The sequence below is a fragment of the Pseudomonas paraglycinae genome (genome assembly GCF_021601625.1).
GTDB classification, from domain to species: Bacteria; Pseudomonadota; Gammaproteobacteria; order Pseudomonadales; family Pseudomonadaceae; genus Aquipseudomonas; species Aquipseudomonas paraglycinae.
In genome coordinates this window covers 1-57,671 of the sequence record NZ_BQHR01000014.1, presented here as the reverse complement: position 1 = coordinate 57,671, position 57,671 = coordinate 1, and the positions used below count along the sequence as shown (strand labels likewise).

Annotated in this window: 45 protein-coding genes; 24 read left to right on the top strand and 21 right to left on the bottom strand. The window is 60.3% G+C overall.

Annotated elements, in window-relative coordinates; translation table 11 throughout:
* Positions 1-49: 49 nt before the first annotated feature.
* Both argF and L6D82_RS20640 read left to right on the top strand, forming a co-directional pair.
* Positions 50-970 carry an ornithine carbamoyltransferase gene (argF, locus tag L6D82_RS20645; RefSeq protein ID WP_039765834.1) on the top strand — a complete coding sequence of 307 codons (921 nt, stop codon included), beginning with the start codon at positions 50-52 and terminating at the stop codon, positions 968-970.
* Complete coding sequence (locus tag L6D82_RS20640) at positions 967-2,076, top strand: ABC transporter ATP-binding protein (RefSeq protein WP_102687201.1); 1,110 nt, start codon at positions 967-969, stop codon at positions 2,074-2,076. The genes argF and L6D82_RS20640 overlap by 4 nt, the downstream gene beginning before the upstream one ends.
* Before the next feature lie 49 nt (positions 2,077-2,125).
* Here the strand turns inward: L6D82_RS20640 and L6D82_RS20635 are convergent, their stop codons facing one another.
* Positions 2,126-2,908 carry a PhzF family phenazine biosynthesis protein gene (locus tag L6D82_RS20635; RefSeq protein ID WP_102687200.1) on the bottom strand — a complete coding sequence of 261 codons (783 nt, stop codon included), beginning with the start codon at positions 2,906-2,908 and terminating at the stop codon, positions 2,126-2,128.
* 89 nt (positions 2,909-2,997) lie between these two features.
* Entirely contained in the window at positions 2,998-3,468 is a 471-nt protein-coding gene (gene ybaK, locus L6D82_RS20630) for a Cys-tRNA(Pro) deacylase (RefSeq protein ID WP_007953184.1), read from the bottom strand.
* 360 nt (positions 3,469-3,828) lie between these two features.
* Here ybaK and L6D82_RS20625 point away from each other — a divergent pair, with 360 nt between their 5' ends.
* From L6D82_RS20625 to L6D82_RS20570, 12 genes are all read left to right on the top strand, one after another.
* The gene (locus L6D82_RS20625; protein WP_007953183.1) at positions 3,829-4,680 is read left to right on the top strand and encodes an MIP/aquaporin family protein; all 852 of its coding nucleotides are present in this window, start codon (positions 3,829-3,831) and stop codon (positions 4,678-4,680) included.
* Between the two features lie 77 nt (positions 4,681-4,757).
* On the top strand, positions 4,758-6,260 hold the full coding sequence (gene glpK, locus L6D82_RS20620; protein ID WP_039765827.1) for a glycerol kinase GlpK: 1,503 nt from the start codon (positions 4,758-4,760) through the stop codon (positions 6,258-6,260).
* A gap of 95 nt (positions 6,261-6,355) precedes the next feature.
* On the top strand, positions 6,356-7,111 hold the full coding sequence (locus tag L6D82_RS20615) for a DeoR/GlpR family transcriptional regulator (protein WP_007953179.1): 756 nt from the start codon (positions 6,356-6,358) through the stop codon (positions 7,109-7,111).
* A 339-nt stretch (positions 7,112-7,450) separates the two neighbouring features.
* Positions 7,451-8,989, top strand: a complete 1,539-nt coding sequence (gene glpD / locus L6D82_RS20610) for a glycerol-3-phosphate dehydrogenase (RefSeq protein ID WP_085745277.1) — start codon at positions 7,451-7,453, stop codon at positions 8,987-8,989.
* Positions 8,990-9,328: 339 nt separating this feature from the next.
* Positions 9,329-10,243: a glutamate/aspartate ABC transporter substrate-binding protein gene (locus L6D82_RS20605; protein WP_039765825.1), complete on the top strand. Its 915-nt coding sequence runs from the start codon at positions 9,329-9,331 to the stop codon at positions 10,241-10,243.
* 195 nt (positions 10,244-10,438) lie between these two features.
* A complete protein-coding gene (locus tag L6D82_RS20600) occupies positions 10,439-11,185 on the top strand; it encodes an amino acid ABC transporter permease (protein ID WP_085745278.1) in 747 nt (248 codons plus the stop codon).
* A complete protein-coding gene (locus tag L6D82_RS20595) occupies positions 11,185-11,856 on the top strand; it encodes an amino acid ABC transporter permease (RefSeq protein ID WP_007953172.1) in 672 nt (223 codons plus the stop codon). The genes L6D82_RS20600 and L6D82_RS20595 overlap by 1 nt, the downstream gene beginning before the upstream one ends.
* Positions 11,853-12,587 carry an amino acid ABC transporter ATP-binding protein gene (locus L6D82_RS20590; RefSeq protein WP_007953170.1) on the top strand — a complete coding sequence of 245 codons (735 nt, stop codon included), beginning with the start codon at positions 11,853-11,855 and terminating at the stop codon, positions 12,585-12,587. Before L6D82_RS20595 ends, L6D82_RS20590 begins: the two co-directional genes overlap by 4 nt.
* 64 nt (positions 12,588-12,651) lie before the next feature.
* Positions 12,652-14,565 (top strand): two-component sensor histidine kinase AauS, encoded by a 1,914-nt coding sequence (gene aauS / locus L6D82_RS20585; RefSeq protein ID WP_102718078.1) that lies wholly within the window; start codon positions 12,652-12,654, stop codon positions 14,563-14,565.
* On the top strand, positions 14,562-15,890 hold the full coding sequence (aauR, locus tag L6D82_RS20580; RefSeq protein WP_276574279.1) for a two-component response regulator AauR: 1,329 nt from the start codon (positions 14,562-14,564) through the stop codon (positions 15,888-15,890). Before aauS ends, aauR begins: the two co-directional genes overlap by 4 nt.
* A 20-nt stretch (positions 15,891-15,910) precedes the next feature.
* Positions 15,911-16,240: a GlpM family protein gene (locus tag L6D82_RS20575; protein WP_162831789.1), complete on the top strand. Its 330-nt coding sequence runs from the start codon at positions 15,911-15,913 to the stop codon at positions 16,238-16,240.
* 140 nt (positions 16,241-16,380) lie between these two features.
* Positions 16,381-18,723, top strand: a complete 2,343-nt coding sequence (locus tag L6D82_RS20570) for an Ig-like domain-containing protein (protein WP_236191379.1) — start codon at positions 16,381-16,383, stop codon at positions 18,721-18,723.
* Between the two features lie 73 nt (positions 18,724-18,796).
* Here L6D82_RS20570 and L6D82_RS20565 read toward each other — a convergent pair whose 3' ends face one another.
* Positions 18,797-19,831, bottom strand: coding sequence for an alpha/beta fold hydrolase (locus tag L6D82_RS20565; protein WP_236191376.1), 1,035 nt, complete (start codon positions 19,829-19,831; stop codon positions 18,797-18,799).
* A 130-nt stretch (positions 19,832-19,961) separates the two neighbouring features.
* Positions 19,962-22,274 carry a 5-methyltetrahydropteroyltriglutamate--homocysteine S-methyltransferase gene (gene metE / locus L6D82_RS20560; protein WP_236191374.1) on the bottom strand — a complete coding sequence of 771 codons (2,313 nt, stop codon included), beginning with the start codon at positions 22,272-22,274 and terminating at the stop codon, positions 19,962-19,964.
* 111 nt (positions 22,275-22,385) lie between these two features.
* Here metE and metR point away from each other — a divergent pair, with 111 nt between their 5' ends.
* Positions 22,386-23,303, top strand: a complete 918-nt coding sequence (gene metR / locus L6D82_RS20555) for a transcriptional regulator MetR (protein WP_007953158.1) — start codon at positions 22,386-22,388, stop codon at positions 23,301-23,303.
* Here metR and L6D82_RS20550 read toward each other — a convergent pair.
* The 5 genes from L6D82_RS20550 to L6D82_RS20530 all read right to left on the bottom strand — a co-directional run bounded on the left by L6D82_RS20550 (position 23,287) and on the right by L6D82_RS20530 (position 27,410).
* Positions 23,287-23,817: a GNAT family N-acetyltransferase gene (locus tag L6D82_RS20550; protein ID WP_085745283.1), complete on the bottom strand. Its 531-nt coding sequence runs from the start codon at positions 23,815-23,817 to the stop codon at positions 23,287-23,289. The two genes, metR and L6D82_RS20550, sit on opposite strands and share 17 nt — an antisense overlap.
* 1 nt (position 23,818) lies before the next feature.
* Entirely contained in the window at positions 23,819-24,457 is a 639-nt protein-coding gene (locus L6D82_RS20545; RefSeq protein ID WP_102687195.1) for a LysE family translocator, read from the bottom strand.
* A gap of 23 nt (positions 24,458-24,480) precedes the next feature.
* Complete coding sequence (locus L6D82_RS20540; protein WP_085745285.1) at positions 24,481-24,906, bottom strand: NUDIX hydrolase; 426 nt, start codon at positions 24,904-24,906, stop codon at positions 24,481-24,483.
* A 76-nt stretch (positions 24,907-24,982) separates the two neighbouring features.
* Entirely contained in the window at positions 24,983-26,308 is a 1,326-nt protein-coding gene (locus L6D82_RS20535) for an APC family permease (RefSeq protein ID WP_102687194.1), read from the bottom strand.
* A 280-nt stretch (positions 26,309-26,588) separates the two neighbouring features.
* Positions 26,589-27,410 (bottom strand): carbon-nitrogen hydrolase family protein, encoded by an 822-nt coding sequence (locus tag L6D82_RS20530; RefSeq protein WP_236191373.1) that lies wholly within the window; start codon positions 27,408-27,410, stop codon positions 26,589-26,591.
* A gap of 125 nt (positions 27,411-27,535) precedes the next feature.
* On the opposite strand from L6D82_RS20530, the gene L6D82_RS20525 reads away from it, so the two are divergent.
* Both L6D82_RS20525 and L6D82_RS20520 read left to right on the top strand, forming a co-directional pair.
* Positions 27,536-28,336 carry a helix-turn-helix transcriptional regulator gene (locus L6D82_RS20525; protein WP_011335770.1) on the top strand — a complete coding sequence of 267 codons (801 nt, stop codon included), beginning with the start codon at positions 27,536-27,538 and terminating at the stop codon, positions 28,334-28,336.
* A gap of 36 nt (positions 28,337-28,372) precedes the next feature.
* Positions 28,373-29,992, top strand: a complete 1,620-nt coding sequence (locus L6D82_RS20520; RefSeq protein WP_236191364.1) for an FMN-binding glutamate synthase family protein — start codon at positions 28,373-28,375, stop codon at positions 29,990-29,992.
* 11 nt (positions 29,993-30,003) lie between these two features.
* On the opposite strand, the gene L6D82_RS20515 is transcribed toward L6D82_RS20520, so the two are convergent.
* Complete coding sequence (locus L6D82_RS20515; RefSeq protein WP_236191361.1) at positions 30,004-31,509, bottom strand: glucosyltransferase domain-containing protein; 1,506 nt, start codon at positions 31,507-31,509, stop codon at positions 30,004-30,006.
* Between the two features lie 171 nt (positions 31,510-31,680).
* A complete protein-coding gene (locus tag L6D82_RS20510; protein ID WP_236191359.1) occupies positions 31,681-33,102 on the bottom strand; it encodes an amino acid permease in 1,422 nt (473 codons plus the stop codon).
* Positions 33,103-33,534: 432 nt separating this feature from the next.
* Between L6D82_RS20510 and L6D82_RS20505 the strand changes: the two genes are divergently transcribed.
* A complete protein-coding gene (locus tag L6D82_RS20505) occupies positions 33,535-36,660 on the top strand; it encodes a transglycosylase domain-containing protein (RefSeq protein ID WP_236191357.1) in 3,126 nt (1,041 codons plus the stop codon).
* 283 nt (positions 36,661-36,943) lie between these two features.
* Positions 36,944-41,863 (top strand): NEL-type E3 ubiquitin ligase domain-containing protein, encoded by a 4,920-nt coding sequence (locus L6D82_RS20500; RefSeq protein WP_309295560.1) that lies wholly within the window; start codon positions 36,944-36,946, stop codon positions 41,861-41,863.
* A gap of 42 nt (positions 41,864-41,905) precedes the next feature.
* Here L6D82_RS20500 and L6D82_RS20495 read toward each other — a convergent pair whose 3' ends face one another.
* The 7 genes from L6D82_RS20495 to L6D82_RS20465 form a co-directional block, all read right to left on the bottom strand.
* Positions 41,906-43,156: a hypothetical protein gene (locus L6D82_RS20495; protein WP_236191345.1), complete on the bottom strand. Its 1,251-nt coding sequence runs from the start codon at positions 43,154-43,156 to the stop codon at positions 41,906-41,908.
* Positions 43,157-43,207: 51 nt separating this feature from the next.
* The gene (locus tag L6D82_RS20490) at positions 43,208-43,711 is read right to left on the bottom strand and encodes a CS1 type fimbrial major subunit (protein WP_102687188.1); all 504 of its coding nucleotides are present in this window, start codon (positions 43,709-43,711) and stop codon (positions 43,208-43,210) included.
* A 33-nt stretch (positions 43,712-43,744) separates the two neighbouring features.
* The gene (locus L6D82_RS20485) at positions 43,745-44,245 is read right to left on the bottom strand and encodes a CS1 type fimbrial major subunit (protein ID WP_102687236.1); all 501 of its coding nucleotides are present in this window, start codon (positions 44,243-44,245) and stop codon (positions 43,745-43,747) included.
* 32 nt (positions 44,246-44,277) lie between these two features.
* On the bottom strand, positions 44,278-45,021 hold the full coding sequence (locus tag L6D82_RS20480; protein WP_129974308.1) for a molecular chaperone: 744 nt from the start codon (positions 45,019-45,021) through the stop codon (positions 44,278-44,280).
* 44 nt (positions 45,022-45,065) lie between these two features.
* Entirely contained in the window at positions 45,066-46,283 is a 1,218-nt protein-coding gene (locus L6D82_RS20475; protein ID WP_305955764.1) for a hypothetical protein, read from the bottom strand.
* Positions 46,284-46,285: 2 nt separating this feature from the next.
* Positions 46,286-48,808 (bottom strand): CS1-pili formation C-terminal domain-containing protein, encoded by a 2,523-nt coding sequence (locus L6D82_RS20470; RefSeq protein WP_236191344.1) that lies wholly within the window; start codon positions 48,806-48,808, stop codon positions 46,286-46,288.
* Positions 48,809-48,917: 109 nt separating this feature from the next.
* Positions 48,918-49,412: a CS1 type fimbrial major subunit gene (locus tag L6D82_RS20465; protein WP_102687185.1), complete on the bottom strand. Its 495-nt coding sequence runs from the start codon at positions 49,410-49,412 to the stop codon at positions 48,918-48,920.
* Positions 49,413-49,907: 495 nt separating this feature from the next.
* Here L6D82_RS20465 and L6D82_RS20460 point away from each other — a divergent pair, with 495 nt between their 5' ends.
* Both L6D82_RS20460 and L6D82_RS20455 read left to right on the top strand, forming a co-directional pair.
* On the top strand, positions 49,908-50,483 hold the full coding sequence (locus L6D82_RS20460) for a PadR family transcriptional regulator (protein WP_011335784.1): 576 nt from the start codon (positions 49,908-49,910) through the stop codon (positions 50,481-50,483).
* Positions 50,480-51,265, top strand: coding sequence for a siderophore-interacting protein (locus L6D82_RS20455; RefSeq protein WP_236191342.1), 786 nt, complete (start codon positions 50,480-50,482; stop codon positions 51,263-51,265). The genes L6D82_RS20460 and L6D82_RS20455 overlap by 4 nt, the downstream gene beginning before the upstream one ends.
* Positions 51,266-51,283: 18 nt before the next feature.
* Here L6D82_RS20455 and L6D82_RS20450 read toward each other — a convergent pair whose 3' ends face one another.
* On the bottom strand, positions 51,284-51,922 hold the full coding sequence (locus tag L6D82_RS20450) for a Pr6Pr family membrane protein (RefSeq protein ID WP_236191339.1): 639 nt from the start codon (positions 51,920-51,922) through the stop codon (positions 51,284-51,286).
* A 1-nt stretch (position 51,923) separates the two neighbouring features.
* A complete protein-coding gene (locus L6D82_RS20445) occupies positions 51,924-52,154 on the bottom strand; it encodes a VF530 family protein (RefSeq protein WP_007956650.1) in 231 nt (76 codons plus the stop codon).
* Positions 52,155-52,455: 301 nt separating this feature from the next.
* On the opposite strand from L6D82_RS20445, the gene L6D82_RS20440 reads away from it, so the two are divergent.
* The 3 genes from L6D82_RS20440 (at position 52,456) to L6D82_RS20430 (ending at position 57,127) form a co-directional block, all read left to right on the top strand.
* Positions 52,456-53,817 carry a carbohydrate porin gene (locus L6D82_RS20440; RefSeq protein ID WP_102687182.1) on the top strand — a complete coding sequence of 454 codons (1,362 nt, stop codon included), beginning with the start codon at positions 52,456-52,458 and terminating at the stop codon, positions 53,815-53,817.
* A gap of 136 nt (positions 53,818-53,953) precedes the next feature.
* On the top strand, positions 53,954-56,365 hold the full coding sequence (locus L6D82_RS20435; RefSeq protein ID WP_102687181.1) for a glucose/quinate/shikimate family membrane-bound PQQ-dependent dehydrogenase: 2,412 nt from the start codon (positions 53,954-53,956) through the stop codon (positions 56,363-56,365).
* A 393-nt stretch (positions 56,366-56,758) separates the two neighbouring features.
* The gene (locus tag L6D82_RS20430; protein ID WP_085745300.1) at positions 56,759-57,127 is read left to right on the top strand and encodes a DUF6124 family protein; all 369 of its coding nucleotides are present in this window, start codon (positions 56,759-56,761) and stop codon (positions 57,125-57,127) included.
* 247 nt (positions 57,128-57,374) lie between these two features.
* Here L6D82_RS20430 and L6D82_RS20425 read toward each other — a convergent pair.
* Positions 57,375-57,671: hypothetical protein (locus L6D82_RS20425; protein ID WP_236191337.1), on the bottom strand; the 297-nt coding region annotated here is incomplete at its 5' end.

Sequence of the window (57,671 nt, the reverse complement as noted above, 5' to 3'; positions counted from 1 at the left end):
TAAACAAGGCTTTGAGCATCTGCGGTTTGTAGCAAAAAGGTAGTCAATGATGAGCGCAAGGCACTTTCTCTCCCTGATGGATTGCACGCCCGAAGAGCTGGTCAGCGTGATCCGTCGAGGCGTTGAGCTCAAGGACCTGCGTAACCGCGGCGTACTGTTCGAGCCTCTGAAAAACCGCGTCCTGGGGATGATCTTCGAGAAATCCTCGACCCGTACCCGGATCTCCTTCGAGGCCGGCATGATCCAGCTCGGTGGCCAGGCGATCTTCCTGTCGCCGCGCGACACCCAGCTGGGCCGTGGCGAGCCGATCGGCGACTGCGCCATCGTCATGTCGAGCATGCTCGACGCAGTGATGATCCGTACCTTTGCCCACAGCACCCTGACCGAATTCGCCGCCAACTCCCGCGTGCCAGTGATCAACGGCCTGTCCGATGACCTGCATCCGTGCCAGTTGCTGGCCGACATGCAGACCTTCCTCGAACACCGCGGCTCGATCCAGGGCAAGACCGTGGCCTGGATCGGCGACGGCAACAACATGTGCAACAGCTATATAGAAGCGGCGATCCAGTTCGACTTCCAGTTGCGCGTGGCCTGCCCGGAAGGCTATGAACCAAACCCTGAGTTCGTGGCCAAGGCCGGTGATCGCGTAACCATCGTCCGCGATCCGAAAGACGCCGTGCGCGGCGCGCATCTGGTGAGCACCGACGTCTGGACCTCCATGGGCCAGGAAGAGGAAACCGCCAAGCGCCTCAAACTGTTCGCGCCGTTTCAGGTCAACCGCGCCCTGCTCGACCTGGCTGCCGATGACGTGCTATTCATGCACTGCCTGCCCGCTCACCGCGGTGAGGAAATCAGCCTCGACCTGCTCGATGATCCGCGCTCCGTCGCCTGGGATCAGGCAGAAAACCGTCTCCACGCACAGAAGGCCCTGCTCGAGTTCCTCGTCGAACCGGCATATCACCACGCATGAGTCATGAATTACTGCTGAACCTGCGCAACCTCGCTTGCGGCTATCAAGATCAACGCGTGGTGCAGAACCTCAATCTGCACCTCAACGCCGGCGACATCGGTTGCCTGCTCGGCTCCTCGGGCTGCGGCAAGACCACCACACTGCGTGCGATTGCCGGTTTCGAACCGGTGCACGAAGGGGAAATTTCTCTCGGCGGTGAGGTCATCTCCAGCGCCGGTTTTACCCTCGCCCCGGAAAAACGCCGGATCGGCATGGTGTTCCAGGACTACGCGCTGTTCCCGCACCTGAGTGTCGCGGACAACATCGCCTTCGGAATCCGCAAGCACCCGAACAAGGAGCGCGTCACCGAAGAGCTGCTGGAACTGGTCAACCTGAAGAACCTCGGCAAGCGCTTCCCCCACGAACTGTCCGGCGGCCAGCAGCAACGTGTCGCCCTCGCCCGCGCCCTGGCGCCGGAGCCGCAACTGTTGCTGCTCGACGAGCCGTTCTCCAACCTCGATGGCGAGTTGCGCCGCAAGCTCAGCCATGAAGTGCGCGACATCCTCAAGGCCCGTGGCACCAGCGCGATTCTGGTGACCCACGATCAGGAAGAAGCCTTCGCCGTCAGCGACCACGTCGGCGTGTTCAAGGAAGGCCGGCTGGAGCAGTGGGACACGCCGTACAACCTCTATCACGAGCCGGCGACGCCGTTTGTGGCCAGCTTCATCGGTCAGGGTTACTTCATTCGCGGCCAATTGGGCAGCCCGGAATCGGTGCAGACCGAACTCGGTGAACTGCGCGGCAATCGCGCCTACACCTGGCCGATCGGTGGTGCGGTGGATGTGCTGCTGCGTCCGGACGACATCGTTTACGCGCCGGACAGTGGATTGAAAGCGCGGATCGTCGGCAAGACCTTCCTCGGCGCCTCGACCCTGTATCGCCTGCAACTGCCGACCGGCGCACAGCTGGAATCGATCTTCCCGAGCCATGCCGACCATCAGGTGGGTGCGGATGTCGGGATTCGGGTGGCGGCGGAACATCTGGTGCTGTTCCAGGCCTCCGGCAGCACGGCAGCGCAGATTCCGGCGCTGGAAAACGGCGTTCGCCGTTACAGCACTGCGCACTGATCTTCACACAAACAACGAGGGAGCCTGATGGCTCCCTTGTTTTTTGGCTTCAGCCCAGCATCAATGTGCCGCTGGCCACCAGCGTCGCATTCCCGCCGATCTTCACCCGCTCGCCTTCCAGCCGACAGAACAGTTCACCACCCCGCGCCGAACGCTGGCATGCAGTGAGGCTGGATTTGCCCAGACGTTTCGACCAGTACGGAATCAGGCTGCAATGTGTCGAGCCGGTGACCGGGTCTTCATTGATGCCGATGGCCGGGGCGAAATAGCGCGAGACAAAATCATGCTGATTGCCCCGGGCGGTGACGATCGCACCCAGCCAAGGCAGCTTGGCGAGGGCGACCATGTCCGGCTGGCAATCAAGCACCGCCTGCTCGGACTCCAGCACCACGAACAGCTCGTTGGAACTCAGAACATCCACCGCCTGAACATTCAGCGCCCGTTCGATCTCCACGGTGACGCCTTTCTCCACCGCTTCGATGGCCGGGAAATCCAGCCACAACCTGCCACCCTCGCGGCTGACGCTCAACGGCCCGGACTTGCAGGTGAAGTCCAGACGCTCGGCGCTTTCCTTATAGATCTCGAACAGTACATAGGCGCTGGCCAGGGTCGCGTGACCACATAGCGGCACCTCGGTGGTCGGCGTGAACCAGCGGATGTGCCACGCCTGCCCTTCGCGCACCAGAAACGCGGTTTCCGCCAGATTGTGCTCGGCGGCGATCTTCTGCATCAGTTCGTCCGCGAGCCACGCGTCGAGCCGATAGACCATTGCCGGATTGCCACTGAACGGTCGATCACTGAACGCGTCGACCTGATGAAACTCGAGCTGCATAACCTTCTCCCTGTGTCAGTCGAACGAGCATGCAGCGCCGGCCGGATCAGCGCCAGTGACAGTGCCGGCCAATTTTCTTCATACAGACTTCAAGGGCGACCGATGTCGGCAAATTTCGCCTGAGTGTGTTCCGCCAATACCGCCGGCGCCAGTTCCACTTCCAGCCCGCGCCGACCGGCGCTGACATAAATGGTCGCAAAAGGTTGGGCCGAGTTATCGATGAAGGTACGCAGGCGTTTTTTCTGCCCCAGCGGGCTGATGCCGCCCAGCAGGTAACCAGTGGAACGCTGCGCGGCGGCCGGGTCGGCCATCTCGACTTTTTTCACGCCGGCGGCATGGGCAAGCCCCTTGAGGTCGAGACTTCCGACGACCGGCACCACCGCCACCAGCAACTCACCCTTCTCACTCGCCGCGAGCAGCGTCTTGAACACCTGCGCCGGATCGAGCCCCAGTTTCTCCGCGGCCTCCAGGCCATACGACGCGGCCTTCGGGTCATGTTCGTAACTGTGCACGCGATGTTCGGCACGAACTTTTTTCAACAAGTCCAACGCAGGGGTCATGGCAGCTCCGGGCTCGGCAGTGGCAAAAAAACCTGCGGCGGATTTTAGGCCATCGCTGTGCAAAAGGCTCTACCACGCGCCACGTTTCCCGGGGTTTGCAGGCCGATAACAATCGTGCGAGACGGGTGACCCGCAGGATCATTCACGTGACTGATAGTTTATTTGTGACTGACGGTTCACTTTCGACCTTTGACAGGTTTGTTTCTTGTCTATATTTTTTCGAATCTGAATAATGTAAGAATTATCGTCATCGCAGCACCCAGCAGTAAACCGGGAACAGGATGGGGATCCTGCCTCGGCGAAAATCGCGCCTTGCCCTGTCGGCAACGCGCCAGACAACAACAAAAACCGAGGTTTTCAATGACAACTGCGTTACAGCAACCTTCGCTCTCGAGCCAATGCCTGGCCGAGTTTCTGGGTACTGCACTCCTGATCTTTTTCGGTACGGGTTGTGTCGCCGCGCTCAAGGTCGCGGGCGCCAGCTTCGGTCTGTGGGAAATCAGCATCATCTGGGGCGTCGGCGTCAGCATGGCGATCTACCTCACCGCCGGCGTTTCCGGCGCGCACCTGAACCCTGCCGTCAGTATTGCCCTGAGCATTTTCGCCGACTTCGAAAAGCGAAAACTGCCGTTCTACATTCTGGCCCAGGTCGCCGGCGCCTTTTGCGGCGCTCTGTTGGTTTACACGCTGTACAGCAACCTGTTCTTCGATTTCGAACAGACTCACCACATGGTTCGTGGCACTGAAGCCAGCCTCGAACTGGCGTCGGTGTTCTCCACCTTCCCGAACCCTGCGCTGTCGACTGCCCAGGCGTTCCTGGTCGAGGTGATCATCACCGCGATCCTGATGGGCGTGATCATGTCCCTGACCGACGACAACAACGGCCTGCCGAAAGGCCCGCTGGCGCCGCTGCTGATCGGTCTGCTGATTGCCGTGATCGGCAGTTCGATGGGCCCGCTGACCGGTTTCGCGATGAACCCGGCCCGGGACTTCGGTCCGAAACTGATGACTTTCTTCGCCGGCTGGGGTGAAATTTCCTTCACCGGCGCACGTGAAATCCCGTACTTCCTGATTCCGATTTTTGCACCGATTGTCGGTGCCTGCCTCGGCGCTGCCGGGTATCGCGGGCTGATTGCCCGTCACCTGACCGGCGCCACACCTGCTACAAAGGATGCAGAACCGGCCATTGACGGCAAACCAAGAACTTCTTGAAACAGTCGGCGCGGGCTCCTGCCCTTTAGAGCCCGCGCCACGGCCCACTCTCCCTTATTTCGTCCAAGGCAATCGACATGACCGACATTCAGAATAAGAACTACATCATTGCCCTCGATCAGGGTACGACCAGCTCCCGCGCGATCATTTTCGACCGCGACGCGAACGTGGTCTGCACCGCACAACGCGAATTCGCCCAGCATTACCCGCAAGCCGGTTGGGTCGAACACGATCCGATGGAAATCTTCGCCACCCAGAGCGCGGTAATGGTCGAAGCGTTGGCCCAGGCCGGTCTGCATCACGATCAGGTCGCTGCCATCGGCATCACCAACCAGCGTGAAACCACCGTGGTCTGGGACAAGACCACCGGCCGCCCGGTGTACAACGCGATCGTCTGGCAATGCCGCCGCAGCACCGAGATCTGCCAGCAGCTCAAGCGCGACGGTCATGAAGACTACATCCGCGACACCACAGGTCTGGTCACCGACCCGTACTTCTCCGGCACCAAACTGAAGTGGATCCTCGACAACGTCGAAGGCAGCCGCGAGCGCGCGCGCAACGGCGAACTGCTGTTCGGCACTGTCGACAGCTGGCTGATCTGGAAATTTACCGGCGGCAAGGTCCACGTCACCGACTACACCAACGCCTCGCGCACCATGCTCTTCAACATCCACACGCTGGAGTGGGACGCGAAGATGCTGGAGATCCTCGACATCCCGCGCGAGATGCTGCCGGAAGTCAAAGCCTCCTCGGAAATCTACGGTCGCACCAAAAGCGGCATCGCCATCGGCGGTATCGCCGGCGACCAGCAGGCCGCGCTGTTCGGCCAGATGTGCGTCGAGCCGGGCCAGGCGAAAAACACCTACGGCACCGGTTGCTTCCTGCTGATGAACACCGGCGACAAAGCGGTGAAATCCCAGCACGGCATGCTGACCACCATCGCTTGCGGCCCACGCGGCGAAGTGGCTTACGCACTGGAAGGCGCTGTGTTCAACGGCGGTTCGACCGTGCAGTGGCTGCGCGATGAACTGAAAATCGTCAACGACGCCCACGACACCGAATACTTCGCCAATAAAGTGAAGGACAGCAACGGCGTCTATCTGGTGCCAGCCTTCACCGGCCTCGGCGCTCCCTACTGGGACCCGTATGCCCGTGGCGCCCTGTTCGGCCTGACCCGTGGCGTGCGTGTGGATCACATCATCCGCGCCGCACTGGAATCGATCGCCTACCAGACCCGCGACGTCCTCGACGCCATGCAACAGGACTCCGGCGAACGCCTCAAGGCCCTGCGCGTGGATGGCGGCGCAGTAGCGAACAACTTCCTCATGCAGTTCCAGGCCGACATCCTCGGCACCCAGGTCGAGCGTCCGAAAATGCGCGAAACCACGGCGCTGGGCGCCGCTTATCTGGCCGGTCTGGCGTGCGGTTTCTGGGGCAGCCTGGAAGAACTGCGCGGCAAGGCCGTGATCGAGCGCGAGTTCGAACCGAGCCTGGACGAAGCGGCAAAAGAGAAACTGTATAAAGGCTGGAAAAAAGCCGTCAGCCGCACCCGCGACTGGGAACGTGAAGACGCTGAATAAGCCAAGCTGAGTACTCGTAACCTGTTGTAACTGGTAGGGAGCGGATTCCTGCGGCATCATGGGCAAATTTTGCACGGCAGCCCAAAGGAAGCCCCATGAATCTGCCTCCCCGTCAGCAGCAAATCCTCGAACTGGTCCGCGAACGCGGCTATGTGAGCATCGAGGAAATGGCCACGCTGTTCGTTGTTACCCCGCAAACCATCCGCCGCGATATCAATCAACTGGCGGAAGCCAATCTGCTGCGTCGCTACCACGGCGGCGCCGCCTATGATTCCAGCGTCGAAAACACCGCCTACGCGATGCGCGCCGATCAGATGCGCGATGAAAAGCAACGCATCGGCGAAGCCATCGCCGCACAGATTCCCGATCACGCCTCGCTGTTCATCAATATCGGTACGACGACCGAATCGATTGCTCGCGCCCTGCTCAATCACAGCCACCTGAAGATCATCACCAACAACCTGCACGTCGCCTCGATGCTCAGCGCCAAGGATGATTTCGATGTGCTGCTGACTGGCGGCAACGTGCGTCGCGACGGCGGTGTGGTGGGTCAGGCAAGCGTGGACTTCATCAACCAGTTCAAGGTCGACTTTGCGCTGGTGGGCATCAGCGGTATCGACGAAGACGGCAGCCTGCTCGACTTCGATTACCAGGAAGTGCGGGTGTCCCAGGCGATCATCGCCAATGCCCGACAGGTGATTCTGGCGGCGGACTCCAGCAAGTTCGGACGAAACGCGATGATCCGCCTCGGCCCGATCAGTCTGATCGATTGCCTGGTGACCGATCAGCAGCCGGTGCCAGCCCTGGCGCAACTGCTGAGCCAGCACAAGATTCGTCTGGAAGTCGTTTAACCCCCCTCCCGCATATAACTCCCTCCCGGTGAGTTCTCGTTCCCACGCTCTGCGTGGGAATGCCGCCGGGGACGCTCTGCGTCCCATTCAGAAGCCGACGCAGAGCGTCAATGTATGCACTCCCACGCAGAGCGTGGGAACGATCAGTCCGCTCTGCGTGCAACGATCAGTGCTCTAACGCGCATCTTATGTTCGAAAATTTTCTTTTACCCGTCCTTCGATGAGTTTTTTCAATCGAAGTCGACTGGCTGCGCGCGTCTTTATGGGCTACCATTTTCGCAAATGAACATTCATGTTCGATTTCCAAGACAGAAAATCAAAAGAGCCCGAGGCCAGCCGATGTCCACATCTACCTTGCGTACGCCCCCTATCTCCGAGATCTACGACATCGCCGTCATCGGCGGCGGGATCAATGGCGTGGGGATCGCAGCGGATGCCGCCGGTCGCGGTCTTTCGGTGTTCCTTTGCGAAAAGGACGATCTGGCCAGCCACACCTCGTCGGCCAGCAGCAAGCTGATCCACGGAGGCCTGCGCTACCTCGAACATTACGAATTCCGTCTGGTGCGCGAAGCCCTGGCCGAACGCGAAGTGCTGCTGGCCAAGGCCCCGCACATCGTCAAGCCGATGCGTTTCGTGCTGCCGCACCGCCCGCACCTGCGTCCGGCGTGGATGATCCGCGCGGGCCTGTTCCTTTATGACCACCTCGGCAAGCGCGAAAAACTGGCTGGCTCGAAAAGCCTGAAGTTCGGCGCCGACAGCGCACTGAAAAGTGAAATCAGCAAAGGCTTCGAATACTCCGACTGCTGGGTCGACGACGCCCGCCTCGTGGTTCTCAACGCCATGGCTGCCCGTGAAAAAGGCGCGCACATTCACACCCAGACCCGCTGCGTCAGCGCCCGCCGCGCCAAGGGCCTGTGGCACCTGAACCTGGAACGCGCCGACGGCAGCCTGTTTTCGATCACCGCCAAAGCGCTGGTGAACGCCGCCGGTCCGTGGGTCGCCAAGTTCATCCGTGACGACCTGAAGATGGAATCGCCGTACGGCATCCGCCTGATCCAGGGCAGCCACATCATCGTGCCGAAACTGTACGAAGGCGATCACGCGCACATCCTGCAAAACGAAGATCAGCGCATCGTTTTCACCATTCCTTACCTGAACAACCTGACCCTGATCGGCACCACCGACCGCGAATACACCGGCGATCCGGCCAAAGTGGCGATCACCGACGGCGAAACCGATTACCTGCTCAAAGTGGTCAACGCCCACTTCAAGAAGCAGATCAGCCGTGACGACATCCTTCACACCTACTCGGGCGTACGTCCGCTGTGCAACGACGAGTCCGACAATCCTTCGGCCGTGACCCGCGACTACACCCTGGCGCTGTCCGGCAGCACCGAAGAAGCGCCGCTGCTGTCGGTGTTCGGCGGCAAGCTGACCACCTATCGCAAGCTCGCCGAGTCAGCGATGGCGCAGCTGATGCCGTACTTCACCCAGATGCGCCCGAGCTGGACGGCCACCGCCACCCTGCCCGGCGGCGAGGACATGACCACGCCACAGGCCCTGAGCGCGCTGATCCGCGACAAGTTTGACTTCGTGCCGACCGAAATTGCACGCCGCTGGGCCACCACCTACGGCAGCCGCACCTGGCGCATGCTCGAAGGCGTCGACACCCTGGCCGACATGGGCGAACACATCGGTGGCGGGCTCTACACCCGTGAAGTCGATTACCTGTGCACTGAAGAGTGGGCCACCACCGCGCATGACATCCTGTGGCGTCGCAGCAAACTGGGCCTGTTCACCACGTCGAACGAGCAAGAGCGACTGGCGGCATACCTGAACAAGGTCGAGCAGAATCGCAGCAAGATCGAAGCGGCCTGATCCGTTCGTAGCCGAATAAAAAGCCCCTGAATCGAAAGATTCAGGGGCTTTTTGCATTCAGGCTGAAACAAGGCGCAATGAGGACGTTCGGTTTTCCGAACGCGACCTGACGGTCAATTCGGTTAACCGGATCAGATTCACGGAAAAACACCATCACAAAACTTTAATAACGTTATAAATCAATGAATTAACCTGTACTGACTGGTCTGGCACGACTCATGCTCTACACTCCTTCGACGAATGCCTGTTGCGCCAACACAACAGGAGCCGTCAGGCATTCGAAGTACAAAGGGCCCGCTCAACCGGCTCCATAAAAAAAACAATGTCGAGGAAAATTTGATGCGCATCGTTCCCCATATCCTGGGCGCAGCCATTGCTGCCGCTCTGATCAGCACACCAGTTTTCGCTGCCGAACTCACCGGCACCCTTAAGAAGATCAAAGAGTCCGGCGTCATCACCCTGGGCCACCGTGACGCTTCCATTCCTTTCTCCTACATCGCTGACGCTTCCGGCAAGCCGGTCGGCTACTCCCACGATATCCAGCTGGCCATCGTCGAAGCGATCAAGAAAGACCTGGACCTGCCAAACCTGCAGGTCAAATACAACCTCGTGACTTCGCAAACCCGTATCCCGCTGGTGCAGAACGGCACCGTGGACGTCGAGTGCGGCTCCACCACCAACAACGTCGAGCGTCAGCAACAGGTCGACTTCTCCGTCGGCATCTTCGAAATCGGTACCCGTCTGCTGTCCAAGGCTGACTCCAAGTACAAGGATTTCGACGATCTGAAAGGCAAGAACGTCGTGACCACCGCCGGCACCACTTCCGAGCGCATTCTCAAGGCGATGAACGCCGACAAGCAGATGGGCATGAACGTGATCTCCGCCAAGGACCACGGCGAATCCTTCCAGATGCTGGAATCGGGTCGTGCCGTTGCGTTCATGATGGACGACGCCCTGCTGGCCGGCGAAGCCGCCAAGGCCAAGAAAGCCTCCGACTGGGCTGTAACCGGCACGCCACAGTCGTACGAAATCTATGGCTGCATGATGCGCAAGGGCGATGCGCCGTTCAAAAAGGCTGTCGACGACGCCATCAAGGCGACTTACGCCTCGGGCGAGATCAACAAGATCTACGAAAAATGGTTCATGCAGCCGATTCCGCCGAAAGGCCTGAACCTGAACTTCCCGATGAGCGACGAGCTCAAGGCCCTGATCGCCAATCCGACCGACAAAGCGGCTGACGACAAGAAATCCTGATTTCTGACTAACCTTATCCCCCTGAGGAGGCGCCTGCCTTTTCAGGGGATGGTCACTCCCTGCTGGCATTTTCTGGAAACACTCGAACCGGTGGCTGTCGAGCCGATCGCGTGTGCCTGATTTTCACAATCAGGGCGGGAACGGAGCTTCCCCAGGCGGGCACTTGTACATCGATCGAATCGAGGGGAGACCCTAATGAATTACAACTGGGACTGGGGCGTGTTCTTCAAGTCCACCGGCGTGGGCAGCGAGACCTATCTCGACTGGTTCATCTCCGGTCTGGGCTGGACCATCGCCATCGCCATCGTGGCCTGGATCATCGCCCTGATACTCGGCTCGCTGCTGGGCATCATGCGCACCGTGCCGAACCGCATCGTGTCGGGCATCGCGACCTGCTACGTCGAACTGTTCCGTAACGTGCCGCTGCTGGTTCAGCTGTTCATCTGGTACTTCCTGGTGCCCGATCTGCTGCCGCCGGATCTGCAGGAGTGGTACAAGCAGGACCTGAACCCGACCACTTCGGCCTACCTGAGCGTTGTCGTCTGCCTGGGCCTGTTCACCGCCGCCCGTGTCTGCGAACAGGTTCGCACCGGTATCCAGGCGCTGCCACGCGGCCAGGAATCCGCTGCCCGCGCCATGGGTTTCAAGCTGCCGCAGATCTACTGGAACGTGCTGCTGCCTCAGGCCTACCGGATCATCATTCCGCCGCTCACCTCGGAATTCCTGAACGTGTTCAAGAACTCCTCCGTGGCGTCCCTGATCGGTCTGATGGAGCTGCTGGCGCAAACCAAACAGACCGCCGAATTCTCGGCCAACCTGTTTGAAGCGTTCACCCTGGCGACCCTGATCTATTTCACCCTCAACATGAGCCTGATGCTGCTGATGCGCATGGTCGAGAAGAAAGTCGCCGTGCCCGGCCTGATCTCCGTGGGGGGTAAATAATGGAATTCGATTTCAGTGGCATCGTTCCGGCCATTCCCGGCCTGTGGAACGGCATGCTGATGACCCTCAAGCTGATGGCGCTGGGCGTGGTCGGCGGGATCATCCTCGGCACCATCCTCGCGCTGATGCGCCTGTCCCACAGCAAACTGCTGTCGAGCATCGCCGGCGCGTACGTCAACTATTTCCGTTCGATCCCGCTGCTGCTGGTGATCACCTGGTTCTACCTGGCAGTGCCGTTCGTGCTGCGCTGGATCACCGGCGAAGACACCCCGATCGGCGCGTTCACCTCGTGCATCGTGGCGTTCATGATGTTCGAAGCGGCGTACTTCTGCGAAATCGTCCGGGCCGGCGTGCAGTCGATCCCGAAAGGCCAGATGGGCGCGGCGCAGGCACTGGGCATGACCTACGGCCAGATGATGCGCCTGATCATCCTGCCCCAGGCGTTCCGCAAGATGACCCCGCTGCTGCTGCAGCAGAGCATCATCCTGTTCCAGGACACCTCGCTGGTCTACACCGTGGGCCTGGTGGACTTCCTCAACGCCTCGCGCGCCAGTGGCGACATCATTGGCCGCTCGAATGAGTTCCTGATCTTCGCAGGTCTCGTGTACTTCACCATCAGCTTTGCCGCCTCGGTGCTGGTCAAGCGTCTGCAAAAAAGGTTCGCCGTATGATCTCTATCAAGAACATCAACAAGTGGTATGGGGACTTCCAGGTGCTGACCGATTGCAGCACCGAGGTCAAAAAGGGTGAAGTGATCGTGGTCTGCGGTCCGTCCGGTTCGGGCAAGTCGACCCTGATCAAGTGCGTCAACGCACTGGAGCCGTTCCAGAAAGGTGACATCGTGGTCGACGGCACGTCGATTGCCGATCCGAAGACCAACCTGCCGAAACTGCGCTCGCGCGTCGGCATGGTGTTCCAGCATTTCGAACTGTTCCCGCACCTGACCATCACCGAAAACCTGACCATCGCGCAGATCAAGGTGCTGGGCCGCAGCAAGGAAGAGGCGACCAAGAAAGGCCTGCAACTGCTCGAGCGCGTCGGCCTGTCGGCTCATGCCCACAAACATCCGGGCCAGTTGTCCGGCGGTCAGCAACAGCGTGTGGCGATCGCCCGTGCGCTGGCGATGGACCCGATCGTCATGCTGTTCGACGAACCGACCTCGGCGCTCGACCCGGAAATGGTCAACGAAGTGCTCGACGTGATGGTGCAGCTGGCCCACGAAGGCATGACCATGATGTGCGTGACCCATGAAATGGGCTTCGCCCGTAAAGTGGCCGACCGCGTGATCTTCATGGACGCCGGCAAGATCATCGAAGACTGCAAGAAAGAAGAGTTCTTTGGCGACATCAGCCAACGCTCCGAACGCGCGCAGCATTTCCTCGAGAAAATCCTGCAGCATTAAAAACGGCTGCATTCCCCGACATCCTCTGTCGGGGAATGCAGGTGGTTGACCCAAGGCATCTGTGATGAAATGCGACCCCACTCTCTATCGCGCCACGCCGCCATCACTTGCCGTGAAACCCCGTCTGATCCGCCACCTGTTCCTGCCGCCGCTGGTCATCGCCCTGATGATCGGACTGGGTTACATCGGCTTCTGGACCAGCGAACATTTCGGCATCCGCAGCCTCGGCGAAAACGGCCAGCGCCAGCTGGAACTGCACGCCCGCGCGGTCGAAAGCGAGATCAGCAAATACACCTACCTGCCCAGCCTGCTGGAACTCGAATCGAGCGTTTCGCAGTTGCTGGACGACCCGACCCCGGAACACCGGCAAACGGTCAACGATTACCTTGAAGGCCTGAACCGACGCAGTCGCAGTCGGGCCATCTACGTCATGGACACCACCGGCCGCGTCATGGCCACCAGCAACTGGCGCGACGTCGACAGCTACCTCGGTGAAGACCTGTCGTTCCGCGCCTACTTCCAGAATGCCATTCGCGGCCAGCCCGGACGTTTCTACGGGATCGGCAGCACCAACGGCGAACCCGGTTATTACTTGGCTCACGGCCTCGAAGAACACGGCAAGATCATCGGCGTCGCGGTGGTCAAGGTGCGCCTGGAAGCCATGGAAGAACGCTGGCAACGAGCGCGTCTCGAAGCATTCGTCAGCGATGAAAACGGCATCATCATTCTCTCCAGCGATCCGGCCCGGCGCCTGAAATCGGTCATACCGCTGAGCGACGAGACCAAGGAAAAACTCGCCCGCAGCCTGCAGTACTACTGGTTTCCGCTGAACGAACTGCAACCGCTGGCCCGCGAAACCCTGTCCGAAGGTGTGGAGAAACTCACCTTCCCGGCCAACAGCGAAGTGCCGAGCCAACAGGATGGCGATGAGGAAAACATCAGCTATCTGGCGCAAACCCGACCGCTGAGCGATACCCCGTGGAATTTCACCCTGCTCACGCCGTTGCAGGATCTGCGGCGCGAGGCGATCAATCAGGGGATTCTGGTGGCAGTCGCCTTTGCGCTCGTGGCATTCCTGCTGATCGCCTGGAACGAACGGCGCAAGGTCATCGCCACCCGCCTCGCCGCCCGTGAAGCCCTGCAGGAAGCCAACAATCAGCTGGAGCGTCGGATTACCGAACGCACAGCCGACCTGCGCGCCAGCAATGACCGGCTCAAGAGCCAGATCCGCGAACGGCGTCAGGCCGAAGAAACCTTGCGCCGCGCCCAGGACGAACTGGTGCAGGCCGGCAAACTCGCGGCCATCGGCCAGATGTCCACCAGCATCGCCCACGAACTGAACCAGCCGCTGGCGGCGATGCGCACGCTGTCGGGCAACACCATCCGCTTCCTTGAACGCGGCCAGCTCGATGTCGCCAGCACCAACCTCAAGACCATCAACGACCTGATCGACCGCATGGGCCGGATCACCGCCAGCCTGCGCTCCTTCGCCCGGCGCGGTGACGACAAGGGTCGCGCCAGCCTTGGCAAAGCGGTGGATGCCGCGCTGCAAGTGCTCGGCGCCCGCGTCGAAAGTGCCTCCCTGCAACTGCATCGCCAGTTCGACGACGTGCAGGTGCAGATCGACCAGACGCGCCTGGAACAGATTCTGGTCAACCTGATCGGCAACGCCCTCGACGCCATGCAGGCGCAACCGCTGCCGGAGCTGTGGCTGGAAGGCGAAGAATTCAACGGCAAATATCGCCTGCGGGTGCGCGACAACGGTCACGGCATCGACGCCGAAGCCCGCAAGCATCTGTTCGAACCGTTCTTCACCACCAAGCCCGGCGAACAGGGCCTGGGCCTCGGCCTGACCCTGTCGGCCAGTCTGGCGGCCGCCACCGGCGGGCATCTGGGTGTCGAACACCCGGCCAGCGGTGGTACCACTTTCGTCCTCAGTTTACCGTTGGTAAGCCCTACTCCTGCCGAGCCAATATGAACAACGACCTCAGTGTATTGATCGTCGAAGACGACCCCCATGTCCTGCTCGGCTGCCAGCAGGCGCTGACGCTGGAAGACATTCCCTGCATCGGCGTGGGCAGTGCCGAAGAAGCGCTGGAGCAGGTCGGTGACAACTTCGCCGGGATCGTCATCAGCGACATTCGCCTGCCGGGCATCGACGGCCTGGAACTGCTGACCCGGCTCAAGCAACGCGACCGCAGCCTGCCGGTGGTGCTGATCACCGGACACGGCGACATCTCCATGGCCGTCGGCGCGATGCAGAAAGGCGCCTACGACTTCATGGAGAAACCGTTCTCCCCAGAACGACTGGTGGACGTGGCCCGCCGAGCCCTCGAACAACGCAGCCTGAATCGCGAAGTCTCGTCCCTGCGCCGGCAACTGGCCGAACGCGATTCCCTTGAAGGTCGGATCATCGGCCGTTCGCCAGCCATGCAGAACCTGCGCGAACTGATCGCCAACGTCGCCGACACCTCGGCTAATGTGCTGATCGAAGGCGAAACCGGTACCGGCAAGGAACTGGTCGCCCGTTGCCTGCATGATTTCAGCCGCCGTCACAGCAAACAGTTCGTTGCGCTGAACTGCGGCGGGCTGCCGGAAAACCTGTTCGAAAGCGAAATCTTCGGTCACGAGGCCAACGCCTTCACCGGCGCCGGCAAGCGGCGGATCGGCAAGATCGAGCACGCCGACGGCGGCACGCTGTTCCTCGATGAAGTGGAAAGCATGCCGCTGCCGTTGCAGATCAAACTGCTGCGGGTGTTGCAGGAGCGCACCCTCGAACGCCTCGGCTCGAACCAGAGCGTGACAGTGGATTGCCGGGTGATTGCGGCGACCAAATCCGACCTCGACGAATCGAGCAAGGCCGGGGAATTTCGCAGTGACCTGTACTACCGCCTCAACGTGGTAACGCTGGAACTGCCGCCCCTGCGCGAACGCCGCGAAGACATCCTGCAACTGTTCGAACACTTCACCCAGCAATCGGCCCTGCGTTTCGACCGCGCGCTGCCGGAGCTGGACAACCAGACCCTGTCTAGCCTGATGAGCCACGACTGGCCGGGCAACGTGCGCGAGCTGCGCAACGTCGCCGAGCGTTTTGCCCTCGGTTTGCCGGCGTTCAAGAAAACCGGCGCGGGTAGCGCAGGCCAGGGCCTGGCGTTCGCCGAAGCGGTGGAAGCGTTCGAACGCAACCTGCTCAGCGACGCCCTGCAACGCAGCGGCGGCAACCTGACCCAGGCCAGCCTGGAACTGGGCATGGCCAAGACCACGTTGTTCGACAAAGTGAAAAAATACGGCCTGAGCCATTAAGCGAGAACGACGTGGATCTGATTTTCAAGGCAATGCTCGGCGCGGCCGTGGTGGTGATCCTCGCCATGCTGGCCAAGACCAAAAACTACTACATCGCAGGGCTGGTGCCGCTGTTCCCGACCTTCGCCCTGATCGCCCACTACATTGTCGGCAAGGGCCGTTCGATCGACGACCTGAAGACCACCATCGTTTTCGGCATGTGGTCGATCATTCCGTACTTCGTCTATCTGGCGACCTTGTACGTGATGGTCGACCGCATGCGCCTAGAGGCTTCGCTGGCGGTCGCGGCGGTGGCGTGGCTGATGGCGGCGACGGTGCTGGTGTCGGTGTGGGTGCGGCTTCACGCCTGAATCAGACGTAGGTATCGGTGCACCGCTCGTCTGAAAATCACGATGACCTGTTAGATCTGACAGTAGACGGACCTCATCGGTAGCTGCTCAATCTCCCTATACGCAGGGGACTGCAACGCTACCTTACTTGAGGCAAAAACATGGTCAGCCTATCGAGCAACACTAACGCTTCGACTCAGCAACTTGTCTTTTCAACGGATCACGACCCCTTGCGCATAATGGCGGATGTCCCGCCGTTCATTCCGGGGGCGAAAGCGCTGGCAAATAACGTCTACGGCGTGAATCGAAACATGGTGAATAGCGATCGACGGGGACTATTGGGTTACTTTTTCCCGTACTCGGACATGGACAGTCTGGACTTCATACAGTTACTCATCGGGACACCTCCCAGACCTGTCGGCGCCCCCATTTCGGTAGGATCAAACGTCGACAAACCGGTACCGTTTTACCTGCCGTCTGATCTTCTGAATCAGTTGTTTTCCTCCCCCATCCCCATGCCTGATGCGTTGCCGTTGGTGTTCAAAGTCACACGTCCGAGCGGAAATACAAATACCTCTCCGCCCCTGTCTCTGCTGTTCAAACCCTTCGGTCCCGGTGAAGAAGATACACGGCCCGACAAGCCCAACAACCAGGGACTGGCACGGCCAATTCCCTCGGAGACGGTAATTGACAAAACCGTGCTGGACAATGGCATGACCGTCACTGTGCCGCAGTACCGGTATCAGGCAATCGGCGACACGGTTTATCTGATGGTTGGCCCGCTTGGCCTGAGCGTAACGGTCACCGCTTTGGGGGAGGTATTTTTTGACTTGCTTCCCGAATTCCTGGCCAGGCTGCCCAACACCGACAAGGTGGCGCTCAGTTATGAACTCGAAGACCGGGTGCACAACGCCAGTGGATGGTCAAGCGCAGTCATGCTGTCCCTGAAGCCTACCGCTGTGCTTCTCCCGCCCCCCCAGGTAGATGAAACGGATGCTGCAAACAATCTCGACTACAGCAGCCTAGCCGGCGCTGCGGCAACAGTTCTTTTGACGGACCAATTCAGCATTGGCGATAACGTACTACTCACCATTGTCCTGTTTACTTCCCGGGGTGACCGGGTCGAACATGTGATCGAAAGGACGATGGAGGCCAACAGCCGGCTTTTGCAAATACCGTTGCCAAACGAGCTCATTCGAAACGTCATCAAAGGTCTGTTTACGCTCAGCTACACGAAAAAACGCGGCACGATCACTCAGAGCTCCAAGTCCGCTACCGTTACCGTCAGCGCAAGCAAATCCGAAAACCCCGCCGCTGCCCCGACCATTACCGAACAGAAAGGAGACGAACTACCTGCGGACACCACGCTGGCGCATGTCGTGATCCCCAAATACTGGCCTTTGGCCAACGATGCAAAGATGACAATGTTCTGGCAGATAACCGGATCAGACGGGGTGGTGAACATGTATATGTTCAGACAATTCATTGTCGATGCAACCCAGGAGGTTGTCTTCACAGTGCCAGCCGACTACATCAAACGGTTCGCAAGCAAGCGATTGATCGTTGCCTACGAAATCGAAAATCCGGGAACGCCCTCAGTGCAGTCCGAGCTGTTGCTGCTTCAGATCGGTGCCTTACAAACGCAGACGCCTACAATTACCGCAACAATCAACACTCAGACAAACCAGCCTGTACTCAATGGGGGTACCACGACGGCAGTCAGTGTGACCGTGAGCGGCAGCTCGTCGGAAGACGAAAATTTGCAGATTCTGAACGGAAGCACACCGCTCGGTAATACGACAGCAAGATCGACCGGCAAATGGGACTTCACCTTTGTAGTCGCTGCACCAAATACTTATCAAATAACGGCCAAAGCGCTGTCCGGGACCAACCCACTCTCGAACACGTGGACGTTCAAAGTTGTCGCGCCTTTGAGCCTGGGCCAGAATCACTCACAGAATGCACAAGGCTGTTACAACTTCCGGGGAGTCAATCCACAATCACCACTGGCGCAAGGCATTTACCATCGATCCGCCACAGGAGGCACCCCACCATTCCGGTACTACTCTTCAAATCCGTCGGTTGCCTGGATAGATATAAACACCGGAACAGTACACGCGACGGGCAACGGGACGGCATCAATCACGGTTCATGACAGCGCAGGTCGCACTGCGTCTTACACCATCACTTTTTACAATGTTCAACGACTCGAATTCGGTTACACCACCTGGACCCTACCGGACCAACCCAACCTGGCAAACTACGGATTGACGCTAGGGGAGCTGGAAGTCGTCAGGAGAACGTACCGCGGCCCGGCGGGTACCGCGACCCAAAGAATGGGCCTGCCAAACGAACTGTATTGGTCAAAAGAAAATATTCTTTACAACCCCGATGGTTCCTGGAGTCCGAACGCTTGGGCGATGTGGCTTTCCAGTATGGGTTCTGACTTGGGCATCTCAGCTTACGGAGAACGACGAGCCTGGCTTTATAAGATCGCAGGATGATTGGCAAGACGACAAACGCGCGGATCGGAGAAGCCTTGGCGACTGACACCCCCGAGGCTTCGCCCTACTCTCCCTACAACAAATTCCCTTCCGCCACCGGCTCGATCTGCGCCCAGTGCGACGTGTCTTCGCGGTGCTCGCGCAGATACGGCAACACCGCCGCCAGCAACGGCTCCTTGAACGCTTCCTGAAAACGGTGCGCCAGCCCCGGAATCAGCCGCAGCTGACTACCACGAATGTGTGCCGCCAGATGTACGCCGTGCATCACTGGCAACAAAGGATCCGCCGTGCCATGCACTACCAGGGTCGGAACGCGCAGTTGATTGAGCAACGCCACCCGGCTCGGTTCGGCGAGGATCGCCATGATCTGGCGCTTCACGCCTTCGGGATTGAACGCTCGGTCATAGGACAGCGCCGCTTGATGCAGCAACGCCTCGCGATCATCGCTGACTGAAGGACTGCCCAGCGCCGCCAGCAGATCGGCCTGTTGCTCAAGCGCGATCTGGCGATTGGGCGCGCCACGTCGTGCCAGCAACTGCACCAACGCCGCGCTCGGCGCCGGCAACCCTTCGGCGCCGGAGCTGGTCATGATCAGCGTCAGGCTCTCGACCCGTTGCGGCGCCATGGCCGCCATGTGCTGGGCGATCATCCCGCCCATGCTCGCGCCAAGTACGTGGAATTGCTCGACGTGCAACGCATCCATCAGGCCCAGTGCATCGTCGGCCATGTCGGTCAGGCTGTAAGGCGCCGCCACCGGCAGGCCGAGCTTGTAGCGCAGCACTTCAAAGGTCAGGTTGGCTTCGGCCGGCGTCTGGCGCCAGGTCGACAGACCGACATCGCGGTTGTCATAACGGATCACCCGAAAGCCCTGCTGACACAGCGCGACCACCACTTCGTCCGGCCAGTGGATCAACTGTCCGCCCAGGCCCATCACCAGCAACAGCGCCGGATCCGACGCACGACCGATGCTCTGGTAGGCCAGGCTCACCTGGTCCAGATCGACCCGTTCGGTCGGTACATTGACGTCGCAACGCGACGCTGCATAGGACGCCGGAACGAAAAAAACCGCGGCCAACAACGCCGCGATTGCAAAAAATCCCTTGAACATGAAAAACACCGAAACGCAGAACCCCAGTAGAGCGCGAGTCTGATGAAGTTTGTTCAAGCGCGCTGCCACAGTTCGATGACAGTTTGATGAAGAGTGCCGAGCGGTCGACACTCTTCATCCGGTGCTGCCGTTACGCCAACTGACTGCGCAACTGCCGCGCCGCCGCCACCATGTTGACCAGCGCCGCTTCGGTCTCGGGCCATGCGCGGGTCTTCAGGCCGCAATCGGGGTTGACCCACAGGCGCTGCGCCGGGATGCGCTTCACGGCTTTGCTCATCAGTTTCACCATCTCGGCGGTGTCCGGCACGCGCGGCGAGTGGATGTCGTAAACGCCCGGGCCGATGTCGTTCGGGTAGTCGAACGCTTCGAAGGCATCGAGCAATTCCATGTCCGAGCGCGAGGTTTCGATGGTGATGACGTCGGCGTCCATGTCGGCGATCGCCTTGATCACGTCATTGAATTCGCTGTAGCACATGTGGGTGTGAATCTGGGTTTCATCCTTCACGCCCGAAGCCGTCAAACGGAACGCCTGCACGGCCCAGTCGAGGTATTCCTGCCATTGTTCACGGCGCAGCGGCAGGCCTTCGCGGAACGCGGCTTCGTCGATCTGTACGATCTTGATTCCGGCGTTTTCCAGATCCACCACTTCGTCACGCAGGGCCAGCGCCAGTTGTTGCGCCTGGACTTTGCGCGACACGTCTTCGCGCGGGAACGACCACATCAGCATGGTCACGGGACCGGTCAGCATGCCTTTCATCACCTTGTCCGTCAGGCTCTGGGCGTAGGTGATCCAGTCAACGGTCATGGCATTAGGACGGGACAGGTCGCCATAAATCACCGCCGGTTTCACGCAACGGGACCCGTAGCTCTGGACCCAGCCGAAGCGGGTAAACAGGTAACCGTCGAGCTGCTCGGCGAAGTACTCGACCATGTCGTTGCGCTCGGCTTCACCGTGCACCAATACATCAAGGCCCAGACGTTCCTGCACCTGTACCGCGTGGCGGATTTCGCTGCGCATGGCGTCGTGGTAATCGTTGGCCGACAGCTTGCCCTGCTTGAACGCCTGACGGGCCAGACGGATCGAGCCGGTCTGCGGGAACGAGCCAATGGTGGTGGTCGGGAACGTCGGCAATTTCAAACGCGCCTGTTGCGCGGCGATGCGTTTGGCGAACGGCGAATGACGCTGGCTGTCGTTGGCATTGATCGCCTCGATGCGCGCCTGCACCTCGGCTTTGTGAATGCGTGGCGAACGAGTGCGACTCTCTTGAATCGCGCGGCTTTCGGCCAGCGCGCTTTGCACTTTTGGCGCTTGCGGATCGTTCAGCGCATCACGCAGCACGGAGATTTCGGCACACTTCTGCACGGCGAATGCCAGCCAGCTTTTCAGTTCCGGATCAAGCTTGTCTTCACGCTCGACATCCACCGGACTGTGCAGCAACGAGCAGGAACTGCTGACCCACAGGTTATCGCCAAAACGCTCCTGCGCCGGTTGCAGTTGTGCCAGCGCCTGCTCCAGTTCGCAGCGCCAGACGTTACGACCGTTGACCAGACCGACCGAAAGAATCTTGTAAGTCGGCAGACGATCCAGCACCTGACCGAGTTGATCCGGCGCACGCACGGCGTCGATGTGCAGGCCTTGCACCGGCAGGCCGACGGCCAGGCCGAGGTTGTCTTGCAGACCGCTGAAATAGGTCGCCACCAGTTTCTTCAGCGGCGAGTACTGAAGGATGTGATAGGCGCGTTCGAAGGCGCTTTTCCAGGCTTGCGGCAGGTCGAGGGTGAGGATCGGCTCATCGATCTGCACCCACTCCACGCCCTGTGCGGCGAGGCGACCGAGGATTTCGTTGTACACCGGCAACAGGCGCTCAAGCAGATCAAGCTTGTCGAAGTCGTTGCCTTTCGCCTTGCCCAGCCACAGGTAAGTCAGCGGGCCGATGATCACCGGTTTGACGTTGTGACCGAGGGCCTTGGCTTCTTCGACTTCATCGAACAGCTGCTCCCAGCTCAGCTTGAATTGCTGGTCTGCGCTGAATTCCGGGACCAGGTAGTGGTAGTTGGTATCGAACCACTTGGTCAGCTCTTGCGCGTACTGAGTCTTGCCGTGCTCGCCGCCACAGCAGGACGACGTGGCGCCACGGGCCATGGCGAACAGGGTGTCGAGGGTCGGCAGGCCGCGCTCGTCACGCACACCGTCGAAGCGCTCGGGGATCACACCGAAGGTCAGCGAGTGGGTCAGCACCTGGTCGTACCAGGCGAAGTCGCCGACCGGCAGCAGGTCGATGCCGGCATCCTTCTGCAGTTGCCAGTGCTTGGCGCGCAGCTCGCGGCCGACCTGATTCAAAGCGGCCTGATCGAGATCGCCTTTCCAACAGGCTTCGAGGGCTTTTTTCAGTTCACGGTCGGCGCCGATGCGCGGGAAACCCAGGGTGTGTGCCACGGCCATGTCGAGTGTTCTCCATTGCGTAAAAGATGGCGCCATTGTCGACAGCCAGGGCAACATGAGACAAACTCAACCTTTTCGTGTTGATCACAAATTTTCCTCATGGAGCCTGCGGTGCTTGAGATCCGTCACCTGAAAACCCTGCATGCCCTGCGCGAAGCCGACAGCCTGGTCGATGCAGCCGACCGCCTGCACCTGACCCAGTCGGCGCTGTCCCACCAGTTCAAGGAACTGGAAGAGCGCATGGGCATGCCATTGTTCGTGCGCAAGACCAAACCGGTGCGCTTCACCAGCGCCGGCCTGCGCCTGCTGCAACTGGCCGACGCGACCCTGCCGCTGCTGCGCGCCGCCGAACGTGATATCGGGCGTCTGGCCGGGGGCACCGCCGGGCGTCTGCACATGGCGATCGAATGCCACAGCTGCTTCCAGTGGCTGATGCCGACCATCGACCAGTTCCGCGATGCGTGGCCGGAAGTCGAACTCGACCTCGCTTCGGGTTTCTCGTTTGCCCCGCTGCCGGCTCTGGCCCGGGGTGATCTGGATCTGGTGGTGACGTCCGACCCGCTGGAAATCGCCGGCATCACCTACGTGCCGCTGTTCACCTACGAAGCCATGCTCGCGGTCGCCAATCAGCATGCGCTGGCGAGCAAACCGTACATCGTTCCCGAAGACCTGCTGACCGAAACCCTGATCACCTACCCGGTCGAACGCGACCGGCTGGACATCTTCACCCGCTTCCTCGAACCGGCCGACATCGAACCGGCGCAGGTGCGTACCTCAGAGCTGACGGTGATGATGATGCAACTGGTGGCCAGCGGTCGTGGCGTGTGCGGCATGCCGCACTGGGCGCTGCATGAATACAGCTCGCGCGGTTACGTGAAGGGCAAGCGGCTGGGTGAGAAAGGTCTGTTCGCGACGCTGTACGCGGCGATCCGCGCCGACATGCTGGACGCGCCGTACATGCGCGATTTCCTGCTGACGGCCAAGGACACCTCGTTCTCGACCCTGGATGGGGTCAGCGCGGTTCGTTGAGGCTGGCGGTCGGCACAGAAGGCGGGCACCACATGTGGATCTTGTCGAAGTAGTCCTCGCCGACCCGCACCGCCATCGGCTCGAGGCCGAACTGGATGAAGCCGCAGCGCTGGTACAGCTGGAACGCCGCGTCATTGCCGGCGGTGACGGTCAATTGAATGACTTTCAGCGCCGGGTGCTGCTGCGCCTCACCCAGCACCGCCTCCATCAATTTCAGCCCCAGCCCGCGCTGACGAAAGTCGGCCGACACATACATGCCGAAGACCGTTGCCTTGTGCCGGGCCTTTTCCCGAGGCTCGAACGCCAGGCCGACGATGCCCGCCAGCCGGCCGTCTTCGAACGCGCCGAACACCGCGTCGAGCTTGCTGGTCAGGCGTGATTCCCACCAGCTCAGCGGCATCACTGCGCGCTCGCGCACGCTGGAGGTGAACGCCTGCGGATGCCGGTCATAGGCTTCCAGCATCAATTCGCGATAGGCCAGCGCATGACTGGCGTCCAGCCGTTCGATCCACATGTCAGGCTGCCTTGCGCTGTTCAAGCATCAGCCGCACGGCCAGGCCGCCCAGCACGAAGCCCATGAAATAACGCTGCGCCGCCAGCCAGGTCGGGTTGTTGACGAACCACGACGCGATGCCCGCCGCGAACAGCGCGATCAGCAGGTTGACGCAGAAACTGACGCTGATCTGGGTCAGGCCGAGGATGATGCTCTGGGTGAACACCGAGCCGTGCTCTGGCGAAATGAACTGCGGAAATACCGAGAGGTAGAACACCGCGATTTTCGGGTTCAGCGCGCTGGTGAGAAAGCCCATGGTGATCAGTTTGCGCGACGAATCCGCCGGCAGTTGCTGCGCCTCGAATGGCGAACGGGCGCCGGGTTTCACCGCCTGCCAGGCCAGCCACAGCAGGTACAGCGCACCGGCCCACTTCAACACTTCATAGGCCATCGGCACCGCGAGAAACACCGCAGTCAAACCGGCAGCCGCCGCGAACAGATGCACAAAGAAACCCGCCACCACGCCGAGCAGCGAAGTCACCCCGGCACGGCGTCCCTGACAGATCGAACGCGAGATCAGGTAGATCATGTTCGGCCCCGGCGTCAGTACCATCAGCAGTGCAGCGGCGGCAAAAATCAGCAGGTCTTGAAGCGGGATCATGACGAAGTCCTTTACACGAATGATCAGGCGATCGCGGTCAGCGAGGCTCGATAAAACGGCAGGATCAGGTCACGTGTCAATGGGGCGAGAATTACATTGCCGTCGGTGGCCGGGTCGATCCAGATCACCTCTTCGATCTCGGCAGCCGGCAACACTTGAGCATCGATGGTCAACTGAAAGATCTCGGCCTGCACGACGAATCCCGGCTCGTTGGCGGCGGGCGCCGAGAACTGGCCGAGAAAGCTCGCCTGCGCCGGATCGATCACCAGTCCCAGTTCTTCTTCCAGCTCACGGGCCAATGCATGCACCGGCAGTTCATGAGGTTCGATCTTGCCGCCCGGTTGCATGAACGCCGTAGTGCCGCGCTTGCGCACCAGCAGGGTCTGGCCGTCGGGGTTGAGCAGCAATGCGGCAGCAATGCGAATGATGGAATTATTTGTGGTCGACATGAACGGAAAGCCTTTGACTCAAAAAACGGCAAGCATCACACGCCCGCCGTTCATGAGCAAAGACTCGGCCGGAACCTCAGGCCGCTTCCTGGAAATCCATCTCCGGCGGCTGCCGGCGGAAACCACCCGTGAGCACCGCCAGGTACACCACGCCAATCGCCAGCCAGCTCAGGCCCAGATACACCGCCAGGTGATCGAGGCTGACCATCAGCCACAAGTCCGCCGCCAGGCCGATGAACGGAAAGATCAGGAACAGGATCAACTCGCGCAGGCCTTTTTTCTCGCCGCCGATCCAATAGTGAAAAATCACCGACAGGTTGACCAGGCTGAACGCCAGGAACGCGCCGAAGTTGATGAACGAGGTCGAGGTGGTCACGTCGAGTTTCAGCGCCAGCAAGGCCACCACCGCACACAGCAGGATGCTGTTGACCGGGGTGCCGAAGCGCTCGTGCAAGGTGCCGAAGAATGACTTGGGCAGAACACCGTCACGGCCCATCGCAAACAGCAGCCGCGAACCGCTGGCCTGCGCCGACAGGCCCGAGGCGAACTGACCGACGATCAGGCCGATCAGGAAGATCGACACGAACAGATCTCCGCCGATGTTGCGTGCAATTTCGTAGGCCGCCGAGTCGACGCTGTCGAACTGGAACGAGGGGTGGGCGATCTGCACGAAGTACGAGACGCCGACAAAAATCAGCCCACCGATCAGGGTGATCAACATGATTGCCCGAGGGATGGTGCGACGTGGATCGCGGGTTTCTTCGGTGAGCGTGCTGACCGCATCGAAACCGAGGAACGAGTAGCAGGCGATGGCGGCGCCGCTCATGATCAGCGGCATCTGCATGTCGCCGTTGAAGAACGGTTTGATCGACCACAGCGGCGTGCTGGCATCGCCGCCAACGTAATGCACGCACAGCGCGACGAAGGCGATCAGCACCAGGAACTGCACCAGCATCAGCAAGGCGTTGATGCCGTTGGCCAGTTTCAGACCGATGATGTTGATCGCGCTGGTGATGCCGATGAATGCCAGTACCCAGACCCACTGCGGGATCGACGGGAACGCCGAAGCCAGGTACGCGGCGCCGATCAGCCAGATCGCCATCGGCAGAAACAGATAATCGAGCAGCACCGCCCAACCGGCGATGAAGCCGAGTTTCGGGCTGATGGCCTTGCGCACGTAGCTGTAGGCCGAGCCGGCCACCGGGAACGCGGCGGCCATTCGGCCATAACTCATGGCGGTGAAGAACATCGCCACCAGCGCCGCCAGATACGCGGCGGGCACCATGCCGGCGGTGGACTGGGCGAGGATGCCGAACGTGCCGAGAACAATGATCGGCGTCATGTAGGCGATGCCGAACAGCACCACCGACCCTAGTGAAAGGGTGCGTTGCAAACGAGCCATGGGCGACTTACTCCGGATTTTATTGGATTTATGGCAGAGGCCGAGTTCGGCGAATGTTTCGGGTGTTGCTTGTTTTTTTGTTCGACTGGAGATCCTTACCCCCTCACCCCAGCCCTCCCGAAACGTCGGACCGCCCCCAAGGGGGCGAGGGGGAAAGGGAGCCGATCTCCATGCTTTTCAAGACCTGAGTTCACTCGGAATTTCAGGTCGACGTAACTTGAGCGAGCACCTCGGTCAGTCCCCTCTCCCTCCGGGAGAGGGTTAGGGTGAGGGCAGCGGTTCAACGGGCAGGAATCAAAAGCTCCCGAACGCCACAGTCCCGCACCACCACCTCTCCCAGCAACCTCAACCGCTGATCATCCAGATACCGATAATCCTTGCGCGCCAGCTCCAGCTGAGCGAAATCCAGCTCGACACTGAACTGCCCTTCCTCACGCCCGGCCTCGAACAGCACCGTGCCCAGCGGGTCCACCAGCGCACTGCCGCCGGCAAACATCAACCCGTCATCCCCGGCTTCCACCCGATTGACCATCAGCGCAAACGCCTGGTTTTCCTGAGCCCGGGCCATGATCGCGGTACGGTGGGTCGGACCGTATGGGTCCATGTTGCCGTTGGTCACGATCAGCAATTCGGCGCCCAGTTGCGCCAGGGCCCGGGCCGATTCCGGGAACTCGATGTCGTAGCAGATCAGCAGACCGACCCGCACGCCGTTCCACAGGCAGGTGGCGTAACGGTCACCGGCCTCGAACACACCGCGATCCGAGGCCCAGAGATGGGTCTTGCGGTATTTCAGGGCGATGCGTTCGGGGGTAATCAGCAGCGTGGTGTTGTAGAAGCGGCCGTTGTCGTTCTCGGCCATGCCGATCACCACGGCGAGGTTGCGTTCACGGGCGGCGGCCTGCACGGCGCTGACGGTAGGGCCGTCCAGCGGTTCGGCGATCTGCGCCACGGTGTCGGCGGTCGGGAAGCCCATCAGGTGGGTCTCGGGGAACACGATCAATTGCGTGTCGACGGCGCAGGCCGCCATCGCCGCGAGGGCGCGTTCGAGGTTGTACGCCGTGTCTTTGTCACGGCCCGCCAGCTGGGCGAGTTCGACTTTCATGGGGAGTCCTTGTTATGAGCGCCGGGCGCCGAAAGATTGCCCGGCGGCTGTCTGTGGGCCAGTATGCTTCGCATTCGACCGGCCAGGGAATTACGCGGCCGGGGTAACCCGATAGGGGTAGAGGCATGACTCTTTCGTTTGACGACATCACCTGGCACCGTGCCGTCGGGCAGTTGATCGACGCCCTCGACAAGCCGAACTTCTGGGCGCAACTGGTGCGCCTGCTCGACCAGTACGTGCCGTTCGATAGCTGGGTGGCGCTGCTGTTCAGCGCCGACCGCCATCCGCAGGTGTTCGCCGAATGCCCCGGCGCGGATGGAAGTCCCGATCAGCTGTTTCAGGATTATCTGCGCGGTCTTTATCTGCTCGACCCGTTCTACATCGCCTGCCGCGAGCAGTCGCGCACCGGTTTGTATCGCCTGTCTGAGGTGGCGCCGGAACACTTCGAACTGACCGAGTATTACCAGCGATACTTTCGTCTGAATGTGGTGGCCGACGAAATCCAGTTCAATTGCCAACTCGAAGGCGACCGCACGTTGTGCCTGTCGCTGGGCAGCCAGCAACGCTTCACCGGCGAGCAGATTGCCCTGCTGTCGCTGATCCAGCCGTGGGTGCTCGGCCTGTTGCGCCAGCGCCTGCCCTATGAAATCAACGAAACCGTGGCATTGGCCCCGGCGCCTGCGCAACCGGACTGGCGGGTACAGCTCGAAGCGTCGGTGCAGCAACTCAAGGGCGCGCAATTGACCGCCCGGGAACTGGACGTCGGGCGCCTGATGCTCAGCGGTTGCTCCAGTAAAGAAATCGCCCGTAAGCTGGAAATCTCTGTTGAAACCGTGAAAGTCCATAAGAAACACATGTACAGCAAGCTGGGGATCAAATCCCAGTCGGAGCTGTTTTCGATCTTTCTGCAGGCGCAAAACGCCTGACTGCTGCAAAAAAACCGTCCGAACCAAGGAAACCGTATGAGCCTGTCACTCCTGAGCCGCTACGCCTTCTTTGCCGTCTGCGTGATTTTCACCCTCGCCAGCCTGCCCTTTCTCGAACACGACTGGCTGTGGCCGATCACCGCCGTCACCGGCGTATTGAGCCTGATAGGTGTGTTCGACCTGATGCAGAGCCCGCACGCGGTGCGCCGCAATTATCCGATCCTCGGCAACATCCGCTATCTGGTCGAAGGCATCCGCCCGGAAATCCGCCAGTACCTGCTGGAATCCGACAGCGACGCCCTGCCTTTCTCCCGCGCCCAGCGTTCGCTGGTGTACTCGCGGGCCAAGAATGAAACCGCCGACAAGCCGTTCGGCACCCTGATCGACGTCTATCAATCCGGCTTCGAATTCATCGGCCACTCGATGCGCCCGGCGCCGTTGAGCGACCCGAACAGCTTTCGCGTCACTGTAGGCGGCCCGCAATGCACCCAGCCGTACTCGGCGTCGGTGTTCAACATCTCGGCCATGAGCTTTGGCTCGCTCAGCGCCAACGCGATCCGCGCGCTGAACCAGGGTGCCAAACTCGGCAACTTCGCCCACGACACCGGCGAAGGCAGCATCAGCCCCTATCACCGCGAACACGGCGGCGACCTGACCTGGGAGCTGGGCAGCGGCTACTTCGGCTGCCGCACCAGCGACGGCCGTTTCGACCCGGAACGTTTCGCCGCCCAGGCGCAGACCCCGCAAGTGCGGATGATCGAAATCAAGATGAGCCAGGGCGCCAAACCCGGCCACGGCGGGATTCTGCCCAAGCACAAGGTCACCCAGGAAATCGCCGACACCCGCGGCATCCTGATGGGCGAAGACTGCATCTCGCCGTCGCGCCACAGCGCGTTCTCCACGCCGATCGAGATGATGCATTTCATCCAGCAACTGCGGGAACTGTCCGGCGGCAAACCGGTGGGCTTCAAGTTCTGCCTCGGCCATCCATGGGAGTTCATGGGCATCGCCAAGGCCATGCTGGAAACCGGCATCCTGCCGGACTTCATCGTGGTCGATGGCAAGGAAGGCGGCACCGGCGCCGCGCCGGTGGAGTTCACCGACCACATCGGCGTGCCGATGCGCGAAGGCCTGCTGTTCGTGCACAACACTCTGGTGGGCCTGAACCTGCGCGACAAGATCAAGCTTGGCGCCAGTGGCAAGATCGTCAGTGCCTTCGACATCGCCAGCGTGCTAGCCATCGGCGCCGACTGGGCCAACTCGGCGCGCGGCTTCATGTTCGCCATCGGCTGCATCCAGTCACAAAGCTGCCACACTAACAAATGCCCGACCGGCGTCGCCACCCAGGACACCCTGCGCCAGCGCGCGCTGGTGGTGCCGGACAAAGCCCAGCGGGTCTACAACTTCCACCGCAATACGCTCAAGGCCCTGGCGGAAATGCTCGCCGCCGCCGGACTCGATCATCCGTCGCAACTGTCGGCCAAGCATCTGGTGCGGCGCATGTCGGCGACCGAAATCAAACTGTTCTCGCAGTTGCACGTGTTCCTGAAGCCAGGGGAATTGCTCACCGGGGAAGTGAACGGCGAGTTCTATTCGCGGATGTGGCAGATGGCGCGGGCGGACAGTTTCGAACCGCAGGAAATCGCGGCGGCCTAGACTCTGAACGGTCACCATTGCAGTAAGCGGCCGTGGGGCGGTTCCTTCATCACGATGAAGCCGTAGTCGCCAATCAGGTAGAGGCGGTAATAGAGGCTGTCCACCAAAGGTGGATAGCCCATCAGACCGACGTGGGTCGCGTTGCGCCGTTCGCGCTCGGCGACCACGTTGGTGATGCCGGCCGAGGGCAGGTTTTCGGCGAGCATGAAGTAATCGATGTTCAGCAGATAGTGCAGCACCGGCAACTGTTTGAACGTACCCACCGTTCCCGCCAGCCAGCGATCGGAGTACGTCACCGAGATATATATCCGTTTGGCTTCGCGCAGCTCGCGATGAGATGAAATGTCGTGGCTCAGGCTGTAGAGCGCACTGCTGGCGAAGGTTTTCTCCATCGTCAGCACCCGGCCATAAGCGAAGGACAGCGACAGCGTGGCCAGAAGCGGAATCGCCAACACCAAAGGCAACCGTTGATGCAGCGGCATCAACCCCAGCCAGGCCAGATAGAACAGCAACATCAGCAGCACGCCGAACCCCATCAGGGTGCGCGCGCCTTCGTTGAAGTCGCGAAACAGCAGCGTCATGCCTGGCACCAGCAAAACAACCACTGGCAATGTCAGCAGACAGCTGAGGCTCAGAAGCAAAGCCTGGGCGCGCGACAGGTTGCGCTCGCGAATCTGCCGCCCCAACTGCACGGCGCCGAACACGGCGCACAGCACCAGCACAATAAAAATCGCCGTGTAGCCGCCGTGAAACAGCAGCGCAACTTTCTCTATCACCCGACCGATATTGATGCCGATCTGCAGCAACGGATCAGCGCTCGCATTCAGCAACTGCGTGCGCCCGTGGTCCGTGAACGGATAGGCCGTGACGCTGTAGATCGACACCGCCAGCAGCAGCTGCGCCAGCCTCCAGCCTGACCGGCGCCAGAGCTCCGACCACGGTATTCGCTGGTGAACATCTCTGAGCAATTCAAGGCAACACAGCCCGAGAAACACATTGAGGCTGATCTGATACAACCCGATCGCCAGCGCCAGCAACGCCGACGGCACCAGCCATCGCTGAATGCGCGAAGCGCCGCAAAACGTGATCGCGTAAATCACCGCGACCAGACTCAGGGCCATGCCGGCCCCGTCGTATTGATAGGACAGGTTCTGCAACAGAAACGGGTTGTACCAGAGCGGCAACGGCACCAGACAACAGGCCAGCGTCGGTTCGGGAAAATAGTGGAAGGTCAGCCGGGTCAAAGCGAACGACATCGCTACGGCGGCAAGCAACAGCGGCAGAGGAAAAATATTCGGCGCAGCGTCGGTGAAGGTCAGCGCCTGATACAACCAGTCCATGAACAACCGCCCCTGCCCGGCCCAAGCGTTGCCGGCGGCCAGCGTGCGCCAGTTATCGTCGATGTAGGGGAAGTCGGCAAGAATCAGCGGCAGGATGTACAGCAGCGTGGCGAGCAGGAAGAACAGCACGACCTGACGGCGGCCGAGTTCTCGTACGAGAAAATCGCTCATCCTCATACCTGCGCCTCTGTTCACGGCTGCGCTGGAAACAACGTAGCTAAACCTTCGAACATGACTCTGGATCAGAAGTCGTTTTTTGCGGCGTTTTCAGACCAGCGGCATCAACCTCGCACCCACGAAAAAGCCCCGGACTTTCGACCGGGGCTTTCGAGTTTCAGCAACAACGAATTACGAAGCCGAACGCACCGCGCCCTGGGACGCATCGTTCGGTTGCAGCTTGAACACGTAGAACAAAACGGTCAGCAGCACCAGGAACGCCGGACCTACATAAAGTGCCACGCGAGTGTCCGGGAAGTACGCCATCAGACCGACTACCAGCACCAGGAACGCCAGCGCCAGATACGAGCTGATCGGGAACAGCCACATCTTGTACTTCAGGCCGGCCCGTTCAGTGGCGCTCAGGCCTTTGCGGAATTTCAGCTGGGCCAGCAGGATCATCACCCAGGTCCAGATCGCGCCGAAGGTGGCAATCGAGGTCACCCAGACGAAGACTTTTTCCGGAACCAGATAGTTGAGCAGCACGCCCAGCAGCAGCGCGAAGATCGACAGCAGCAATGCGCGACGCGGTACACCGTTGCTCGAGGTGCGAGCGAAACCGGCCGGCGCCTGGCCGTTCTGCGCCAGGCTGTAGAGCATGCGTCCGGTGCTGAAGATGCCGCCATTGCACGACGACAGCGCTGCGGTAATCACCACGAAGTTGATGATGCCGGCGGCGGTCTTGATGCCCAGACGTTCAAAGGTCATCACGAACGGGCTGCCCTGGGTGCCGATTTCATTCCACGGGTAGATCGACAGGATCACGAACAGCGCACCGACGTAGAACAGCAGGATCCGCCAGAACACCGAGCCGATCGCATTCGGGATGGTCTTCTGCGGGTTCTTCGCTTCACCGGCGGTCAGGCCGATCATTTCCACACCGAGGTAGGCGAACATCACCATTTGCAGGGACATCAGCACGCCCGTCACGCCGTTGGGCATGAAGCCGCCGCGGGCCCAAAGATTGGAAATCCCCAGCGCCACACCATCGTTACCGAAACCGAAGGCAATGATGCCGATGCCGCCAAGCACCATGGCAATGATGGTGACGATCTTGATCAGGGCGAACCAGAACTCGAATTCACCGAAGGCCTTCACCGCGATCAGGTTGATCGAGCCCATGCTGACCAGCGCCGCCAGCGCCCAGATCCAGCGCGGGACATCGGGGAACCAGATGCCCATGTAGACCGCCACCGCGGTGATTTCGGCGACGCAGGTCACCAGCCACAGGAACCAGTAGTTCCAGCCGGTGAGAAAGCCCGCCAGCGGGCCGAGATAATCCTGTGCGTAACGGCTGAAGGAGCCGGCGACCGGGTTGTGTACGGCCATTTCGCCGAGGGCGCGCATGATCACCAGGATCGCCAGACCGCCGATGATGTACGAGAGCATGATCGCCGGGCCGGCCATTTCGATGGCCTTGGCCGAACCGAGAAACAGACCGACACCGATGCAGGCGCCGAGCGCCATCAGGCGAATATGCCGTTCACCGAGTTCGCGTTTGAGCGGACCGCCTTGAGCGGTTTCGCCATGGGGCGGGTGATTGCCGACTGGCATGGGGACTTCCTCGTCTTGTTATTGGATGTGACCACCGAGTGTTCAAGCGCCGGCCGATAAGCCTGCGCCTGGGTAAAACCGGCCCTGCTTCGTGGGCAGGACCGTCCCGCAGAAGCAACCTGCGGGATCAGCGGGGCGTGCAGTATAAAAAGCTTGCGACAGGTTTTTTCACTCTATAAGGCATCTGATTCAGACGTAAACCTCGTCGATTCACAGGTTTACGAGACAAACCATCCTGCATTTCGAGGATTATTCACCGCGCAAATGGGCGCCGAGTATTGCACAGCAATGGTGCAACGTCATGCCGCAACCGGGTTTGAAGATTTGTTCAGATGACGCCGGCCACCGTTCTTCACAATTTTTTCACCGACGCCAACCACCGACTAAGCTTCAGACAAGTCCGATCAATCTGCGTGAATGGATCAATCGACTATGGGCGCTTTGTGGCAAACCGATTCGAGTGAAAAAGTGGTTCCGACTGAACGTGTGGATGAAGCGCCTGTACCTGAAAAACCCCGTCGTAACCGGCATGGGTGGAAGGCTTTCTGGCTCCTGGTGGTGATCATCGCGATTGTCGTGGGCCTGGCCGCGATGAAGGAAATGCGCACCTCGCGTTTTCAGTCCCGCGAGGTCAGCCAGTACGCCGCCAAACTCAAATACGAATTGCAACCGGGACCCAGCGAAGCGATCCGTTATCCGGGCAACGGACCGTTCGACCTGCGTCTGGGCTACAGCTCGCTGGACGAATTCCTGCCACGGCTGATCAAGCGCAACTATGTGATCACCGAGCAGACGCGCTTCTCTCCGGCCCTGCTCAACTACACCGACAAGGGCCTGTTCGTGCCCTATTCCGAAAAGATCCAGGCTGGCCTGTCGATCACCGATTGCCGCGCCGCGCCGCTGTATCAGTACAACTATCCGCAGCAGCTGTACGCGAGTTTCGATTCGATCCCGCCGGTGGTGGTCAACAGCCTGCTGTTCATCGAAAACCGCTTTCTGCTCGACCCAAAGCAACCGATGGCAAACCCGGCGGTGGACTGGCCGCGCTTCGGCATGGCCGCGTGGTCGCAAGTTGCCAAGTTGCTGCACTTGCCGGGGCAGTCGGCCGGTGGCAGTACTCTGGCCACCCAGCTTGAGAAATACCGCCATTCGCCCGATGGCCTGACGGTGTCCGGTGCGGAGAAGATCCGCCAGATGATTTCCGCCAGCGTGCGCGCCTATCAGGGCGGCCCGGACACCTTGCCGGCGCGACAGAACATCATTCGCGATTACCTGAACAGCGTGCCGCTGTCGGCAGTGCCGGGGCATGGCGAAGTGCACGGCATGGCCGAGGGTCTGCGGGTCTGGTATGGCGCCGATTTCAACGAGGCCAACCGCAAACTATCCAGCTCAGCGACCGATCCGCAGTCCATGGCGGAAAAAGGTCTGGCCCTGCGCGAAATGCTCTCGCTGATGATCGCCCAGCGCCGTCCTTCGCATTACCTGACCAAGGGCCGTGAAGAACTGGTCGAACTGACCAACAGCCACTTGCGCCTGCTCAAACAGAACGGCGTGATCGACGCTGCCCTGGCCGATGCTGCGCTGGCCAGCACCATCAGCTATCGCGACTGGCAGACCCAGCCGACGATTCAACCGATCGAAACCAACAAGGGCATCAGTGTCGCCCGCAGCCGGTTGGCATCGATGCTCAACCGTCCGCTGTACGACCTCGACCGTCTTGATCTGTCTGCTACCAGCACCTTGCAAGGCGAGCTGCAAACTCAGGCCACCGCCTACCTGAAAAAACTCGCCGACCCGGCCTACGCCACCGAAGTCGGCCTGATGGGCGAACGCCTGCTGACACCCACCAGCACTACTCAGGTGCGTTACAGCTTCACCCTGTTCGAACTGACCCCGGACGGTTCACGTGTGCGGGTGCAGACCGACAGCACCGACCAGCCGTTCGACATCAACGAAGGCAGCAAACTGGAACTGGGCTCCACGGCCAAGATGCGAGTGCTGACCACCTACCTGCAAATCATCGCGGAGCTGCATGACAAATACGGCGCCATGACCGTGCCGGAACTGAAGAAAGTCGAGGTGCCGGATCAGGATCGCCTGAGCCAGTGGGTGATCGATTACCTGATCCAGAACAAGGATCACGACCTGTCGAAAATGCTCGGCGCCGCCCTCGACCGCAAATACTCGGCCAGCCCAGGTGAAGCGTTTTTCACCGGTGGCGGCCTGCACGTGTTCCATAACTTTCGCAAGGAAGACAACGGCCGCCTGCCGACCCTGCGCGATGCCCTGCGTGAGTCGATCAACCTGCCGTTCATTCGCCTGATGCGCGATCTGGTGCGCTACACCACCTACTCAGGTCCCAATAACAGCGCCGAGCTGCTCAAGGACGATCGCGACCCGCGCCGTCAGGAATACCTCGCCTCGTTCGCCGACCGCGAAGGTACTTCGTTCCTGCTCAAGTTCTGGAAGAAGTACCGCAACAAGGACACCCAGGCCCGGCTCGACACCTTCCTCGACAGCATGCGCCCGACGCCGATCCGCATGGCCGCCGTGCACCGTTACCTGCTGCCCAACGCCAGCCAGGAAGACTTCAACACCTTTGTGCGCTCGCACCTCAAGGGCGTGAAGATCACCGAAAAACTCACCGACGAACGCCTGGAACGGCTCTACCTGGCCTACGGTCCCGGCACCTACGACCTGCCGGATCAGGGTTTCATCGCCAAGGTTCACCCACTGGACCTGTGGATGATCGGCTACCTGCTCAACCATCCCGACGCGACCTTCAAGGACATCGTCAAGGCCAGCCAGTTCGAGCGTCAGGAAGTCTACAGCTGGCTGTTCAAGAGCAAGCACAAGGGCGCCCGTGACAGCCGGATCCGCACGATGCTGGAGATCGAAGCGTTCCTCGAGATCCATCAGCGCTGGCAGAAAGTCGGCTATCCGTTCGATCACTTGGTGCCGTCGCTGGCCACCGCCATCGGCAGCTCCGGCGACCGCCCCGCTGCGCTGGCCGAGCTGATCGGCACCATTCTCAACGACGGCGTGCGTATGCCGACCCTGCGCATCGACAGCCTGCACTTTGCCGCCGGCACGCCTTACGAAACGAAACTGGTCAATGACCCTCACGTCGGCAAACGGGTGATGCCGTCCGAAGTCGCCACGGCAATGCGCGAAGCGTTGTCGCAAGTGGTGGACTCGGGGACCGCCAAACGTGTTTCCGGCAGTTTCAAATTGAACGATGGAACACCGTTGGTCATGGGCGGCAAGACCGGCACCGGCGACAACCGGATCGAAGCGATCGGCTCCGGCGGGCGGATTCTCAGCTCGAAATCGATCAACCGTACGGCCACCTTCGTGTTTTACATCGGTGACCACCATTTCGGCACGCTCACCGCGTTCGTGCCGGGGCGCTCGGCGGAGAACTTCAAGTTCACTTCTGCCCTGCCGGTGCAGGTTCTCAAGGGGATGGCACCGATTCTGATGCCATATCTGCAACCGGGCAGTGATTCGCAGTGTCTGGCGCCGCAAACAGCGACTGTGGCATCGACCACTAACTGAACCTGTGAAGGGTAATAGTTATGTGTTTTATGCATTCCAATATTCAATAAATCAGACATTAACCCGACACTTCGGCAACAGGCTTTTAAACTAATTAATCCGCTCATTGGACGTTAGGCTGAGAATTCTTTACTTATTCAAGGCCTGCACAATGACTGCAACATCCACATATAAAGGGCAACATTACGACTTAATTAAATCGCGTATCGATCCGGTCTTCAGCGATATGCAGTTACACCGTGCCCATGCGCTAGGCAATACGCCCCTCCAGCTTGAATCCTGGATGACCGATGCGTCGGCCGGCGAGCTGGAACGCATGTCGGCCGATAACCGTCGGGCGTGGGGTGCACAGAACCGAATCGACCGCCTGCTCGGGCGTCTTCAGGATGTCTACGCTTTCGCCGAGCCCTTGCTCAAGGCCAGGCTGCTCGAACAGTTCCAGATCGATGTCGACGTCAAGAATACTTATCTGAGGCTATACGCTTCGGCTCAAACGCCCTGGTACGTCCATAACTTCAACAAAGCCTCCAAAGCCAGAACGGTTTCGATGCTTGATGCGGCATTGCATAACTTCGCACACGACGAGCACTATCAAAACTATTCGACTTTCATTACCAAAACCGACGTCGCACGCGACTTGTTCGACTCCTCGCCGATCAACCGGACAATCAGCGTGAGTCAGTTTCAGACGTTGTGCCGGGAACTGGACCTTGGTGCGCGCTACAGGCGCCATCTCGAAACAGTCCTGCTGGACAAGGAACCGGTAGCAGAAACGTACCTGCGCACACGGGTCGAGCAAAGCCAAAAAGCGACGCTCAAGGCCGCTGCGCAGATGGCGCGGCTCAAAAAGGACATCGGTCACAGTGCCCATGCGCTGATCCGCGAAGTGTTGCTTGGCCGTCAGACTCTGACACTGGACGGCCAGCCGATGCTGGTTTGCGACCTGGGCATGATGGATCTGACTTTCACCGGCATCCTGATCATTCGGCCGGATCCGGAACAGGCGCCTCACTCTCCGAAAATGATTGCCTATGTTCCCCACGACCCGGAGCACCCGCTCAAGGAATACGCCTCGACCCTGGACTTCATGCAAGAGCTGACCCGGCAACTTCGGGCCAATGCGACGTCACCCTCCTCCGGGCTCAGCTACCGGCAGTTTTTCAGCCAGTTTGTCGATCATGAACAGCGTGGGCATTTTTTTGCCGGGCTCGAACAACGTCTGAGCTACGTGAAATGGTATCCGCAAGAAGCGGGCGATTCGCGTCCATCATGGCGGGAAACACCGGTGGAGAAACCGCAACTGCAATTCAGCGCACCGCCGATCCGCTCGCCGCTGTGGAAGTACCTCTTCGAGCAGCGACTCAACAAGATTCTCAACGACGCACGCGTGATTGCAGTGGCGACCGCCGACGCCGACGACAAGGCACGCTGGGCCTGGTGGGAGAATGTCCTGAAGATTGCCGGCGACATTCTCAACGTGTCGTTGTTCGTCTTGATGCCGTTCGTGCCGTATCTGGGCGTTGCGATGCTGGTCTACACGGCGTTCCAGTTGACCAAAGAAGTCATCGAAAGCGCAGTGGATCTTGGTTACAGAAACTGGGTCGAAGCGGCGGAGCATGTCGTAGGTATCGTCATCGATGTGGTGCAACTGGCGGCATTTGTCGTCGGGGGCCTGGCCGCCAAAAAAATTCTGAAACTCTCGCCACTGGTCGAAGGCATGAAACCGGTGACGGGACACGACGAAAAAATCCGCTTGTGGCACACCGACCTCACGCCATACGCGCAAACAGACACGGTTCCACCGCCGGCAGCGAAACCTTCTGCATCCGGGCTGTATCGATTTGCGGGCAAAACCTTGCTGCCTCTCGACGGTCGGCATTACGCAGTGAAATTCGATCGCAGCAACGGCCGCCATCGCGTCCAGCATCCCACTCGCCCGCAGGCGTACGCACCACAATTGCGCCACAACGAACAGGGCGCGTGGGTACACGAGGGGGAAAAACCACAGGACTGGGACGGTTCGATTCTGATGCGCCGGTTGGGTCACAGCGTGGACGGCTACAGCGACACCGAACTGGAACACCTGCGCAGCATCAGCGGCACCTCGCCAGAATCACTGCGCCGGATGTATATGGACAACGCGCCGCCACCGGCACTGCTGGCCGATACCCTGACTCGTTTTCGGACGTGGGACGAAACCCGCAACGTCGGCCAGTTGATTCGCTCCGGACAACCACTGGCCCCGACCGCCTATTGGTTCAGCCGAATGGTCCCGGACATGCCAGGCTGGCCTGCCGACAAAGCGTTGAAGGTTTTTGAAAGCGCTGACTCGAACGGAAATTTTCACCTGTACGGCAACCCGCAAGCGACAGCCGGACAGACGCTGAGCATTGGCATGCCTGACCTGTTGGCTGGCAGGCTGCCGGAGCGGCTGACGGATTTTCTCGACGACGCCGAGATGCGGTCGTTGCTCGGCGGCAGCTACCCCAGAGCGCAACGGGCTCAGACACTGCGCAACCAACTGGCGGATGCAGTGGAGACGCGCACCCCGGAAATTTTCAACTATCAATATCAAGCCAATGATCACCTTGGCGATGCCCAGGTTCACTTGCTGCAACAACAGTTTCCACAGCTGCCGTCCCGGGTTGCCGAGGCGCTGCTGAAGGACGCGACACCGGCCGAGCAGACCATCATCCGCGAAGAACGACGTATCCCGCTGCGCCTGAAAGACCAGGCCCGGGAAAGTGCTTTTGAAGTCAGCGCGGCGCGTGCCACTGAAGGATTGTATGAGCCGGCATTGCGGTTGCCCGATACCGAGCGATTGATTCTTGGCGCTCTGAGGCAACGCACCGATGCCTTCGCTGATCTGCGCATTGAAGTACGTGAGCTTTTTCATGACGGCGCGCTTCGCTGCAGTGTCGGCAACGAAAAGGCCAGTACCGTGCGTGTACTGATCAGGGATCAGCGTGGCCGCTATGAAGTGCGCGATGACCGGGACAACAGTCTGCATCCGCCTGCAGATCTGTATGAAGCCATTCTGCTGGCCGTGCCCGCCGACAAGCGGGCCGCGTTGGGCTACCGCCTCGGCCAGGGGCAATCGCTCAAACAGTGGGTGCAAGTCATGAGCGAACGTCCTGCCGAACGAAGGACATTGCTCGCACGGCCGCCCATCCGCCCTCGGGTTCCTCTGCAAACCGAGCTGCTGCTGCGCGGGCCGGGGCACTCGAAAACGGCACTGAGCGTAGAGGAGAAAGTCGCAAACCTCTATCCGCATTTCGATCAGGCCGAAGCACTCGCCTTCACCCGTTCCCTGCAAGCGAACGGTGATCCCCACTCACAGATCAAACTGCTGGAACAGCAGCTTCAACGGCTCAGGCAGACACTGGAAACCTGGCGTCAGCGCTATCTGACCGAGTGGGATCCTGAAAGTCCGGACAGCACTATCCCGCGCACTTACTGGGACTATCAACGGAACGGCGGACAGTTTCTCGCCGATCGTCTGCTGGAGTGTTTCGAACGCAAGTCCGAAGTATTCGGCGAGCGCAGTCTCAGCATGCAGGAAGGTTATCGGCTGGACCTGTCCAGCGAATGGCTGCCCAAGGATATCGAGCGTTGGTGGCGACAACTGCCGGAAGAACTCAAATCCTGGTTCGAACAGATCACGACCGTGAATCTGGACGGCTCGACGTTCTCCACCAGACCGAATGGTCTGCTGAAGGACTTGCGGCATATCCGCCAATTAAGTGCCAGAAACTGTGGGCTGAGTTCTCTGCCGGACACCATCGGCCAGATGCAGCAACTGGAGACCCTGCGCCTTAACGACAACCAGATTCAACTGACCCCGAGCACCGCCGAACAACTGCGCAACATGACGCGCATGGAAACCCTCAGGCTCGATCACAATCCACTGGGCATTGCGCCGAATGTCGAGCGCATGCCCCGACTCAAGGTGCTGAGCCTGATCGACACCGGCCTCGAAGGCTGGCCATCGGGCTTGTTCGACAAGCCCCGGCCACGCGGCTTTTTTCTTGATCTGGGCGCCAACTCGCTCAAGCGCATCCCGAATGTACCGCTGGGCTCCGACAGCGCACGGTTGATTGCCCGCAGCCGCGTCTATGCCGACAGACTCTCTGACGCGGTGCGTGTCAGGTACGAGCAATACAGGACATCGGTCGGCATCCCTTCGCGCATGACTTATTCCCGGGCGGCGGAAGACCTGCTGGAACGCTGGCCCGTTTTCGTCGATACCTCGTTGCGCAATGAAACGGCCGGCGTTGGCACCTATCGGCCCGAAGCCTGGCACGAGCTCGCCGAGGAGCCGAATTCCGACGGTTTCTTCACGATCATCGAAGATCTTACCCACTCGGCCGACTACACAGCGGGTGGCAAAGCCAATGATCAACTGACCGACCGCGTGTGGCGGATGATCGGCGCCATGGACATCGACACGCCATTGCGCGAAGAGCTGTTCCTGATGTCGACGGATCCCGAAGGCTGCGCGGACGCCGGCGCACAGCTGTTCAACAACATGGGGGTCAAGACACTGGCCTCTGAAGCCTACTCATACTCGACCAACCGGGCCGAACTTGAACGCAAACTGGTGACGCTGGCCAAAAGCGCATCGCGACTTGATCAGGTAGGCGAAATCGCCCGCGCCGACATTCGCACTCGCGGTGGCAATCCCGATGAGGTCGAAGTGCACCTGGCCTATGAAACCGGACTGGCGAAAAGTCTCGACTTGCCCTGGCAGTCTGAAGACATGATGTTTCGCCCCACCGCCAGCGTCGATAACCAGACGATCACCACCGCTCGCGATACCGTGCTCGAACGCGAGGCAGGCGACGGACTGGTCAACCAGATGATTGAACAGCCGTTCTGGGAACGCTATCTGCGCGACAACTGGCCGGGCGAAATCGAATCCAACAAGCGCGTGCACCTGGAAAAATTCGACTGGCTGGATGACTTGCGAACAGCCCAGACACAGTGGGTGCAAGCGGCTGACCTGCCGTCGGCACAACGTGCAGTTCTCAAAAAGAACCTCACGGATCTGGCCGACAAACTGTCGGTGCCACACAAGGAAGTGCTCACCGGGCAAGCCATGAGCGATGCCACCTATGAGCGATTGCTGCGTGACATCGGCTACCAGGAAAAACAGTTGAGCCGACAGCTCACCCGCGAAGCCATGAGCCGGGCCGGGATCTGAGTACGGTGCCCTGAAGGTAAACCTTCAGGGCATTGCAACGTTCTAGACCTCCGAATCCCAGATCACCGTGACGTTGCCGACGTAGCGTTTGCCTTTCCCGGGCTGGAGCATCTGTTCGACATGGGCACCCGGAATCTCGAAGTGCAACGTGGCCGGCGCGCGTTGCATGAAGCGGGTCGGCTGGAACGCCATGGCATCGGGACTGTTGCTCAATGGACGGCGTTTGACCGGGTGGCCCGCCATGTCGGCAATGCTGTCGGGCAGGCTGACGCTCAGGAAAACCTGCGCATCGGTCGCTCCGCTGACCGTGTCGCGCAATGCGCAGGAGCCGACGGCGGCGTACTCGCATTCGAAGTACATCTTGAAGCGTGAGGACGCCGAAATATTGAAGGTCTGGTCGCGAAACAACCGGGTCGGTTTACTGCCCTGCTGCAGCCAGGCTTGCCAGCCGCCCTGGGGTACCAGCGCAATTCTGTTGCCGCCGGGCGGGATATCGACCTTCAGCACATGTTGCACGTCGAGAAGAATCCGGAAAGTCAGGCTGGAGGTATCAGGCAACAGGTTGTTGCCGGCATCGATGTCCTGACCTGGACCCACACCATAGGTGAGCTCACCGGCGTAAATTCCCGCCGACATGCCCAGCGGGTTCGGTGTGCGAAGTTCATAGGCCACGTCGAGATAATCGTAAGTCATCCACGGGATTTCGAACGCGGACGGTTTGCTGCACACGACGTCGGACGGCGTGAACCAGAAAAACCGGTAAAACTCCGGTCCGTATGAGGCCATTGCCCCGTCTTCACAAGGTCTGGGCGCCCAGCCCCACCCCCTCCCGACCCAAAGCGCGTTATGTGACTCATATTCGCCCGAGACACCGGTCAGGTTACTTGCCGTATCGCTAAGGACATAACGCGAGCCAAATCCGCCGATCCGCACCTCTACCGTCTCGGCTTCACCGGTGACGATATTGCGCACCGTCAGGCCACGCCACTGCGCCGGCATCCTGAACATCGCGCCATCGCGCTCGGCGCTTTCCGGCCGAATGGCCTGCACCGAGGTGAAGCGCAGCGGCAGCGAAACCCCCATCAGGTTGTAGCGTCGGCAGTCATTGGGGTATTGGCCGCAGTAGCCGCTCTGCGGCGTCTGGTTGATGAATGCGTTGCTCTGCGGGTTGGCGGGATCGGGAACGTAGGTGGCGCGAATCTCCTGAGTGATTGCCAGCGCTGGCGCGGAAAAAATACTCCCGCAAAAGCAAAACGCACTGATCCTTGAGCACTTGCGTACAGCTGAAACCATTGGCTGTTTCCTTGCCTGTCAGGTCGGTTGTCCTTGTCCGGCGTGCGCTGTTCATCCTGTCGGCGCCGCCACGTTGAACACGATATTGACGGTGCCGTTGTATTCACCCGGCTTGTAGCCGCCCGGTTGCTCGCGGGGGACGATTTCCAGTTGCACGCGACTGCCCGCCATTGCTTCCTCGGCCGACACCACCTCCCGGGGCGTCGGGTCCTGAGTGAGATCCTTGCCGTTGAAACTGACATGCAACACGATGTTGTCGCGTGAATCGCCACCGGCGGTCAGGTAAGGGAAACTCTCGAGCCGCGCTTCAATGGCACTGCCGTCGGTTTTCACATCGAAGCTCTTGCGCAACCCGAGCAACGTCGAGCTGTGGATATCCCATGGCAGGGTCTGCTCGCGATGAATCCAGTCGGCTTCGCTGGGAATCACGTAGAAACCCAGGGTCGGGATGTCTACCGACACCTCGAAAGTATGTTTTTCCTGGGCGGCGAACACTGCCGGATGAACCGACGCCGGCAGGCCCAGGCACAGCGCGATAGCGACTTGCTTGATCATCTCAGGAACCTCTGCGTGGATGACGGTGCGCGATCAACTTCCCGGTGCCCGGGCGTTGAACAACAACATCACCGTGCCGTCGTACTCCCCCGGTTTGAATCCGCCGAGCGGTTTGATCGGGTCGATTTCCAGCAAAACCCGCTTGCCCGCTGCCGCCTCGGCCTGGGACAGCACTTCACGCGGGCGGGTGTCCTGACTCAACACCACACCGTTGAATTTCACATGCAACAGAATCTCCTCGCCCGTCCGGCCGTTGGACATCGAGCCCGTACGTTCCAGACGCGCTTCGATGGCACTGCTGTCGTGGCGCACGTCGAACGACTTGCGCAAGCCACGCAAGGTCGATGTGTTGTAGTCCCAGAGCAACCGCTGCGGGCGGTGAATCCAGTCGGACTCTGCCGGAATGATGTAAAAGGCGCGACTGGGGATGGTCAGAAACACCTCGAAGTTCAACTCCTCCCGAGCCGCCCAGCCCGGGACACTTGTCAGTGCGGTTAAAGCCATCAGCGCGGCAATGGCGCATTGCTTGTTCATGATCGATACCTGGCGCGTCATTGGTGCAGGCCTTAGCGGCGTGCCACCCTGAGGTCTTTCTTGTTATCGCCTTCAACCAGTTTGAAGCGGTATTCGCGACCGGCTTCCTTGTCGAATGCGAAGCTTTTGCCAGCCATGACGTGATGTTTGGTAGTCGCGCCGCAATCGCTTTCATCGCTCAGCGAACAGTTCTTGAACTCGTCGACCACCATCACCGTGTTGCCGTCGTTGCGGATCTCGTAACGCTCCGGGCTGTCGTTGATCACCGTGGCGAAACGCGCATCTTTGGGCCGCACGAAGAACACGATGCCGAAGCCCGTCATGACGTTGACCCCGGCCGACAGCGACTTTTTGTAGTCTTCGCGTTCATCCTGGGACACCACGAACTCATCTTCCTTTTCCGGCACCACCGGCACGAAGCGCACCCGGAAATAGCGCTCGCGATCCCGCTCTCCCATGTACAGCAAGCGCGTGCCCTGAACGCCCTGCGCCGGTACGATCAAACGCGCCGGGCTGGCCATCACGCCATTGCGCGAAGCGCCGTCATCCGCATTGGCGACGGGAATTTCCTGCGGCTTGCCATCGGCGTCATAAACGATTTCCAGCACGTTGATCTTGACGAACGCGGTGCTGTCACCGCTGTTGAAGACCCGTTTGAGATAGGTACTTTTGTCGCCGTCGAGATAGTCGTACACCGTGCCGACATTGATCTGTGGCCCGCCATGGGCCGTCATGCAGAACATCCCGGACAGCAACAGCAAAAACATTCGAGTCATGGAGCTCAACCTCATGAAAATGAAAAATGACCTGCCCCGGAGTTTCATACTTCCGAGTCGAAAATGACGGTGACGTTGCCCCAAAGCGTGCCGTTCATGCCGGGCTTGAGCAGGGATTCGATCCAACGCCGCGGAATCTGAAAGCGCAGGTTGCCGGGTTTGCGATCGACGTAGCGGGTGGGCTCGAACGGACCGAGCCAGGTGTTGTGCATCAACGTTCCGGACCAGCCGTCACTGTTACCCGGACCGACGATGCCTGCGGGTAGCGTGAGCCTGACCTCAAACTTGGAGAAGCCCACTTCATTGTTGCCAATGCCGCATTCAGACCCACCCAGTGAGTTACAGATCATCATCACCTTGAAGCGCGACGAGGCCGATATGTGAAACAGTTGATCGCGATAGATATCGGTGGGCATACGCCCCGTTTCGATCCAGCTGCGCCAGCCGCCGGGCGGCTCCATGGTGACCTTGTCGCCGCCCGGTGGCAGGCTGACTTTCAGTTCGTGCTGCACATCAAGCACAAAATCCAGAGTCAGGTTGGCGTCATCCGCCCGAAAGAAAGGCCCCATGTTGAAATCCGCGCTGCCGGGGCCGACGCTGTAGGGCAGTGAACCGGTGTACACACCGGTCGCCATGCTCAACGGATTGGGAGTACGCAATTCGTAGGCGATATCCAGATACTCGAATTCCATATGCCCGATGTCGAAGAGTGCCACCTTGTTACAGCTGCCCAGCACGGGGGTCTTCCAGAAAAACTGGTAAGTGGTGGCGCCCGGAAAGCCGACTCCGCTGTATTCGCATGGAGGCGCGGCATAAACCCACGAACTGCCCACCCACAATTTACGATGCGCCTCCGCTTCGTTTGGCTCGCCCGTGAGTTCGGTGACAGGCTTGCTCAAGCGATATCGCGAACCGATCCCGCTGATCCGAACCTCCACCGGATGAGTCTGCTGAGTCTGCTGATTGATGACATTCACGACTCGCCAATCCGCGGGCACCTTCACCCACACGCCATTGGTCGAAAACATAGGCGTGAACGTCGAGAAGCGGATCGGTACCCGGAGACTGAACATGCCCTGATGGGCGCACTCGTCCGGGTAATCTGCGCAATAACCGCTGTTCGGCGTCTTGTTGATGAAGACGTTCTTGCTTGGCTGTGTCGGATCCGGCTGAAACAGCGCGCGGATTTCCTGATTTGCCGCTTCGACCGGCGGCAGGCTCAGCGCAACGAACAAGCTCAAATATCTGGTCAGCTTTTTCACGCTCAGCCCGCCTTCTGATCGGTAATGGTTGTATCGGCCAGGGTGTCCGGCGTGCAGCGCAGATCCCCGATCATCAACACGTTGTTTTCGCTGCGATGCTGATCGGCGTCGAGGCGGAACTGGCACAGCAGGCGGTTATCCTGGCGCACCTCGAGGGTTGGCGAACCGGCGTTCATTTCCATCGAGAAGAAGCCGTCGACTTCGGTGACCCCACGACTGGCGTGGTTGATCACGTGATGCCCCTTGAGCGGCTGGCCCTGTTCGTTGACCAGCCGTCCGAGCACGGTCAGGGTTTTCATCACGCGGATCTTGCGGTAGTCCACGCCGCCCTTGTTCAGGTGGTAACGGGTGCGCGCCGGTTCGATGGTGGCGGCGGGCACGTTGTTGCCCTCGAAGTCGAAGCTCACCGAGCTGTTCTGATAGGCAGTGATCGGGATGAAGTTGCGCCCCGGTTTCAGCGCGGCGCTGCCACCGCTGAAGTCGTCGGCGCGCAAGGCAATACCTTCGATATCCGACTCGACATCGACGATCATCCCCGCCCCGCGCATTTCGTACTCGCTGGTCATGAGCATCTGCTGGCCGCCGACCACCAGTGTGCTGTCGAGGTTGAGACCGCCGGTGAAATTGCCGTTGTAGGACGAGCGCTGGATGAAGCCGTCGCCGTTGACCGTATCGGTGCGAAAGTTGGCCAGGCCCGAAGCTCCGATACCGTAGGTGTCGGTCAGCGCGGTGACCGAGACGTTCTGCAGCACGTGGCCTTTGAGGTCCTTGCGCCAGCCGATGGAGGCGTTGTTGTCGCGGCCGCCATCGCGGTCGGTGCGCGAACCGATGCTGCCGGTGATCTGCTCGCCGGGGGCGCCCAGTGCCATGTTGAGGCTCAAATCGACCCCACGGTTACGCGCGTCGCCGCTACTGAAACTGCCCGGCCGGTCGAACAACGACAGACGCCAGTTGGCGTCATTGCCGAACAGCTCGCTGCGCCGGGTCCAACCCAGATCCACGCCGACGCCTTCGACGTTGCCTTCGCTGTGGGAGACCCGTGCATTCAGCGAATTGCGACTGTTGAGCCGGTGGTTGAGCGCCAGCGACGAGTTGCTGGTTTCGCCGATGAACACATTGCGCTGGCGCACCCGGGTGCCGTCCGGCAGGGTTTCGTACTGGTCGGTGGTGTCGAGCCAGCTGCGGTTGTGGCTGATCACCAGGCTGCCGGAACCGTAGTTGTACAGGCTCTGCAAATCCAGACCGGTGCCGTGATCCTCGGTCTTGTAGACGTTGGCATACAGGCTGATGTGATTGGCCAGGGTCCAGTCGATGGACGTGCCGTATTGCAGCTTTTCGCGGATCTGCCGTGCCGACAGGCCAAGGATGACTCGCGGGTGCAACAGATAGTTGAGCGAGGCACCGGCGGTAGGACTGCCGCTGGATTGTTGGTCCCAGTTGCTCAGCAGTTTCTTTTCTTCGCCGGCAAACAGGTTGTAGCGCCAGCGCTCGTCGAGGTTGCGCCAGTTGCTGGGCTTGTACACCAACTCCTGGGTGCTGGACGTGATCTGGCCGTCTTCGATCAGCCGTACTTCCACCTCGTAAATACCGCCGGGCAGCGGCCGGGTGTCGAGGCTCTGCAAACCGGCGGGTATCGATTGGGTGTTGATCAGCAGGCCATCGCGCCAGATCTCCACCGAGCCTTGGCGATTGGCGGTGACGTAGATCGGGTAGACGCTGGGCGCGGCGTTGTTGATAGCCAGGCTGTCGGAGCTGCCGTACATCACGCCGACGGCGGTATCAGGGCTGGTGCCAAACGTGCGCGGTTGGCGGGTCAGCCCTTCGGAATTGGGGGTGAAGTAGCCCAGTCGGAAGAAATTGCCTTGCAGTTCGCGCTGGGTGTAGAGCTCGTGGACGGCGTGATAGAGCTTGTCGTCCGGGCCGCCGAGGCGAGCCATTTGCATGTTGAAGGTCTGGCTCCAGTTGCCCAGGCTGCCGCTGGCTTCAAGGCCGAAACGCCCGCCCAGATCCTGATCCTGGCCGCCATTGAGGTTGAGCTGGTTACGCACCATCAGGCCGCTGCTGCCGCCTTCGGGTTGATCGTGAAAACGCTTGGTTTCCAGGTCACGCTCGGCGTTCTCGGTGAGAATCGAGAGCAGCGAGTTTTCCAGGTTGTAATGCACCGCCAGCACCTGATCAGGGCAGGAGCCGGTACACGCGCCCAGCGGCACGCCGGGCTTGAGATAGGCCGCCCACTTTTCGCGTTCGGCGGGGGTGTAGCGGTTTTCGCTGGTGTCGGTGAATTCCAGCAAGGTCACGCGATCATCACGGGACAACACCACCATGGCCTCCCCCAGCGGTTGCTGATCGAGCTCGACCCGCACCGCCAGCGGCACATCGAAAAAGTGCTCTTCGAAATCCGCCGGCAAACCTTTGGCCTGCGCCAACAGACTGCGCGGAGTCGTGCCGGCGGGTTCGGAAGCGGCCGCTGCGCTGGCACAAAACAACAGCGCAAGCGCAGCCGCGATGGGTGTCATCGGGAACATGAACTCGTACTCTGATTTACAAAAGTTGAAGTCCGGCGGGACAGACAAGGCTGTTTATCCCGCCGGGGAACGCGACTCTGGCAAGCTGCGTTGAGTGCGGATCAACCGATTACTTGCCACCACCGATCGGCGGCACGGCGTCGAAGGTCATGGCGACAACACCGGTGTAATCACCCGGCTGGAAGTTGCTGCCCTTGGCACTGATCTTCAGGGGGGCGCGGAAGTTGACGTCGGACTCCGACTCACCCACGACCATTTGCGGGGTCAGGGTCAGTTCCTTGTTGTTGAACAGCACTTGCAGATCGATGGCGGTGTTGCCGGCGATCAGTTTTGGCTGGCTTTCCAGGCTGGCATGAACCGAGCCGTTGTTATTGCGCACGTCGAAGAAACCATTGACTTCACGCATCTTGCCGGTGCTTGGCTGGAAGCTCATGTCCTGATCCTTGTTGACCAGATCGGAGTCGGTCGGCACCACGTAGAAACCGTTGGTCGGTACGTGGGCGATCAGGCTGATGGAGTGACGGGCTTCACCGGCGGCAAAGACCGCGGACGAGCTCAGGGCCAGGGCAGCGAGAGAAGCGGTGATTGCGATTTTCTTGAACATCGGTCAGTACCTGTTTTCTTTTTAAGGGAATCGAAACATTGAAGTTCACGTCATACCGGTCGATAAGTACCGAAAACATGTAAGTTCAATGCCGGGGCATGATCAACCCTTGTCTCAAGAATGTAAGCAGGCAACTTCCCACGAACTTGTAGTTAAACAACCTCGCAACACGAAAGAAAAAACATCAAAAAATCAGAATATACAAAAGTGACTGTAAGGCATTCCCTACCTACAGTTATTTATAAAAAACGTTACAGCAGTTTCGACAATACCAGCCAGCACTTTCTAATCTTTTTAGAATATACGCTCAAGTATTAATAGAGTGATAGCTTTAACTTTCCGGTTATTCCTGTCTCGATCAACCAGGTAGGGCGGTTCCTCCTTCAGCGCGCCTTGCTCACCGCTGACCACTCGTCAGCTCTGCGGCAAAAAGCTCTTGCCCAGCCTTAAAGATATATCTTAAGTTGTATCTAAACACGACGAGAGAAGACTGAAATGAGAGACCATCATTCCCCCCACCGCGACCACGGCGACAGCCGTGACGGCTTCGAAAAACGCCACGGCCGCGAGCGCGGCGGTCGCGGCCCGCGGGTATTCGCCCCGGGCGATCTGAAATTGCTGTTGCTGGCCCTGATCGCCGAACAGCCGTGCCACGGCTATGACCTGATTCGCCAGATCGAAACCATGTTCGACGGCGCCTACAGCCCCAGCCCCGGCGTGATCTACCCGACCCTGACATTTCTCGAAGAAAGCGAAATGATCACCGGCGATGCCGAGGGCGGCAAAAAGCGCTACGCGGTGACCGATGCCGGCCGCCAATCCCTCAGCGAACAGGCGGTGGCGCTGGACGGCGTGCGGATGCGCATCGACGTCAGCAAGCGCTCGCTGCGCGGCCACGACCGGCCGCCGGAAATTCATGAAGCGGTGCACAACCTGCGCCACGCATTGCAGATGCACCACGGGCGCTGGAGCCCGGAAGAAATCCTGCGCGTACGCGACCTGCTCAATGACACCGCCAAAGCCATCGTCGACGGCCCCGCCGTTCAATCTGCCCCGGAGAAAGCCGAATGACTACAGTCGATACCCAAACCATTCACCGCGTCATGCATGAAATCAAACGTCGCCGCCTGGAAGTGCTGCGAGTGGTCGACCTGACTCCGCGCATGCGCCGCATCACCCTCGGCGGGCCGGAACTGGCCGGGTTCATCAGCCTCGGTACCGACGATCACGTCAAACTGCTGTTCCCGCAGAACGCCGAACAGGCCGCGGCGCTGGAAACCCTGGTGCTCGGCGCCGGCAAGAGCGACGTACCGATGCCCGAAATGCGCGACTACACCCCGCGCCGCTACGACCTCGACAAGCTTGAGCTGGACATCGACTTCGTCCTGCACGGCGACGGCCCTGCCTCGACCTGGGCCGAACAGGCGAAGCCCGGGCAATTCCTGCACATCGGCGGCCCGCGTGGCTCGATGATCGTGCCGGACATCTTCGACAGCTACCTGCTGATCGGCGACGAAACCGCCCTGCCCGCCATCGCCCGCCGCCTCGAAGGCCTGGCGGCCAATCGCAAGGCGCTGGTGGTGATCGAAGTGGAAAACGGCAAGGAGCAGCAAACCCTGGAAAGCGCGGCGCAGGTCAATGTGATCTGGGTACTGCGCGAGGGCGGCAAGGACAACCTGCTGACCACCGTCAAACAATTGCAGGTGCCCAAGGGCAATCTGTATGCGTGGGTGGCGACCGAGACCAAGGTTTCGCGGCAGATCCGCCGGGTGCTGCTCGATGAACACGGACTCGACGAGAAGTTCGTCAAAGCGGTCGGTTACTGGCGCGCAGAAGGCTCCGAAGAGGAGTGAATACGCGCGGCGGCGCTGTTAAAGGCGCCGCCCCTGCCAGCGATCAATCCCGATCACCAGCAACGCAATCAGCACAAATCCCAGCAAAATCCCCCCGGCATTGACGAACACCTGTGGATAACCCAACAGCGCCACATCAATGAACGGATACGCGTAGGCCCCCAGCAGATGCCCGCGTAACAGCGCATAGGCGAAGTACACCAGCGGGTAGATCAGCCACAGCGGCAGGTGCTTCAGACGCAAGCTGCCCTTCGGCACGCACAACCACCAATAAGCCAGAAACAGCAGCGGCATCACGTCGTGGAGCAATTCGTCGGCGATAAATTGCCAACCCTGCGGATGCCACAGGTGTCGCAGCAGAATGCTGTAGGCCAGTCCCACTACGGCAATGCTCACCGCGATACCACTGCTGACCCAGGGTTGCAGAAACCAGCGGCGCGCGGCGGATTCGCGATCGGTCACCGCGCAGGTCAGCACCAACGCCACCAGGGTGTTGGTGATCACGGTGAAGTAGCTGAAGAAACTGACCAGCCCGCCCAGCAGACTGGCGCCGACACTCAGCCGGGCGAAGAAAATCAGGTACAGCTGAATCCCCAGCCCGGCCCAGCCCAGCACCGCGGCCGAAGTAATCAGGCGTCGCCGCCATACGGCGTTCATCTCAGAGTGGTCGCTTGGTGCGCATCAGTTTCACGTACAGACGCTCGACTTTCTCCCGCGCCCAAGGCGTCTTGCGCAAAAAGGTCAGGCTCGACTTGATGGTCGGATCGCTCTTGAAGCAACGGATATCGATGCGCTCGGCCAGGCCCGACCATTCGTAATGGGTCACCAGCGCATTGAGGATCTGTTCGAGGGTCACGCCGTGCAGCGGATCGGGGTTGTGGTCGTTCATGCCGGGCCTTTGGGCGAAGTGAAAATGCAGAAGCCGCGCACCTTAGCCGAGGGCATGGGCGGGTGGAAGGCCTTGGGTTAAATGTAGGCCAACCGGAGAAGATCGCAGCCTGCGCCAACGCCCGCAATGCGCCGTATTGCCGCACTGTTACCGAATCCGAAAGGGTTCATGTCTGCAAAAGCACTTTGTGTTTTTGTAACAGGACATTATCCTGCCGCCCTTCTGCTGAACCGCTTCACTGCCTGCGTCAAATCGTAGCGGCCAGTTTATCCCCCAAAAAAGATCAAGAAAGACCCAATTCATGCCCGATTTTCCGTTCTCCCGAGACAGCGCTATCTCAACCCTGCGCCTGATCGGCGGCTGCACCGCCCTTGGCCTCGCCACCTGCACCCAGGCCGCCCCGGCCTTCGACAGTGAATCACCATGGATGCTTGGTGACTGGAACGGCACCCGCAGCGAACTCTCGGCGAAAGGCATCGACTTCAAGCTCGACTACACCGGCGAAATGGGCAGCAACCTGCACGGCGGCTACGACCACGATCGCACCGCGCGCTACAGCGACCAATGGGGCCTCGGCACTCATCTGGACCTGCAAAAACTGCTGGGCTGGAACGACGCTGAATTCCAGCTGACCGTGACCAAGCGCAGCGGCAACAACATCAGCAACGACCGCATCAACGACCCGCGCGTCGGTGGCTTCACCTCGGCCCAGGAAGTCTGGGGCCGTGGCCAGACCACCCGCCTGACGCAGATGTGGTACCAGCAGAAATTCTTCGACCAGAAGCTCGATATCAAGGTCGGCCGCTTCGGCGAAGGCGAAGACTTCAACACCTTCCCGTGCGACTTCCAGAACCTGGCGTTCTGCGGCTCGCAAGTCGGCAACTGGGTCGGCGGCATCTGGTACAACTGGCCGGTCAGCCAATGGGCAATGCGCGTCAAATATCACCTGACGCCGGAGCTGTACGCACAAGTCGGCGCCTATGAGCAGAACCCGTCGAACCTCGATCGCGGTAACGGCTTCAAGCTCAGCGGCAGCGGCACCCAGGGCGCGATCCTGCCGATCGAACTGGTGTGGAAGCCCAAGCTCAACGGCCTGCCAGGCGAATACCGCGCCGGTTACTACTACAGCAACGCCAAGGCCTCCGACGCCTATAAAGACAGCAACGGCCAGCCGGCTGCCCTGAGCGGCGAAGCCTATCGCAGCGCTTCGAGCAAACACGGCGTGTGGCTCGGCGTGCAGCAGCAGATCACCAGCGTCGCCAGCGACAATTCCCGTGGTCTGAGCGTGTTCGCCAACGGCACGATGCACGACAAGAAAACCAACGCCATCGACAACTACGTCCAGGCCGGCGTGGTCTACAAAGGCCTGTTCGACGCCCGCGCCAAGGACGACATCGGTTTCGCCCTGGCCCGCGTCCACGTCAACCCGGCCTACCGCAAGAACGCCGAAGCGACCAACCAGGCCCGCGCTGTCTACGACTACGACGATCCGTCCTTCCTGCCACCACAGGACACCGAATACAGCGCCGAACTCTATTACGGCGTGCACGTCACCAACTGGCTGACCGTGCGCCCGAACCTGCAATACATCCGCCATCCGGGCGGTGTGGACAAGGTCGACGACGCGCTGATCGGCGGGATCAAGATCCAGTCGTCGTTCTGACCCAATGCAGGCCGCTCAGGCCTGCAGATGAAATTCGATAGCTAGACAAGTTTTTATCTGAACCATGCCCGCGCCCGATCGTCATCTACAGTGACTACAGCGCGGGACTACTTGAAACGTCACGGAGAACCACACTATGAGCACTGAAGGTGCTTCGAGTCGAAGCCGTCTTCTGCCGAACCTGCTCGGCATTCTGCTTCTGCTGATGGGCCTGGCCATGCTGGCCGGGGGAATCAAGCTGAGTACGCTCGGCGGCTCGCTGTATTACCTGCTGGCCGGTATCGGCATCACGCTGACCGGCATTCTGATGCTGATGCGTCGTCGCGCAGCATTGGGCCTGTACGCCATCGTGCTGTTCGCCAGCACCGTCTGGGCGCTGTGGGAAGTCGGTCTGGACTGGTGGCAACTGGTGCCGCGCCTGGCACTGTGGTTTGTCCTCGGTTTCGTGATGCTGCTGCCGTGGTTCCGTCGCCCGCTGCTGCTCGCAGGCCCGGCGCCGATGGGCACCGGCGGCCTGTCCGTGGCCGTGATTCTGGCCGGCGTCACCGCCCTGGCCAGCCTGTTCACCCATCCGGGCGAAATCTTTGGCGAACTGGGTCGCGAGACCGCCGACACCACCAGCACCGCGCCAGCCATGCCTGATGGCGACTGGCAGGCCTATGGCCGCACCGAATTCGGTGACCGCTACTCGCCACTGAAGCAGATCACCCCCGCCAACGTCGGCAAGCTGCAGGAAGCCTGGCGCATCCAGACCGGCGACCTGCCGACCGCCGATGACCCGGTCGAGCTGACCAACGAAAACACCCCGCTCAAAGCCAACGGCATGCTCTACGCCTGCACCGCCCACAGCAAAGTGCTGGCGCTGGACCCGGACACCGGCAAGGAACTGTGGCGCTTCGACCCGCAGATCAAGAGCCCGGTCGGCTTCAAGGGCTTCGCCCACATGACTTGCCGTGGCGTGTCGTACTACGACGAAGCCGCGTACGCCAAGTCTGAAAATGCAGTCTCCGCCGTCATCTCCGAGGCCGGCAAAGCCGTCGCCCAGGCCTGCCCGCGTCGCCTGTACCTGCCGACCGCCGATGCACGCCTGATCGCACTGAACGCCGATACCGGCAAGATCTGCGAAGGCTTCGGCACCAACGGTGTGGTTGACCTGACCCAGGGCATCGGCCCGTTCACCGCCGGTGGCTACTACTCCACCTCGCCTGCCGCGATCACCCGTGATCTGGTGATCATGGGCGGCCACGTGACCGACAACGAATCGACCAACGAGCCATCGGGCGTGATCCGCGCTTTCGACGTGCGTGACGGTCACCTCGTCTGGAACTGGGACAGCGACAAGCCAGACGCCACCGAGCCTTTGGCGCCAGGCGAAACCTACAGCCGCAACTCGGCCAACATGTGGTCGCTGGCCAGCGTCGACGAAAAACTCGGCATGGTTTACCTGCCACTGGGCAACCAGACCCCGGACCAATGGGGCGCCGACCGCACCCCGGGCGCCGAGAAATTCAGCGCCGGCGTCGTGGCTCTGGACCTGGCCACCGGTAAAGTGCGCTGGAACTACCAGTTCACCCACCATGACCTGTGGGACATGGACGTCGGCAGCCAGCCAACCCTGCTGGACATGAAAACCGCCGACGGCATCAAACCTGCGCTGATCGCCCCGACCAAACAGGGCAGCCTGTACGTCCTCGACCGTCGCGACGGCACGCCGATCATCCCGATCAAGGAGATCCCGGTTCCGCAAGGCGCCGTGAAAGGCGACCACACCGCCCCGACCCAGGCCCGTTCGGACCTGAACCTGCTGGCCCCGGAACTGACCGAAAAAGCCATGTGGGGCGCCAGCCCGTTCGACCAGATGCTGTGCCGCATCCAGTTCAAGGAACTGCGCTACGAAGGCCAATACACGCCTCCGTCGGAACAGGGCAGCCTGATCTACCCGGGTAACGTCGGTGTGTTCAACTGGGGCGGCGTCTCGGTCGACCCGGTTCGCCAGATGCTGTTCACCAGCCCGAACTACATGGCCTTCGTCTCGAAAATGGTGCCACGCGAGAAAGTCGCCGCCGGCAGCAAACGCGAGAGCGAAACCGCCGGCGTGCAACCGAACACCGGCGCGCCATACGCGGTGATCATGCACCCGTTCATGTCGCCACTCGGCGTACCGTGCCAGGCCCCGGCCTGGGGCTACGTCGCCGGTATCGACCTGACCACCGGCAAAGTCGTCTGGAAACGCAAGAACGGCACCAGCCGCGACAGCTCGCCAATCCCGATCGGCTTCACCCTGGGCGTACCAAGCATGGGCGGCTCGATCGTCACCGCTGGCGGCGTCGGCTTCCTCAGCGGCACGCTGGACCAGTACCTGCGCGCCTACGACGTGAACACCGGTAAAGAACTGTGGAAATCGCGTCTGCCCGCGGGTGGTCAAGCGACTCCGATGACCTACACCGGCAAGGACGGCAAGCAATACGTCCTGCTCGTGGTGGGCGGTCACGGTTCGCTGGGCACCAAGATGGGTGACTATGTGATTGCGTACAAACTGCCGGAATAAACTTTAACGGCGGTAAGGAAAAAGGCGATGCCCTGTGAGGGGTGTCGCCTTTTTTGTGGGCTGCGTTTTTTCAACGGGGTGTTTATGTCCTACAGACAGGGCGTTTGCAGGGGATGTTTCTGACATGTCGCGTCGGTTGTGGCTCGGAAATGGGGTGGATAGGCTTTGGGGGTCGCTGCAAATTCAGCGAACGGGCGTCGCGGCCCGACTTCTGAGGCATAATTGCCGCCGCTTAACAGCAGCACCTCAAGTGCTTGTTTATGGTGGCTGTACGCGGGATACCTTCGGGTATGCCGAATGCCTCAGGTCGGTCCGCGAACCCGCGTACAGCTGCCACCCCTCTTTTTGCGTCGCGGCAATTAGAGGAATGGACCCATTCCTGAGGAGTAAAAAATGAAAAAGCCAACACCCAATCCCCCCGAATCAAACGACACCTCGCCCTACGAATCCGCCGATTCAAAGAAACTCCACGACGCCGCCGAACGCGCGCTCGACCACCATTTCAATCCCATCCCCAAAAAATGCCCCGGTCGCCGACCGAGCCAGATGTTCCAGGTCTCGCCAGACATGGACGATGAAAGCCTGTTGGCCCATGCCTGTGAGTCCCTGGCTACCGCAAGTGTCATGGCCAGTGATGTAGCGGCTTTTGTCGATACGCCGCAGCGGCATCGGATCCTGGGAATTCAGCAGGTGATCATGCTGGCGGAACTGGCGGTGAATCGGGTGCTGGATAACGTTGAGGTCAGTCGATATCCGGCATAAATGCTGATGAGGTCTCTGCGGGAGTCAGGCTTGTGGTGAGTCAGTCAGGACGCTGCCCTCACCCTAGCCCTCTCCCGGAGGGAGAGGGGACTGACCGAGTTGATCAATCGATGTACATCGACCTGAAAGTCCGAGTCGACCTCAAGTTTGCAAAGCCCACAAACCACACCTCTCAAGGATGAGCGTTAGCTCGACAAAGCTCTTGATCTTGATCCACCCGTCCCTTCGGAAGGCTGAGTGGAGGTGTTCATCCGGGGATTGGCGCGCAGCGCCGTTTGGCGAAGCCGAACTCATCGACGAAGTCGATGCCCCCGGAGGGACGCCGGAGCGAAGGAACCCGAGCCTGCGAGGGCCGAACGCCGGGACGAGCCTTTTTGGGTACTTTTTTGGCGTTTGAAAAAAGTGCCTCGCCGTAAGGGCGAAACCGCCAGCGGGCGCACCCGAAGAAACGGATATGTACTCGATAAAACCGCAGCATGGTCGGCCCAAAGGCCGCCAAGCCCAACCCCCAAAACCCTGTCAAAACCCTGAACACACAAGCAGA

Bases quoted from the DNA above. Each gene is read 5' to 3' on its own strand.
- L6D82_RS20430 (WP_085745300.1), top strand. From the start codon at position 56,759: ATGAAAAAGCCAACACCCAATCCCCCCGAATCAAACGACACCTCGCCC.
- L6D82_RS20440 (WP_102687182.1), top strand. From the start codon at position 52,456: ATGCCCGATTTTCCGTTCTCCCGAGACAGCGCTATCTCAACCCTGCGC.
- L6D82_RS20635 (WP_102687200.1), bottom strand. From the start codon at position 2,908: ATGCAGCTCGAGTTTCATCAGGTCGACGCGTTCAGTGATCGACCGTTC.
- L6D82_RS20540 (WP_085745285.1), bottom strand. From the start codon at position 24,906: ATGTCGACCACAAATAATTCCATCATTCGCATTGCTGCCGCATTGCTG.
- L6D82_RS20520 (WP_236191364.1), top strand. From the start codon at position 28,373: ATGAGCCTGTCACTCCTGAGCCGCTACGCCTTCTTTGCCGTCTGCGTG.
- L6D82_RS20600 (WP_085745278.1), top strand. From the start codon at position 10,439: ATGAATTACAACTGGGACTGGGGCGTGTTCTTCAAGTCCACCGGCGTG.
- aauS (WP_102718078.1), top strand. From the start codon at position 12,652: ATGAAATGCGACCCCACTCTCTATCGCGCCACGCCGCCATCACTTGCC.
- L6D82_RS20510 (WP_236191359.1), bottom strand. From the start codon at position 33,102: ATGCCAGTCGGCAATCACCCGCCCCATGGCGAAACCGCTCAAGGCGGT.
- L6D82_RS20465 (WP_102687185.1), bottom strand. From the start codon at position 49,412: ATGTTCAAGAAAATCGCAATCACCGCTTCTCTCGCTGCCCTGGCCCTG.
- ybaK (WP_007953184.1), bottom strand. From the start codon at position 3,468: ATGACCCCTGCGTTGGACTTGTTGAAAAAAGTTCGTGCCGAACATCGC.
- L6D82_RS20455 (WP_236191342.1), top strand. From the start codon at position 50,480: ATGACTACAGTCGATACCCAAACCATTCACCGCGTCATGCATGAAATC.
- L6D82_RS20470 (WP_236191344.1), bottom strand. From the start codon at position 48,808: ATGTTCCCGATGACACCCATCGCGGCTGCGCTTGCGCTGTTGTTTTGT.
- L6D82_RS20490 (WP_102687188.1), bottom strand. From the start codon at position 43,711: ATGATCAAGCAAGTCGCTATCGCGCTGTGCCTGGGCCTGCCGGCGTCG.
- L6D82_RS20505 (WP_236191357.1), top strand. From the start codon at position 33,535: ATGGGCGCTTTGTGGCAAACCGATTCGAGTGAAAAAGTGGTTCCGACT.
- L6D82_RS20605 (WP_039765825.1), top strand. From the start codon at position 9,329: ATGCGCATCGTTCCCCATATCCTGGGCGCAGCCATTGCTGCCGCTCTG.
- L6D82_RS20615 (WP_007953179.1), top strand. From the start codon at position 6,356: ATGAATCTGCCTCCCCGTCAGCAGCAAATCCTCGAACTGGTCCGCGAA.
- argF (WP_039765834.1), top strand. From the start codon at position 50: ATGAGCGCAAGGCACTTTCTCTCCCTGATGGATTGCACGCCCGAAGAG.
- L6D82_RS20460 (WP_011335784.1), top strand. From the start codon at position 49,908: ATGAGAGACCATCATTCCCCCCACCGCGACCACGGCGACAGCCGTGAC.
- L6D82_RS20525 (WP_011335770.1), top strand. From the start codon at position 27,536: ATGACTCTTTCGTTTGACGACATCACCTGGCACCGTGCCGTCGGGCAG.
- glpK (WP_039765827.1), top strand. From the start codon at position 4,758: ATGACCGACATTCAGAATAAGAACTACATCATTGCCCTCGATCAGGGT.
- glpD (WP_085745277.1), top strand. From the start codon at position 7,451: ATGTCCACATCTACCTTGCGTACGCCCCCTATCTCCGAGATCTACGAC.
- L6D82_RS20545 (WP_102687195.1), bottom strand. From the start codon at position 24,457: ATGATCCCGCTTCAAGACCTGCTGATTTTTGCCGCCGCTGCACTGCTG.
- metE (WP_236191374.1), bottom strand. From the start codon at position 22,274: ATGGCCGTGGCACACACCCTGGGTTTCCCGCGCATCGGCGCCGACCGT.
- L6D82_RS20590 (WP_007953170.1), top strand. From the start codon at position 11,853: ATGATCTCTATCAAGAACATCAACAAGTGGTATGGGGACTTCCAGGTG.
- L6D82_RS20450 (WP_236191339.1), bottom strand. From the start codon at position 51,922: ATGAACGCCGTATGGCGGCGACGCCTGATTACTTCGGCCGCGGTGCTG.
- L6D82_RS20570 (WP_236191379.1), top strand. From the start codon at position 16,381: ATGGTCAGCCTATCGAGCAACACTAACGCTTCGACTCAGCAACTTGTC.
- L6D82_RS20515 (WP_236191361.1), bottom strand. From the start codon at position 31,509: ATGAGGATGAGCGATTTTCTCGTACGAGAACTCGGCCGCCGTCAGGTC.
- L6D82_RS20495 (WP_236191345.1), bottom strand. From the start codon at position 43,156: ATGGTTTCAGCTGTACGCAAGTGCTCAAGGATCAGTGCGTTTTGCTTT.
- L6D82_RS20500 (WP_309295560.1), top strand. From the start codon at position 36,944: ATGACCGATGCGTCGGCCGGCGAGCTGGAACGCATGTCGGCCGATAAC.
- L6D82_RS20625 (WP_007953183.1), top strand. From the start codon at position 3,829: ATGACAACTGCGTTACAGCAACCTTCGCTCTCGAGCCAATGCCTGGCC.
- aauR (WP_276574279.1), top strand. From the start codon at position 14,562: ATGAACAACGACCTCAGTGTATTGATCGTCGAAGACGACCCCCATGTC.
- L6D82_RS20435 (WP_102687181.1), top strand. From the start codon at position 53,954: ATGAGCACTGAAGGTGCTTCGAGTCGAAGCCGTCTTCTGCCGAACCTG.
- L6D82_RS20640 (WP_102687201.1), top strand. From the start codon at position 967: ATGAGTCATGAATTACTGCTGAACCTGCGCAACCTCGCTTGCGGCTAT.
- L6D82_RS20485 (WP_102687236.1), bottom strand. From the start codon at position 44,245: ATGAACAAGCAATGCGCCATTGCCGCGCTGATGGCTTTAACCGCACTG.
- L6D82_RS20595 (WP_007953172.1), top strand. From the start codon at position 11,185: ATGGAATTCGATTTCAGTGGCATCGTTCCGGCCATTCCCGGCCTGTGG.
- L6D82_RS20530 (WP_236191373.1), bottom strand. From the start codon at position 27,410: ATGAAAGTCGAACTCGCCCAGCTGGCGGGCCGTGACAAAGACACGGCG.
- L6D82_RS20445 (WP_007956650.1), bottom strand. From the start codon at position 52,154: ATGAACGACCACAACCCCGATCCGCTGCACGGCGTGACCCTCGAACAG.
- L6D82_RS20565 (WP_236191376.1), bottom strand. From the start codon at position 19,831: ATGTTCAAGGGATTTTTTGCAATCGCGGCGTTGTTGGCCGCGGTTTTT.
- L6D82_RS20535 (WP_102687194.1), bottom strand. From the start codon at position 26,308: ATGGCTCGTTTGCAACGCACCCTTTCACTAGGGTCGGTGGTGCTGTTC.
- L6D82_RS20480 (WP_129974308.1), bottom strand. From the start codon at position 45,021: ATGACTCGAATGTTTTTGCTGTTGCTGTCCGGGATGTTCTGCATGACG.
- L6D82_RS20550 (WP_085745283.1), bottom strand. From the start codon at position 23,817: ATGTGGATCGAACGGCTGGACGCCAGTCATGCGCTGGCCTATCGCGAA.